Here is a 56,573-nt window from a genome sequence, read left to right on the forward strand (position 1 = left end):
GGCACCACCGACCACTTCATCGCCATGGCGTTCCTGATCGCTGGAAAGCTCACTCACCTGCCGGGCAGTCCTTTGCAAAAAGCAAGGGCCTGACCATGGCTATGGTGGGGAATGTGGCTTTCCACCCGAAACGGAAGAGAGCCAAAAAATAGCCGCTACCGCCCGTCCATCAAGCGCTAGCAGCTATCAAAAGAGAAGCAAATCACTCCCACCCGGAGAGACGTTGAGGCGTTGCCCTCTGCAGGCACTGCCTATTTGGACAGGTCCACGGCGTACTTCGACACTCCCTTGCCCGAACCGTCATCGGCCGCCAGCAGCGTCACATTCGCCAGCCCTGCGGCCTGCGCCACGGCCAGCGCATTGGCGCCCGAGCTGAACACCACCGGCCCCGCCACCGTGGCCTTGGCAAAACGCCAGCTCTTGGCTGCGCCATTGGCCGCACGGGTCACCGCCGGGTTCTTGCGGATGTAGTCGATCACCACGTCGCGGTTCGCATCCGGCGCGGCCCAGATGGTGCCCGAGCCATCCAGCTTGTCGATAAAGCTCTTGCCGCTGGTGGCGCGGTAGTTGTTGGTGGCGATCACAAACTCCTGCGCCATGTCGATGGGCTTGCCCAGGTAGCTCAGCTTTTTGATGCGGCCGCCCACGGGCTGCGTCACGTCGATCTCGTACAACACGTCGGCCGTGGTGAACATGTCGAAGTTGTAGCCCGGGAAGCTGCTGATGAGCTGCTGCTCAGTGGTCTTGGCGGGGTCGATCTGGTTGAAGCGCTTGGCGGCGGCCTCCAGCCAGTTCTTGATGTCGCCACCGTTCACCTTCACCGCATACACCGTGTTGGGGTACAGGTACAGGTCGGCCGCGTTGTTGATGGCCAGCGGGCCCACGGCCACATCGGTGTAGTCGGAACCGCCCTGAAAGCCGCTCTTGAACGGCGCGCTCACCGACAGCACGGGCAGCTGCGCGTACTGCGGCAGGCTGGCCTTGATGTAGGCCGCCACATAGGCCTGCTGCGCCTGGTTCACGATCTGGATCGCACCGGGGTCGCCCACATCGGCAAACAGCGTGCTCATGCGGAAGTCGGTCTGGCCGATGGGCGTCTTCACATACTGGATGGCCGCCTGGTGCTGTGGCTCGATCAGCGGTGCCACGGCAGGGTCTGCATCCACGTACACGTTCGCACCCGCCGCGTTCTTGCTCTGGATGTTGCGCAGCTCGCTCTTGCTGGCGGACTTGTTGACCACCCATTTCGCGCCGTCCCACTGCAGTGCGAGCTGCACCACACCCAGCGACTTGCCCCACGAGCTGGCCATCACGGCAGGCACACCGTTCACGGTGCCCGCCTTGTGGTCTACGCCGGGCAGGTTGAAGCCGGGCGTGGCCGCCGTGTCGGGGAACACGCCGTGCTGGTGGCCCATCACCATGGCGTCGATGCCCGCCACCTTCGACAGGTGCAGGCCGGGGTTCTCCATGGTGGGCGAATACGCCGCGTTGTCCATGCCGCCGTGCAGCAGGGCCACCACAATGTCGGCGCCCTTGGCGCGCAGCTCGGGCACATACTTCGTCGCCGCCTCCACCGCGCCTTCGGTGCTCACCTTGCCTTCCAGGTAGCGCTTGTCCCAGTTCATGATGCCCGGCGTGGTGAAGCCGATCACGCCGATCTTGATGGGCAGCTTCACCTCCTTGCCGTCCGCGCCCTTGGCGACCAGCGTGCGCTCCAGCACCGTGTAGGGCTGTACCAGGGGCTTCTTGGTCTTGGTGCTGATCACGTTGGCCAGCACCATCGGAAAGCCCGCGCCCGCGCACTTCTTGCTCGCATCCACGCCATCCACCTCCAGCCCACCGCCCAGCACCTGGTTCAAAAACGGCAGGCCGTAGTTGAACTCGTGGTTACCCAGCGTGCCCGCATCAAAGCCCAGCGCGCCCATGGCCTTGTACATGGACAGCTGCTGCGTGCAGGGGATGGGGCTGATGGTGGCCTCGTAATCGGCCAGCGCCGTGCCCTGGATGGTGTCGCCGTTGTCCACCAGCAGCGTGTTGGCAAACTCCTTGCGCGCTGCGCGCACCAGCGTGGCGGTGCGCTCAAAGCCATAGCTCTTGTCCTCGGCCAGCTTGAAGTAGTCGTAGCTGCGCACGTTGAAGTGCAGGTCGGTGGTCTCCAGCACGGCCAGCGTGGCCGTGGCGCCTGCGTTGGTGCTGGCGTTGTCGCTGCCGCCGCCGCAGGCGGCCAGCGACGCAGCCAGCGCCACCAGGCCCAGTGCGGCCACGCGGCGCGACACATGCGAAGGAGAAATCAGAAAACCCTGTGTGCGTTCAGACATGAACAGTCCCAGTTGAAAACAAGGGACCGAGTGTCTGGGCCGGGTTTGACAGCGGTGTGACGTGGCAAGCTGGCCGCAACACCCGCGCCGCATGTGGCGGTCAGCAGGTCTTGCGACGGCTCAATCGATGCGGTGCACGTCGCCGTTGTGGGGCGAAGCGCTTTCGTGGAACAGGTCTTCCAGAAACTGCGCGAGTTCATGCTCTTCCACAAAGTCGGGGATCACGAAGCCTGCTGGCGTGCGCTTGCCGTCGCCGCCCACGCGGTAGGCCTGCCACAGCGCGCCTTCACGCCGCACTTCGACGATGCGGCCGAACACATTGAAACGGGGGTGCAGGGTCATGGCGCCACCGAGGCGATCAGGTCCACTTCCACCGTCGCGTTCTTGGGCAGCTGCAGCACGCCCACCGAGGTGCGCGTGTGCGCCCCGGCGTCGCCCAGCACGGTGAACAGAATGTCCGACGCGCCATCGGCCACCTCGCTTTGCTGCGTAAAGCTGGGCGCCGACTGCACATACACCGTGATGCGCAGAATGGACTGCACCGCATCGAGCGAACCCAGCGCACGCTGCAGCAGCGCCAGTGCCCGCATCGCACACACCTTGGCGGCCTTTTGGGCATCAGCGAGCGAGGCCCCAACACCCGCCGCGCCGGTCACGACCACCGTGTCGCCCACCCGCGGGATCTGCCCGCTCAGGTAGACATGGTGGCCATCGCGCACCAGCGGCACATAGTTGCCACCGATCTTGATTTCGCCATCGAAGCTGTAGCCCAGGGCCTGGGCCTGCTGCAGAAAACGTGCGTCGCGGGACATGAAACTTTGCTCCTTCACTTCACCACCACCAGCGCCCACCGCGCCGGGTGCGCGCCAGCCAAATAAACAATGCGGCCGTCAGACACCCTTGTTGCGCATCCAGTCCGCCGTGCCCATGAAGCTCTCCTTCAGGCGCGCGCGCAGCTCGGTGGGCACGCCCGTCTCGCCCATGGCCTGGTCCATGCAGGCCACCCACTGGTCGCGCTCCTTGATGCCGATGGCAAACGGCATGTGGCGCATGCGCAGGCGCGGGTGGCCGAAGCGGCTTTGGTAGTGGTCGGGCCCGCCCAGCCAGCCGCACAGGAACCAGAACAGCTTTTGCCGCGCGCTGGCCAGGTCGCTGCCATGGGCGGCGCGCAGCTCGGCGTAGGCGGGCTCCAGGTCCATGAGGTCATAAAACCGCTCGACCAGCGCATGCACGCGGTCTTCGCCGCCGATCCATTCGAAGGGCGTGGTGGGTGGGGCGGGAGGGGACGAGGCCTCTGGGGTACTCGATGCTTCAGAATTCATAAAAAAACAGGCCTTTGCGCGCGTCCATCATACCTTTGTAGCTATATTTTTAATAGCAAACAACACAACCACCACCTACTCGGCCGCGCGGCGCAAGGTGTCCACCACGGGGCGCAGCAGCACCTCGCGCAGGCCCCACCAGCCTGCCGCCAGCGCCAGCACGGCGCCAGCCACGGCACCCGCCAGCGGCACCCAGGGGGCGGCCGTCCAGGTGAAGTCAAACACAAAGCGCGCCAGCGCCCAGCCCACGCCCACCGCCACGGCGCTGGCCAAAAAGCCCGCCAGCAGGCCCACGCCCACCAGCTCGGCACGCTGCACCTGGCGCAGCAGGCTGGCGCGGGCGCCCACGGCGCGCATGATGGCGTATTCGCGCGCACGCTCCTCGCGCGTGGCCGTGACGGCGGCAAACAGCACCACCAGGCCCGCTGCGAGCGTGAAGGCGAACAGGAATTCCACCGCGCGGATCACCTGCTCCAGCACACGCTGCACCTGGGCAATGGTGGCGCCCATGTCCACGTTGGTGATGTTGGGGAATTGGCGCACCAGCGCGTTGTCAAAGCCGTGGGCCTCGGGCGCGCGGTAGGCCGCGAGGAAGGTCACCGGCACGTCTTTCACCGTGGCCACCGGGTACATCACGAAGAAGTTGGCCCGCATGGAACCCCAGTCCACCTTGCGCAGGCTGGTGATGCGCGCCTCGTTCTGCACGCCGCCCATGTCAAACAGCAGGCGGTCGCCCATCTTCAGGCCCAGGGTTTCGGCAATGCCTTCTTCGACGCTGATGGCGCCCTCTTCGCCGGGCGTCCACTGGCCCGCCACCACCTGGTTGTGAGGCGGCGCCTCCACGGCGTTGGAGAGGTTGAACTCGCGGTCCACCAGGCGCTTGGCGCGGTCGTCGGTGTAGTCGGCCGGGCCCACGGGCTTGCCATTCACGGCCAGCAGGCGGCCCCGGATCATGGGGTACCAGTCGTACTTGGCCACGCCGCTGTCCTTGAGCGTCTGCTGAAACGCATCCGCCTGGTCGGGCATCACGTTGATGACAAAACGGTTGGGCGCATCGGGCGGTGTGGCCTGGCGCCAACTGCTGATGAGGTCGGTGCGCAGCAGCACCAGTAGCACCAGCGCCAGCAGGCCCACGGCCAGGCTGCTGACCTGCACCACGGCATAGGCCGGGCGCGCCGAGATCTGCCGCGTGGCCAGCACCAGCCAGCGGGGGGCGGTGCTTTCGTTCACGCTGCGCCGCAGCAGCTTGACCGCCACCCACGACAGCCCCGCAAACAGGGCCACGGCCCCGGCAAAACCGCCCACGGCAATCAGGCCCAGCTTGATGTCGCTGCTCACGGCCAGCAGCAGCGCTGCAAACCCGGCCACGCCAATGCCCAGCACCGCCAGCGATGCAGGCTTGAGCCCGCCCACATCGCGCCGGATGACGCGCAGCGGCGGCACCTGGGCCAGTTGCAGCACGGGCGGCAGGCCAAACGCAAACAGCAGCGTGAGCCCCATGCCCATGCCGAACGCCACGGGCCACAGGCTGGACGCGGGCAGGGCCGACTCCACCAGCCCCGCGAGCAACAGCACAAACGCGTAGTGCACCGCATAGCCCAGCAGCACACCCAGCGCGCTGGCAAACAGGCCCACCAGCGCGAATTCGGTGGTGTAGGCACCGGCAATGGTGCGCTGGCTCTGGCCCAGCACGCGCAGCATGGCCGAGGCATCGAGGTGGTCGGCCGCAAAACCGCGCGCGGCCAGCGCCACGGCCACGGCCGAGAGCAGCGCGGCCAGCAGGGCTACGAGGCTCAGAAATTTCTGGGCGCGGTCCAGCGTCTGGCGCATTTCGGGGCGGCCGCTTTCGAGCGATTCGACACGCACGCCATGCACCTCGGGCTTCTTGGCTTCGGCCACCGCCCATTCGTTGAAGGCTTTGACGGCAGGCGCGGGGCCTACCACGGCAAAACGGTAGGTCAGGCGGCTGGCAGGCTGCACCAGGCCGGTGACGGGCAAGTCGCGCTCGTTCAGCATCACGCGCGGCGCAAAACTCATGAAGCCCGCGCCCCGGTCGGGCTCGATGACGATGATGCGCGCGATGCGCAGTTGTGCATCACCCAGCAGCAGCTTGTCGCCCATGGCGAGGTTGAGCGATTCGAGCAGCGGGGCATCGACCCACACCTCCCCCGGTGCGGGGATGTCGCGCGTGGGCTGCTCCAGCGCGCCGGGGGCATCGGCCACCGTGAGGCGGCCGCGCAGCGGGTAGCCGGGCTGCACGCTCTTGAGCGCCACGAGCTTGCTGGCGCCGCCCTGGGCGTCGCTGGCGCGGCCCATGGTGGGAAAACCCAGCGTGGTCACCGACTGCAATCCAAGTGCCTTGGCGTGCTCTACAAAAGCGGCGGGGGTGGGGTTGTCGCTGGCCACCACGGCATCGCCACCCAGCAGCTGCAAGGCATCGCGCTGCAGGCCGCCTTGCAGGCGATCGGCAAAAAAGCCCACGGAGGTGAGCGCGGCCACCGCCAGCGTGACCGCCACGATCAGCAGGCGCAATTCGCCCGCGCGCAGGTCCCGGGCCAGGGTGCGCCAGCCAAGGCGCAGAAATGACAGGTTCATGGCATGGGACCTTAGCGCAAAGCGAACGGGCTGGCGGGCTGTGGGGTGTTTGGGCGGGGCTTGTTACGGGGCGCGGACTGCGGGGGCAGACGCCACATTGCTGCCGCTGGCCTCGGGCTCCACCTGGGCGGTCTGCAGCCGCTGCTCCAGCGCCTGCAGCACCGGGGTGATTTGCTTGCCCACGCGGATCTGCGGGTTGGAGAAGCCATCGGCCTTGCCCGCCGCCACCTCGCGCTGCTGGATCAGTGGCACGGCCTTGGCAAACGCCTCGGTGAACGAATGGGTCTGGCGCAGCTGCTCGTGGAACACCGCGCGGCCAAAAAAGGTCAGCTCCGACAACCTGCCGCAGCCATACGAGGTGTGCGTGGCGTCGGCGGCCGTCATGATGAGCGTGCTGTCGGTGGCCAGGGGTTCGATCCAGCCACCCGAGAAGCAGGCCGACACCGCAATCACCCGGTTGCGGATGCCCGCTGCGTCCAGCGCGGCGCGCAGCATCTCGGGCGTGGCGGGTGCCACCTGCAGCGGCCAGTGCGAGGCCGCCAGCGCGTGGTCGCGTGCACCGTGCGAGGTGAGGTACACCACCAGCAGGTCGTGCTCGCGGTCCATGCGGGCTGCCAGCGCAGTGATGGCCCGCTGCAGGTTCTCGGGCGTGGCCCAGGCGTGGGTGTCGGCCGTCTCGGCGTGGTTGAGCAGGTGCAGTACCCGGCCCCGGGCGTCAAAACGCTCCTGCAGCAAGCTGCTGACCATGGTGCTTTCGCGGCGGAATACGTTTTCGTCGGCATAGGGGGCGAACACCAGCCCATAGACATCGACCACCCCGGGGCGCTGGGGCGCGAGCGCATCCACCTGCTGTTGCCATAGTGTTTGCTGCTCTTCAAACATCGCCTGGGTCAGCGCCAGCGGCACAGGCTCGGGCGCCTGCGCCTCATCAGCAGCTGCAGCCGTCTCTGCAGACGCATCGGCCAGGGCCTGCACATCCGGCTCCCAGGGCTGGTCCTGGAACTGCCACATGCCCACCCCGATCACCATCGCCATGGCCACCGAAAACGCCGCCGTGCGCCAACGCGACTGGATGAAGCGTGCACTCACCACCACCAGCGTGGCCAGCACCCACAGCATGAGCACCCCATAGGCCACCCAGAAAACGATGGCCGCCACCGTGCCATCCCACAGGCCGGGCCGGTGCACGGCCGTGGCCATCAGGGCATACAGCACCAGCAAGGGCGCGAGTGGGGCCCAGGCCGTCAACACATACCAGGCGGCCAAGCCCCCCGTGGGCGCAGGCACACCCGCCGACGCCACCGCATCCGGGCTGGCAGCGGCACGCTGGGCCGGTGCCATGGCCCACCAGGCCAGCCACAGCAGCACCAGGCCACTCCACATCGGCGTGAGCCAGCCGCGCAGGTTGAACTGCGCAGGCCCCACCACTTCCAGCCGCGAGGCGGCCACCAGCAAGCCCGCACTGACCAGCGACAACACCAGCAACTGCCAGGGCGTGGGCGCTGCGGCGGCCGTGCGGGGCGGCAGGAACAGCGCGGTACGCAGGCCCTCGCGCATCCAGCCCCACAGCGACAAACCTTCGGCAGCAGCATTCGCAGCCTCCGGGGCCGGTGGCTGCTGCGCGGGGTCTTGCTGTAGACGATTCAGCGGGACTTCCACCTTGGAATGGGTGTCGGCAAGCTCGGGCCCCCACTGGCTGGGCAAGGTATCGGCCCAGGTGCTGCTGCTGGCGTTCAGGTCTTTCATGCGCGGATCATGCCATTGGGGAGTGACGGATCAGGCACCAAGCCAGGTTAAACCTCTCCACCCGCTCTCACCGCAGGCACCACCGCCAGCTCCGGCTGCAGCACCAGCCGGTGCGCACCGCTATAACAAACAAAACGGCGGTTGGTGGCCCGCCCGATGGCGCACAGGCCCAGCTGCTGCGCCACCGCGTGGCCCATCTGGGTCATGCCGCTGCGCGAGACCACGATGGGCACGCCCATCTGGGCGGATTTGATGACCATCTCGCTGGTGAGGCGGCCCGTGGTGTAGAAAACTTTGTCGGTGCCGGACATGGGCGCGGCAGAAGCGTTGTCCGACGCCACTCCATCGGCTGCGGCAGCTTCCGGGTTCATCCACATCCAGCCCGCAATGGTGTCGATGGCATTGTGGCGGCCCACGTCTTCCACAAAGGTCAGTAGCTCCTCGCCCTGGAACAACGCGCAGCCGTGCACGGAGCCTGCGGATTTGTAGGTGCTCTCCTTGAGCCGGATGGCGTTGACGATGCCGTAGAGCTGGGCCTGCGTCAGCTGTGCATCGGGCAGCGCAATGCGGTCCACCTCGTCCATCAGGCCGCCAAACACGCTGCCCTGGCCGCAGCCGGTGGTGACCACCTTGCTGGCGGTGCGTTCCTCAATACGGGCAATGCCGTGGCGCGTGCGCACAGCGGCGGCGTGCACCTCCCAGTCCACAGTGATCGATTCGATGTCGAACACCGATTCGACCAGCCGCTGGTTGCGCAGATAGCCCAGCACCAGCAGCTCGGGCTGCGCGCCCAGCGTCATCAGGGTGACCAGCTCGCGCTTGTCCACATAGATGGTGAGGGGTCGCTCGGCGGGGATCTGCACCTGTTCGGTTTCGCCCCGTTCGTTGACGACCTCCACATGGTGGGTGAGCGGCGCCTGGGCCTGCGTGAGGCGCGGCAGCATGGGAAGAGAAGGTGTTTGAAGAGACGGCGATGAGCGGGTCATAAAAGGAATATACGCACTCCCGGCATTTTCAGAGCCCTTTGAGCAGTCTCTCCAGGTTCTTCTATGGTCAACAACCCGTCTTCAGCCACGAAAAGCCGGGCTCCACCACCCAACACCAGCACCTGGAACCACCGCTGTAAGCCAGGCACAGGGCCGATACACGCCACCGAGGGGAGAAAAAGCGGGCTGCGGCGGCATTCAAATGCTAGTCTCTGGCGACTGGGTCCTCCTGCTCGCGGCTTGGAGCGGCCCATCCCCCGCAGGTAGCGCAATTCGGGAGAGTTTCAATGCCATCAATGCGGCGCCGAGTCGTCATTCTGTACAGCATCGGGCTGGCAGCCATCATGGTGCCCATACTGGCAGCCATTTTGCTGGCGGCGTACATGAGCGTGGACCGGCAGCGCGACCGGGCCAGCGCCATGGCGGCAGACATTTTGCATCGCTCTCACAAGGTGAGCGATCAACTGGCGCATGTCTTTGCTGAGCTGAGCACCCGCCAGACGCCGGAGCCTTGCGCGGAGCCAAACCTCAATCTCATGCGCAAACTGGTGATCCAGTCGAACCTTCTTCTCGACGTGGGCTACGTTGCGGATGAGCAGCTCGTCTGCTCCTCATTCGGGTCGATCGGCTATCGCCTGGGGCCCAAATCCTATGTGAGTGCTGCAGGCTACAACATCTGGACCCAGTTCGAACATCCGCTGCTTCCGGGGTCCAGGCTGGTCGTTACCGGTGACACAAAGACTGGTTTCGCCGCGCTGGTGCATGAAGGGACTGTTCTTGATGGAGCAGCACTGGACAAAAAACTGACTTACGGTGTGCTGGGAGTGGGCCGCAGGAAGGAAATTTTCCACAACGGATTGTTCGATCCTTCATGGTTGGACAAGGTCGGCAACAAGTACGAGACCAGCTTCTTCGATGGCGCGAGCGTGGTCGCATGGAAGCGTTCAGACCGCTATGACTATGCCGCCTACGTGGCGATTCCGCGCAGTGAGATCGAGCACGATGGGTGGCGCGTATTGCTTGTGCTTCTGCCCATCGGCATCGGCGCAGCGGGGGTTCTGGCCTTTGTCGTCGCGCAATTGGTCCGCATCAACGGTGCTCTGCCTGCGGCCCTGCGCGTTGCACTGAAGCGCGGCGAGTTCTTCCTCGTCTACCAGCCCATCGTGGACTTGCGCACCAAGGAGTGGGTCGGTGCCGAAGCCTTGCTGCGGTGGCGCAAAAGCACCGGGGAATTTGTCAGCCCGGATGTTTTCATTCCCGTTGCCGAGCGCAACCGTCTGATCGAGCGCATCACGCAAAGAGTCCTGGAGCTGGTCGCCTCCGATGCAGCGGATCTGCTGCGCAAGCGGCCGGATTTTCACGTGGCGGTGAACCTCTCGGCGCAGGACATCTGCAATCCAGACATTTGTGCCCGCTTGCGCGCAATCACCACCACCATGGGCATCAACAACCAGTGCATTCATATTGAGGCCACAGAGCGGGTCTTCCTTCACGCGGAACAAGCACGAAAGTCCGTGGAAGCATTGCGCGCCCAAGGGCACCTGGTAGCGATCGATGATTTTGGTACGGGCTATTCCAGCCTTTCCTATCTCACCGAATTCAAGATGGACAGCCTGAAGATCGACAAGTGCTTTGTCGGCACCATCGGCCAGCACGCGGTGACGAGCCACGTCATCGGGCACATCATCGAGATGGCCAAGTCGCTGGAGTTGAAGATGATTGCAGAAGGCATCGAGACCGAGGAGCAGGCCGAGTATCTGCGCGCGCACGGCGTGCAATTCGGACAGGGCTGGCTCTTCTCCAAGCCCATGCCGATGCACGAGTTGGTTGAGCAGTTGGCCTCGCGCCGCTCACCCGAACGACCTGTTGGCTCCTAGATGCGAGAGACCGCGCTCGGCACACTGCCCAGTCTGGCCCGCCCGCGTCACTGGCCGCAGGGAGTAGCTGAAAAACAAAAGCCGCGCCACCAGCGGGGACGCGGCTTGTAGCCCAACGGGCTGATCAAGGGCCAGTGTGCTCAGGACTTGGATGCGGGCGTGGCCGCTGCTGCTGGCACCTGGGTGCTGGGTGGGCTGCTGGCCGTGCCGGGTGGCGAATGGGCGCCAGCGGCTTCGGCAGGTTTGGCGGCGGGGGGCGTGTAGGCAAAGGGGCCCGGGTCGGCACAGGCAGCGCCTGCGGCGGCAGGCTTGGCCGATGGCGTGGTCTTGCGGTAATGCGCGGCCACCTTGTCTTGCGAGAGGCAGAGCTTGTAGTTGTCCACCTTGCCTGCCCAGGCGGTCTTGGCAGCGGCTTCTGCAGCCTTGGCAGCGGCCTCGGGCGACGGGGCGGGCAGCTTGGCGGATGCCAGGGTGCACACACCTGCCGCGCACAATGCCAGCGCCAAGGATCGGATGATTCGTGTCGTCATGGTGCGGGTCCTCATACCTGTGCGGGCTGCTGGCCCGCAGATGCTGTGGCGGCATCGGCCGCTGGCTGGCTGGCGCTGCGCTGGCGCGGGATCTTGCCGGCCTGCACATCGTCGTACCAGAGTTCGTGGTGTTCCTTGGCCCAGCCTTCGCTCACATAGCCGGTGCGCATGGCCTTGTAAGCGCCCTTCATGCCCACCGTGCCGATGTAGATGTGGCCGCAGATCAGCGCCATCATCCAGATGGCCAGGGTGGCGTGGATCATGTGGGCGATCTGCATGTCACCACGCACGTCGCCAAAGCCAGGAATGAGCTTGTCGAGCACCAGGCCCGTGGCCACCACCAAGATGCCGGGGATGGTGATGCCCCACCAAAAGAGGCCTTTCTCGCCCGCGTTGAAGCGGTGCGAAGGCACCTCGTGGTCGCCCTTGCCCAGCATGCCACCGCCTTTGGCCAGCCAGACAACGTCGGCGCGGTTGGCAATGTTGTCCTTGATGAAGGTGAGGATGATCACCAGCAGCGACACGGCAAACAGCGGGCCCACAAAGTTGTGCACATTCTTGAGCGCATAGGTCAACCAGCCAAACAGCGCGGTCCCCAGGATGGGCAACAGGAAGAACTTGCCAAACGCCATCACGATGCCGGAGATGGCCAGCGCGATGAAAGCAAACGCATTGGCCCAGTGGGCCGCGCGCTCGAACGGGGTGAAACGCTCGATGCGGCGGGGGCCGGTGCCGTCGGGGTGCTCATGCCCCAGCGGACCCTTCACAAAGTAGAAGATGCCCAGGGCCAGCAGCACGATGGCAAACAGCGCCGCGCCGTAGGGAATGATCCAGTGGTTGCGCACCTGGCGCCATGCCTCGCCCGCGTTGGTGTAGCGCGAACCGGGGTACTGCACAAACGGCTGGATCAGGTTGCCCGCCTCGGGCGCCTGGGTTGTGGGCAGGCTGCTGTAGCCGGCCACGCCCTGCCCCACCTGGCGCCACATGGGCGCGTTGTTGCCGGGCTGCACCTTGGCGCGCTCGCCATTGGTCTGCTCAGCGTACTTGGGGTCGGCACTGGCGTCGGGTTTGACTTCGAAGATGTTCTGGCTCTGGATGCCACCGGGCGCAGGCGCTGCAGCAGGGGCCGCAGCCGCTGCCGCTGGCGCCTGCTGCGCAAACGCAGCACCACCCGACAACCCGGCCAGACCCGCCACCAGGGCCAAGGACCACACGATGTGTTTCATGGTGGGCCTCACTTGGTTTGGGTGCGGGTGTACTCGTTCTGGCCGTACTGCTGGCGGGCCTTCAGCTGGGCTTCCCAGCTGGCTTTGTCGCCCGCCTTCCAGCCCGGCTCGGTGAAGTTGCTGCCGGTGCCTGCGTAGGGCACGGCATCGCTGCGGATGCCTGCTCCGGTCTGCGGCTTTTCGCCGCAGGCAGTCAAAGTGCCCAGGGCCAGAGCGGCGATGGCGATGAGTTGAAGGCGATGGGTCATGACTTGCCTCCTGCAGGCTGGCCTGCCTGTTGCGAACCGTAGGCCGTGCCCCAGCCCCACACTTCGGCGCCCTTGCCACGCTGCACCACACGGTTGCGGAAGATGTCGGCAACCACGTCGCCATCACCGGCCAGCAGCGCCTTGGTGGAGCACATTTCTGCACAGGCGGGCAGCTTGCCTTCGGCCAGGCGGTTGCGGCCGTATTTTTCAAACTCGGCCTGGCTGCCGTGGGTCTCGGGGCCACCGGCGCAGAAGGTGCATTTGTCCATCTTGCCGCGCACGCCAAAGGTGCCTTGCGACGGGAACTGCGGTGCGCCAAACGGGCAGGCGTAGCTGCAGTAGCCGCAGCCGATGCACACGTCCTTGTCGTGCAACACCACACCTTCTTCGGTGCGATAGAAGCAGTTGACGGGGCACACGGCCATGCAAGGTGCGTCGCTGCAATGCATGCAGGCCACCGAGATGGATTTTTCGCCGGGCACACCGTCGTTGAGCGTGACCACGCGGCGGCGGTTCACGCCCCAGGGCACCTCGTGCTCGTTCTTGCAGGCGGTCACGCAGCCGTTGCACTCAATGCAGCGCTCTGCGTCACAGATGAATTTCATTCGTGCCATGTGTGTCTCCTTGCGTGGCGCGATCAGGCGCGTTCCACGTTGCAGATCGTGGTCTTGGTTTCTTGCATCATGGTCACGCTGTCGTAGCCATACGTCGTTGCGGTGTTGACGGCCTCGCCGCGCACCACAGGCGCCGCGCCCTTGGGGTAATACGCCAGCATGTCCGCGCCCTGCCAGCGGCCCGAGAAGTGGAACGGCATCCACACCGTGTCGGGGGCCACGCGCTCAGTGACCAGCGCCTGCACATTGAGCCGCGCGCCCGTGGGCGAGCTGAGCCACACACGCTCGCCGTTGCGGATGCCCCGGTCGGCAGCGGTCTTGGGGTTGATCTCGACAAACGACTCCTGCTGCAGTTCGGCCAGCCAGGGGTTGGAGCGGGTTTCCTCGCCGCCGCCTTCGTACTCGACCAGGCGGCCCGAGCTCATGATCAGCGGGAATTTCTCATGCACCTTGTCGGCCACGTTCTTCTCCTGCACGCTCTTGTACAGCGTGGGCAGGCGCCAGAAAGCCTTCTTGTCATCGTGGGTCGGGTACTTGGCCATGAGGTCGGGCCGGGTGCCATACAGCGGCTCACGGTGCTGCGGAATCGCATCGGGGAAGTTCCACACCACGGCGCGCGCCTTGGCGTTGCCAAACGGGTGGCAGCCATGCTTGAGGGCCACGCGGATGATCGCGCCCGTGGGGTCGGTCTTCCAATTCTTGCCTTCGGCCTTGGCCTTCTCGGCGTCGCTCAGGTCGTCCCACCAGCCCAGCTTTTTCAGCAGCACATGGTCGAACTCGGGGTAGCCCGTGGTGATTTCGCAGCCCACGGAGTGCGAGCCATCCTCGGCCAGCAGGTTGACGCCGTCTTTTTCCACACCGAAGTTGGCGCGGAAGTTGCCGCCACCCTCCATCACATGCTTGGAGGTGTCGTACAGGTTGGGTGAACCGGGGTGCTTGAGTTCGGGCGTGCCGTAGCAAGGCCAGGGCAGGCCGAAATAGTCGCCACCAAAGTCGTAGCCGGTTTCCTTGTCTTTGCCGCCCTTGGCCTTCAAGGTCTTCACGTCGAACAAATGCATGTTCTTCATGTGGGCCTTCAGGCGCTCGGGGCTTTGGCCGGTGTAGCCAATGGTCCAGACCGACTTGTTGATTTCGCGCAGGATGTCTTCGACCATGGGCTCGTCCATGCCCTTGACCTTCTGCATCTTGTAGTTCTTGGACAGCTCGGCCGCAAAGCCCAGCTTCTCGGCGAACTGGTGCATGATCATGTGGTCCGAGCGGCTCTCCCACAGCGGCTCGATCACCTTCTCGCGCCATTGCAGCGACCGGTTGGATGCCGTGCACGAGCCACTGGTCTCGAACTGCGTGGCAGCGGGCAGCAGGTACACCGCGCGGTTGGGGTTCAAGTCCTCGGCCTTGCCGGGCATGGCAGCCATCGCGGCCGTGGCCGACGGATACGGGTCCACCACCACCAGCAGGTCCAACTTGTCCATGGCGCGCTTCATTTCGAGGCCACGGGTTTGCGAGTTGGGCGCATGGCCCCAGAAGAACACGCCGCGCAGGTTGGAGTCCTGGTCGATCAGCTCGTTCTTCTCCAGCACACCGTCGATCCAGCGCGACACGGTGATGCCACTCTTGGTCATCATCGCGGGCGATGCGTACTGCTTCTTGATCCATTCAAAGTCCACACCCCACACGGCCGCGAAGTGCTTCCACGAGCCTTCGGCCAGGCCGTAGTAGCCGGGCAGCGAGTCGGGGTTGGGGCCCACATCGGTCGCGCCCTGCACGTTGTCGTGGCCCCGGAAGATGTTGGTGCCGCCGCCGCTCTTGCCCACATTGCCCAGTGCCAGTTGCAGGATGCACGAGGCGCGCACCATGGCGTTGCCGATGGTGTGCTGCGTCTGGCCCATGCACCACACGATGGTGCCGGGGTTGTTGTCGTGCAGCATCTTGGCGACCTTGAACATCTGGTCTTCCTTGACGCCGCAGGCCTCTTCCACCTTGTCAGGCGTCCACTTGGCCAGCACGTCCTCACGCACCTTGTCCATGCCATAGACACGGTCGTGGATGTACTTCTTGTCTTCCCAGCCGTTCTTGAAGATGTGGTACAGCAGGCCGAACAGGAACGGGATGTCGGTGCCCGAGCGGATGCGCACGTATTCATCGGCCTTGGCGGCGGTGCGGGTGAAGCGCGGGTCCACCACGATCATCTTGCAGCCGGTTTCCTTGGCATGCAGCATGTGCAGCATGCTCACCGGGTGGGCCTCTGCCGCATTCGAGCCGATGTACAGAGCGACCTTGCTGTTCTGCATGTCGTTGTACGAATTGGTCATGGCGCCGTAGCCCCATGTGTTGGCCACACCCGCCACGGTGGTCGAGTGGCAGATGCGCGCCTGGTGGTCGCAGTTGTTGGTGCCCCAGAAGCTCACGAACTTGCGCAGCAGGTAGGCCTGTTCGTTGTTGTGCTTGGACGAGCCCACAAAGTACACGCTGTCGGGGCCGCTGGCCTTGCGCAGCTCCTGCATCTTGGCGGTGATTTCGTTCAGGGCCGTGTCCCAGCTGATGCGCTCGTACTTGCCGTTGACCAGCTTCATGGGATAGCGCAGGCGGTATTCGCCGTGGCCGTGCTCGCGCAGTGCCGCACCCTTGGCGCAGTGGGCGCCCAGGTTGATGGGCGAGTCAAACACGGGCTCTTGCCGCACCCACACGCCGTTTTCGACCACCGCATCCACCGCGCAGCCCACCGAGCAGTGGGTGCAGATAGTGCGGCGCACCTCGATCTTGCTGTCACCGATGGCGACCTTGGCACCTTCGGCAGCGCTGGATTTCTTGACCAGCGCAAGCTGGGATGCGGCGATGCCGACACCGACCCCCAGGCCGGAGCGGCGCAGGAACGAGCGCCGGTCCATGGTGGGCAGGGCCTGGGACAGACCCCGGCGCAGGCTGTGAACAAAGGGCGATGCAGAGGCGCTGGTGCTCTGCGCGGCGTGGGAGGACTTCTTGGTTAGCAACATGGCACGCCCCGCTTCAGAGTTGGGTGGTCTTGTAGTACTGCTTCACGTGCGCAGACAGGTGGTAGCCACCGCCTTTTTCTGGCGCCACCCGAGCGGGTTCAGACACGACGGCATCTGAGGGAACTACATGGGGGAGTGCCACGACGGCTGCGGCTGCAGCCCCGACGGTGGCAGCGCCGGAGAAGAAGCTCCGGCGTGAGGAATTGGGCTGGCTGTTCTGCATGCTTGTCTCCAGAATGGCTGGCAGCTATGAAACGGAATTCATACAGTCTATGTCAGTGTGTAAAAGCCTGCAATCGAGCTTTACACCTCCCACTAAGACACTCATCTTTTGTAGCAACCTGAGCAGGCTTTTCGAGCCTCCCAGAGGTTAGTCGAGCATGTCGAAGCCCTGGGCCTCCACCGACACGAAGGCCCGTGTGAACTGGGCCAGCGCTGCATAGAAGCGCGCCTGCGGCTGGGCCGCCAGGGCATCACACAACTGCACAACCCAGGGCTGCAAATGCGTTGCAAAAAAGTCGCGCTGGGCCGTCAGGTTGCAGACAGCTGCGTCATCGCCCGCGATCAGGTAGCGCATCACTTCGCAGAGGTACGCGATGTGGTCTTCGGTTTCGGACATGGAATCGTCGCGTGCCAGTCCCAGCCGATCCAGGTCGGTGCGCAAACGAGCCAGTGGCTTTTCATTCAGAAAACCGCTCAGGTAATGCGAGCCATACAAAAACACCTCGGGCTTGCCCACACCGCCAAACAGGCGGTCAAACTCTTGCGCAATGGCCGCGTCGTCCTGCGCGCGTGCCGCGCCCACCAGCTGCTGCCAGGGCTCCTGCAGAAAGCCGCCATCGGCGGGCGCCTCGGTCACCGCCACGCGCAAGGCCGCCATCAGCTCGGCACTGGGCGCTGCGTAATACAGCTGCGACAGCAGGCCATACAGCTCGGCCCGCGCGGTTTCCTCGTCCAGTGCGGAGCTGCTGCCCGGGGATGTCAAAGAAGCAGAGGATGCGCTCACAGGTCGGTCACTTTCGTCTCGTTTTGTGCGGAATACAGGTCGATCACGCGGCAATCGCTGCACATCTTCAGGCGCTCCAGCGCGTCGCCCTGGAACATCGCGTGGCCCGACAGTTTGCCCAGCATGGCCTCGATGGCCTTGACGGTGCCAAAGGGCTTGCTGCAGCGCACACAGGCCCAGGGTTTGGCCTCGTTGAGCACGCGCAGTTGCGCACGCTCCGGCGCCAGCAGCAGGCGCGGCTGCAGGGTGATGGCGTCTTCCGGGCAGGTGGTGGCACACAGGCCGCACTGCACGCAGTTCTTTTCGATAAAGCGCAACTGCGGCAGCTGCGGGTTGTCCTGCAGCGCACTGGCGGGGCAGGCGCTCACGCAGCTCAGGCACAGGGTGCAGCGGTCTTTGTTGACCTCGATCGTGCCCAGGGGCGAACCCACGGCGGGCAAGCCGATGGCTGCGGGCCGTTCGGCCACGGGCGTCGGGGCCTGCTCGATGAGGTGGTCGAGCGCCATCTCCAGCGTGCTGCGCTTCTCTTGTGCCACCGCAAAACGCGCGGCCACGGCGGGTGTCTTCTGGCGCGTCTGGCCCAGCCCTTGCAATGCGGCGTCCAGCTCGGTGGGATGTGTGGCGCGCAGCAGCTGCACATGCGTGCCGGTGTAGCCCAGCCCGCGCAGGATGGCTTGCGCCACATCCATTTGCGCCTGCAGACCGTCCAGGTACTGCGGCGCCTCCTCCTGGGTGGTCAGCACAACGATCTGCGAGGCGCCGTAGGCGATGGCGCTGAGCCACAGGTCCACCCCGGTGCTGGCCGTGTGCCACAGCCCCACCGGGATCACATGGGCGGGCACGCCGTGCGCCAGTTTCAGCTGGGCGGCACGGCCCAGTTCTTCCACCAGCGCCTGGCCACGCTCCTGGCTGTGCAGCAGCAATACCGCATCCTTGCCACCGGCGGCGGTGTAGGTGGACAGCAGCGTCTTGAGCTTGGTGCCCTGCTCCATCGCACTGGGGTAGGCATAGGTCAGCGCGCCCGTGGGGCACACGGTGGTGCAGGCGCCGCAGCCCACACACAGGTTGGGGTTCACCTTGATTTGCTGGCGGCCCTTGTCGCTGCTGATGGCCTCGGCCGAGCAGATGTCCACGCAGGCGTTGCAGCCCACGGTGGCGTTGCGGCTGTGGGCGCAGAGCTTTTGTTTGTAGGCAAAAAACTTGGGCTTCTCGAACTCGCCCACCAGTTCGCGCAGCTTGAGCAGCGTGCCCAGATCCCGCCCGTCCCAGCGCAGATATCCCTGCGGCAACGCGTGCTGCAAAAAGGTGGGCGTGGCGGTGGGCGAACGCAGGTCCAGCACCAGGTCAAAGCGCTCGGTCTGCGCCGTCGCGTCGCGGGTGAAGTCGATGGCCCCCGCCACCTGACACACCTTGACGCAGGCGCGGTGCGACTGGCAGGTGGCCAGGTCGATCTGGTAGTCCAGGCCAATGGCGTTCTCGGGACAGGCCGCCACACAGGCGTTGCAGCGCGTGCACAGGTCCAGGTCAATGGGATTGTCGGCCGACCACTGCAGCTCGAACGCGCCCAGCCAGCCTGTGAGGCCCGTGATGCAGCCGCCCAGCACCGGGTGGCGCCGCGCCTGTGCGCCACCGGCATTGCCAGGGCCTTGGGTGAACAGGGTCACGTCCAGCACATCCGACACCAGGGCGGCGGCCTGCTCGGCCTGGTCCAGCGGGCCGATGATGAGCAAACGGCCCGTGCTTTTGTAAGTGACGGTGGGCACCGGCTCGGGCTCCGGCAGATGGGCAGCGGCCAACAATGCAGCGATCTTGGGGCTGGCCTTGGCGGCATCGCGGCTCCAGCCGCCAGTCTCGCGGATGTTCACAAACCGGATGGGCGAGACCGCACCCTCGGTCTGCTGACCCAGGTCGGCAAACAGGCGCTGCTCTTGCGTGCAGGCCACCACCACCTCCTGCCCGGACTGGATGGCTTTCTGAAACGCCCCTGCGTCACGGCGGCACAGGGTGGAGTGGAGGGTCAGGTCTTCATGCAGTGCCTCGCCCAACGCCTTCGCGTTGAGGGGCATCGTCTGGTTGCAGTCGCAAATGAGCGTCGTGGTCATCGTGGGTGTGGCTGGCTGGCGGGGCCACCCCCTCCTCTTCAGAACGGGCGACCCGCACAGGCTCGCTGGTGGGAACGCTAGGAACAGCGTTGCATACCCCGGACTGTGCCACGTCTGTGCGGCCGTCGGCCTCCGCATCATCCCGAGGCTGAGCGGCCTCCGGGGCTATTGCACCGGCACCGGCATCCGCATCCGCGCCACCGGCCCCTGCTTCGCCCCCGGCTTTCTTTTCATCGTCAAAAAAACCCATCGCATGCGCGCTGGCCATCTGGCGCAGCATGCCTGCGGGCAAGGGGTCGGGCTGGGTGTAGTCGTCGATGTAGATGTCGAGCCCATCCATCACATTGAAGTGCGGGTCGGCAAACAGTTTCTTCATCGCCAGGTTGCGCACCTCGGGAGAGACGGCGCGGGATACAAAGGGCTTGAAGTCGGACGCGGGGGTGAGCGCCTCGGCGTCCGCCAGCGTGGGTGCTGGAGGCTCGGCAGCGGGTGCTGGGGGGGTGGGGGCGGCGGGTGCTGGGGCCGGTGTCGCTGCCTGGGGTGCCAGTGCAGGCGCGGGCGGTGGAGGCTCCTCCACCGGCTTGCCCTCGCGCACGTCCTGCTTGCGGCGCGACCAGCGTCCCAGGAAGCCGTCAGCCATGGCCACGCCCTCCTCCGCCACCGCCCCGTTGCTTCTCGGTAGACACCGACGCCGGGTTGCCAAAGCGGTCCGTCAGCGACTGGAAACTGTCCGGCCGCTTGCGGCGTTTGGGCTCGGGCTGGTAGTGCTCGGCCACAAAGGCGCGCAGCGCCTCCAGCACCTCGGGGGCCGCAGGCACCTGCTCCACGGTTTCCTGCGCGTCGAGCCAGCGGCCTGCGTCGTGGTAGCTCAGGCTCACGGCCACGGGACGGGCCAGGGGGATCTCGCCCGTGCCCGTATCTTCATCGCGGCGCCACATCACAAACCAGCAAGGCGCGGGCGAGGTGAGGTTGAGGTGGTAGCCCTCGGCATCGTCACGAAACAGCTCCACGCGAAAGCCGGGAAACAGCCAGCGCTGCTCGCGCTCGTCCTGGATCAGCGGACGGGGTTCGGTGCCGAAGGTGGGTTCGTGGATCACCACCTCGGCCAGCGACCAGCGCCAGGGCTGCCAGCGGTTGTCGATGTGCTCGCACCGCATGATCACGGCAACGTCGGTGTAGGGGCGCTCTGTCATGGGCGCTGACTGTACCCCGGTGCGCGGCCAGGGTCAGCGCAGCCTGCAAAACCCTTTGATCGCCCTCAGATTGCAGCGCCTTCCAGCACCTCCACCGCCACCGCGCAGTACTTGAACTCGGGGATCTTGCCAAACGGGTCCAGCGCCGCGTTGGTCAGCAGGTTGGCTGCCGCCTCCACGTACGCAAAGGGCATGAACACCGTGCCGCGCGGCGTGCCGTCGTCGCGCCGCACGCGCACCTGCAGCATGCCGCGCCGCGAGCGGATGCCCACCAGCGCGCCCGGCTCCACCCCCAGCCGCGCCAGTTCGTCGCCATGCAGCGACGCGGTGGCCATGGGCTCGATGGCGTCCAGCACGGTGCTGCGCCGCGTCATGCTGCCGGTATGCCAGTGCTCCAGCTGGCGGCCGGTGATGAGCACCAGGGGGTAGTCCGCATCGGGCTTTTCTGCCGCCGGGATCACGCTGGCAGGCACGAGCTTGAGGCGCCCTGTGGGCGTAGGGAACTGCTGCGTGAACACGATGGGCTGGCCCGGGTCGTCGGCCGTGAGACAGGGGTAGGTCACGCTGGAGTCGCGCTCCAGCCGGTCCCAGGTGATGCCCTCGATGCTCGCGTGCATGGCCTGGCGCATCTCGTCGTACACGGCGGCCACGCCGGATTCTTCACCCTCGTAGTTCCAATCCAGCCCCATCCGTCGAGCAAGTTGCTGAATGATCCACAGGTCCAATCGCGCATCCCCCGGCGGGTTCAGCGCGCGGCGGCCCATCTGCACCATGCGGTCGGTGTTGCTGGCCGTGCCGGTTTTCTCGGGCCAAGCGCTGGCGGGCAGCACCACGTCGGCCAGCCAGGCGGTTTCGGTCAAAAAGATGTCCTGCACCACCAGATGCGAGAGGCTGGCCAGCGCGTGGCGCGCGTGGTTCAGGTCGGGGTCGCTCATGGCGGGGTTCTCGCCCATGATGTACATGCCGCGCACCTTGTGCGGGTCGCTGTCGTCGGCCAGCGCCTTGTGCATGATCTCCACCACCGTGTAACCGGGCGCTTCATCGAGTTGGGTGCCCCAGAAGTCCTCAAACCACGCATGTGCCCCGGCGTTGTCCACGCGCTGGTAGTTGGGGAACATCATGGGGATCAGCCCCGCGTCACTCGCGCCCTGCACATTGTTCTGGCCGCGCAGCGGGTGCAGGCCCGAGCCGGGTTTGCCGATCTGCCCCGTGACAGCGCACAGCGCGATCAGGCAGCGCGCGTTGTCGGTGCCGTGCACATGCTGGCTCACGCCCATGCCCCACAGGATCATCGACGCCTTGGATGTGGCAAATGCCCGCGCCACCTCGCGCAGCGCCTCGGCCGGGATGCCGCACACGGGCGCCATGGCCTCGGGGCTGCAGCCCAGCACATTGGCCTTGAGTGCCTCGAAATCGGTGGTGCGGTCGCGGATGAAGGCTTCATCCACCAGGCCTTCGTCGATCACCGTGTGGATCAGCGCATTGAGCATGGCCACGTCGGTGTCGGCCTTGAACTGCAGCGTGCGCCAGGCATGGCGGCCAATGTCGGTCACGCGCGGGTCGGCCAGCACGATCTTGGCGCCGCGCTTCGCAGCGTTCTTCATCCAGGTCGCCGCCACCGGGTGGTTGGCCGTGGGGTTGGAACCGATCACGAAGATCAGCCCCGCATGCTCCACGTCGTTCACCGGGTTGCTGACCGCGCCCGAGCCCACGCCTTCGAGCAGCGCGGCCACGCTGGACGCATGGCACAGCCGCGTGCAGTGGTCCACGTTGTTGCTGCCAAAGCCAGTGCGCACCAGCTTCTGGAACAGGTAGGCCTCTTCGTTGCTGCCCTTGGCCGAGCCAAAGCCCGCCAGCGCCTTGCGGCCGTGCGTGTCGCGCAGCCCCTTGAGCTGGCCCGCCGCCAGGTCCAGCGCCTCGTCCCAGGTTGCTTCGCGGAAGGTGCTGCGCCAGTCGGCACCGTAGGGCCGCACTTCCTTGGGCACGCCCGGCTTGCGGATCAGCGGCACCGTGAGGCGGTCGGGGTGGTGGGCGTAGTCAAAACCAAAACGCCCCTTCACACACAGGCGGCCCTGGTTGGCGGGGCCGTCGCGGCCTTCGACGCTGATGATCTTTTCATCGCGCACGTTGTAGGTGATGAGGCAGCCCACGCCGCAAAACGGGCAGACGGAATCGACCTGGCGGTCCACCTTTTGCGAACCGATGTGCGTCTTGGGGCTGAGCGCGCCCGTGGGGCAGGCCTGCACACATTCGCCGCAGGCCACGCAGGTGCTCTCGGCCATGGGGTCGTCGAGGTCAAAGACGATCTTGCTCTCAGCGCCGCGCAGCGCGTAGCCGATCACGTCGTTGACCTGTTCCTCGCGGCAGGCGCGCACGCAGCGGTTGCACTGGATGCAGGCGTCGAGGTTGACGGCCATCGCCGGGTGGCTGAGGTCCGGCGCAGGCTGCTCGCGGCGCAGTGCCTGAAGCGCTGGGCGCACGGTCACGCCAAGGCGGTCGGCCCAGGCGCTCAGCTCGCCGTGTTGGCCGATGGTGCCGGAATTTTTTGAATCAAATAGGCCCTTACCGCCTGATGGGTCTATGTTTTCAGCTATCAATTCAGGAGTATTAGCACCTCCATCGTTCCACCGGTAGCCCTGGTCCGGCATGTCCGACAACAGCATCTCCACCACCATTTGCTGGCTTTTGCGCGCGCGGGGGCTGGTGGCCAACACCTTCATGCCCTCGGTGGGGGCGCGGCAGCAGCTGGGCGCCAGCGTGCGCTCGCCCGCGATCTCGACCACGCAGGCACGGCAGTTGCCATCGGGGCGCAGGCCGTCGGTGTAGCAAAGGTGCGGAATCTCCACGCCGTGGCGCTGCGCGGCTTTCAGGATGGTTTCGCCGGGGTGGGCGGTGACGGGCTGGCCGTCCAGTTCGAAAGCCACGCCGGGGGTGTCGTGCGCCGCGCTCATGGCTTGCCTCCTGCGGGCAGTTGCTCGGCCAACGGGCTGTTGCGCGGCTTGGGCTGGTCGCCGGGCCAGGACCCCTCACCCACCTCGTGCGGGAAATATTTGTGGATGCAACGGATGGGGTTGGGCGCCGCCTGCCCCAGCCCGCAGATGGAGGCGTCGCCCATCACCTGCGCCAGGTCGTCGAGCAAGTCGCCGTCCCACTGCGGAGCCTCCATCAGCGTGGCTGCCTTGGCCGTGCCCACGCGGCAAGGCGTGCACTGACCACAGCTTTCGTGTTCAAAAAAGCGCATCACGTTCAGCGCCGCATCGCGCGCGCGGTCGTGCTGGCTGAGCACGATCACGGCGGCCGAGCCGATGAAGCAGCCGTAGGGCTGCAGGGTGTCAAAGTCCAGTGGAATCTGGTTGAGGCTGGCAGGCAGGATGCCGCCCGAGGCGCCGCCGGGCAGGTACGCATAGAGCTGGTGGCCGTCCAGCAAACCGCCGCAGTATTCGTCGATGAGTTCCTGCACCGTGATGCCCGCAGGCGCCAGCTTGACGCCGGGGTGCTTCACCCGCCCGCTCACGCTGAAACTGCGCAGCCCCTTGCGGCCGTGGCGGCCAAAACTGGCAAACCACTGCGGGCCACGCTCCACGATGTCACGCACCCAGTACAGGGTTTCAAAGTTGTGCTCCAGCGTGGGCCGCCCAAACAGGCCCACCTGCGCGATGTAGGGCGGGCGCATGCGCGGCTCGCCGCGTTTGCCTTCGATGCTCTCGATCATGGCCGACTCTTCGCCGCAGATGTAGGCGCCTGCGCCACGCCGCAGTTCGATGTGGGGCAGGGGGCATGGCGGCTCGGCGCGCAGGTCGTCCAAAGCCTGCTGCAGCAGCACGCGGCAGCCGTGGTACTCGTCGCGCAGGTAGATATAGATGGCCTCGGTGCCCACCACCTGGGCGGCGATCAGCACGCCTTCCAGAAAGCGGTGCGGGTCGCGCTCCAGATAAGTGCGGTCCTTGAACGTCCCCGGCTCCCCCTCATCGATGTTGACAGCCATCAGGCGCGGCGCGGGCTGGTCCCGAACAATCCGCCATTTGCGCCCGGCCGGGAAACCCGCGCCGCCCAGGCCGCGCAAGCCGGAGTCCTCCATGGCAGCAAGCACCGCCTCAGCGTCCATCTCGCCGTTGACCAGCGCGGCGGCCGTCTGGTAGCCGCCGTGGGCGCGGTAGGTGGCCAGGTCGGTGTGGGCGGGGCTGACCTCGCGAAGGGACGTGGGGATGCTTTTCTCCGCCAGTGCCGCCACATCAAAATTGATAGCTTTCAGCGCTTGCGGGTGGCGCGCAAGAGCCCTTTTTGGCTTGGATTCCACCACCTCCAGCACGGTATCGACCGTGGCGCGTGGCACGGGGCACTGGTGCACCACGGCCACAGGCGCCTGCTCGCAGCGGCCCACGCAGGGCACGGCCAACACCTGCACGTCGCCCTGACCGGCTGCGCGCAGGCGTTCGGGCAGCGCGGCCAGCAGCTCGCGGGCACCCGCCAGGCTGCAGCTCAGGCTGTCGCACACCCGCAGCACCAGGCGCGGCGCCTGGGCGTCGTCGCCACGCACGATCTCGAAGTGGTGGTAGAAGCTCGCCACCTCGTACACCTCGGCCATGGGCAGGTTCATCTGCTTGGCGAGAGCCACCAGGTGCCGGTCGTGCAGCACGCCAAAGTGGTCGTTCAGGCGGTGCAGGTATTCAATGAGCAGGTCGCGCCGAAAGCCGGTGGCCGGGCGCGGGCCCAGCAGCTGCGCCACGTCGGCCATCGCGGCATCTTCGGGCTGGCGGCCCTTGAGGCGGCTTTTGCGGCGGATGCGCTCGCGCATGTCGTTGACCGACACGGCGGCAACAACGGTTGCGGGGGGGGCTTCGGGGGCAAGGTGCATGGAGCGAAATCGTGGGATGTCTTGTTGTGCTTATGAAGCCGTCTGCATAAGGCGGCTGGGCGGTCGCAGTGTCGGCGAGGCACCCCGGTGCGTCAAATTGCGGATGCACATGGGTCGATCACAAAAACAAATGAGCTGCGCACCGTGGCATTGCGCTACACAGCGTGGGGACAACTCATCCGCCACCTGCACTGCCTGCTCTGCCCGTTGGCAGGTTCTCCAGCAACCGGCTCGCCAGCAGCGCCGCCAAGTCTTGCGCCGAAGGCATGGGCACAGGCGCGGTGGACAGGGCGCCATCGATCGCCAGGCTGGCCAGCCCGTGGGCCAGGCTCCACCCCGCCAGGGCCAGCTCGTCCGCCCCTTCGGCCGCATGAGCATGGGCGGCTTTGCGCAGCACCTCAAAAGACCCGTCCGCCGCAGTCTGCAACGCCGGGTGGTCGGCCTTGTGTTGCAGCAACGGGCTGAACATCAGCCGGAACGCGGCGGGGCGCGCGAGCGCAAAGGCCACGTAGGCGGTGCAGTGCCCCACCAGCCTGGCGGCGGTGCCCGCACCGGGATGTGCGGCCTCCATGTGGGCCGCCAGGTCCTGAAAACCGCGCGTGGCCACAGCAGCCAGCAACGCATCCAGATTGGAGAAGTGGTGGTACGGCGCCGCATGCGAGACACCCGCCGCCTTGGCCACCGCGCGGAGGCTGAGCGTGGCCCCGGACGCCAGCAAGCCCTCGGCGGCAGACACCAGTGCGGTGCGCAAGTCGCCATGGTGGTAGGTGGCGCGCGGAGTTTCAGCTAGGGTCATGGCAGCAATCTTGACACAGTCAAGATACACACCAACAATACCCAATCCTAACGCTGTAAAGATAGACCATGACCCGACGCCTGCTCCAAGCCACTACCGCCGTGATGACGCTGATCCCAGTTGCCACCGGCGTGCTGACGATGATGGGCATCTACGACCCGATCTACCACGCCAGCGGCCTGCCGCGCGATGCGCTGCTCGACGGCAACCTGCGATTTTTTGGCGGCGTGTGGCTGGCGCTGGGCCTGGCAATGGGGTCGCTGGTGCCGCGCATCGAGAGCGAGGGCCGGTTGTTTGCGGTGTTGTGGGGCGCGGTGTTTCTGGGCGGCGTGGGCCGGGCGCTGTCGATGGCCTTTCTGGGCCTGCCGCCCGCGCCATTTATTGGGTTCACGGTGCTGGAGCTGGTGGGTGCGCCGGCCTTCATCGCGTGGCAGCGGCGCGTGGCTGCCAGCACTGGGGCGGCCCGGCCCATCTAGAGCGACTCACAAAACTCCGCGCAGCGGCCCTGGTTTGGTGTTCCGTCGCAGGCATTACAAGCGGTACGACAAGACGGAACAATGAAGCCAGGGGAGTTTTGTGAACCGCTCTTAACGTGGGCAGGGGGCTGAGGAACAGGCGCTCTTACAGCGGCTCCGCCGCCAGCAACCCGCTGTGCGCGGCTGCGTGCTGCAGCCAATCGGGATCCTGCGCCAGTGCCAGCGCCGCATCCAGCGCACGCGTAGGCTGCACCTGCCGGTGGGACATGAATCCGATGGGCGTGGTCAGCACCGGCCCAGTGAGCGGCAGCGCCTCCAGCCCGTCATGGCCGCGCACAGCATCGACCAGCGCGCCAGGCAAAACACTGCACACATTGCCCGCCACCACACTGAGAGCCAGGGTCAGCACCGAATCCGTTTCCATCGCAGGCAGCACCGTGGCACCCGCGCTGCGAAACGCACCATCCACCAGGCTGCGGTTGTGCATCTCGGGGGTGAGCAGGCACAGCGGCAGCGCCGCCGCATCGGCCCATGCCATGGGCGGGCCGATCTGCAGTCCGCGCGCTGCGCCTTTGGGCGGCCGGGGCGCGCGGCGCAGCAGAAAGTAATGCTCCACATACTGCGGCCAGGCCCTGAGCGGCCCGCCGCGTGCGGGCATGCGTTCGGTGTAGCCCAGCGCGAGGTCGAGCGCAATGCTCTCCAGCCCCGCCTCCAGTGCCTGCGAACTCATGGACAGCACCACCGGCACGATGCCCGGGTGCCGCGCCTGCAGCTGCGCCGCAAACCGCGCGAGGATGGGCATGGCCGTGGGCACGGCGCCCAGGCGCAGCATGCCGCGCGGGTGGGCCGCGTCGCTGCTCAGGTCCTGCTGCAGCACCTGGTGCTCGTGCAGCATGCGCTGGGCGGTGGCCAGCACACGCTCGCCCTCGGGCGTGAAGCCTTCAAAGCTGCGGCCCCGGCGCACCACCACCACGCCAAACTCTTTTTCCAGCGCGCGCAGCGCGTTGGAGAGGGCCGGTTGCGTGATGTGGCAGGCCTGCGCCGCCCGGCCAAAGTGCCGGTGCTCGTGCAGCGCCACCAGGTAGCGCAGGGAGGCGAGGAGGTTCATGCGGTCATGCTTCTGGCTCGGGCAATTCGCTGCTGCCCATCAGTTCGCGCTCGATCTGAGCGATGCTGGGCAGGTTGGTCTTCAGCTCTGCGGGCAAAGACTCCAGAAGCTTGTATTCGGCAACCCCGAGCGGCTGCGCCGTATCGCGTAGCGCGTACTCGGCCACCACCTTGTTCCTGGATTTGCACAGCAGCAGGCCGATGGTTGGACCATCATCCGGGTGCTTGACCTGGGCATCCACCGCCGTCAGGTAAAAGCCCAGTTGGCCCAAATGCTCAGGCTTGAATTTGCCGGCCTTGAGTTCGATCACCACATAACAGCGCAGCTTGAGGTGATAGAACAGTAGGTCGATGAAAAAGTCGTCGCCGCCCACGTCCAGCAGCACCTGCCTGCCCACGAAGGCAAAGCCAGCACCGAGTTCCAGCAGAAATTCGGTGACGTGCTTGACCAAGGCACCTTCGATCTCGCGCTCGTGCGCCTCATCGGACAAACCCAAGAAGTCGAATCGGTACGGGTCCTTCAAGGACTCTCGCGCCAGGTCCGACTGCGGTTGAGGCAGGCGGGCCTCAAAGTTGGTGATGGCTTGGCCGCTGCGCTCCAGCCGACGGGTTTCGATGTGGATGTTCAGCACGTTTCGCGACCAGCCATGCGCAATAGCGTTTTGCGCATAAGCCAGCCGCAGCTCGGGGTCTTTAAGCTGAGTCAGAAGCACCAGGTTATGACCCCACGGCAATTGTCCAACAGCCTGTTGGACAATTTCAGCATCCGGCCAGGCCTGCGCAAACGCGCGCATGTACATGAGGTTGGCGCGGGAGAACCCCTTCATCTCCGGAAACGCCACCCGCAAGTCCTGCGCCAGCCGCTCGATCACCTTCGCGCCCCAGCCTTGCGCCGCCTGGCGCTGCAAAATGTCCCGGCCGATCTGCCAATACAGCAGCACAAGTTCGCGGTTCACCGCCAGCGTGGCGCGCTGCTGGGCACCGTGAATGCGCCCCTTCAGGTCAGCCAGCCAGTCGGCATAGCCTGCGGGTGGGTCAATCAGGCCGACGGGCTTTTCGCTCATGGTTTTTAAGCCTTTTTGGCCGCTAGCGCCTTACCATCAAGCGCTATCAGCTACTGATTCAATAGCAAATCCAATCAAGTGTTCTTGCTGACCGAGATCGTCGGGAACTTGCTGGAGAAGTCCTTGGCCTGCTGCGCGATCTTCACCGCCACATCGCGCGCCACCTTCTTGTAGATGGCGGCGACTTCGCCGTCCGGGTCGGCCACCACGGTGGGCTTGCCGCTGTCGGCCTGCAGGCGGATGCTCATGTTCAGCGGCAGCGCGCCCAGGTAATCCATGCCGTAGTCGGCGGCCATCTTCTTGCCGCCGTCGGCGCCAAAGATGTGCTCCACATGGCCGCAGTGGCTGCACACGTGGGCGGCCATGTTCTCGACGATGCCGAGGATGGGCACACCCACCTTCTCGAACATCTTGATGCCCTTCTTGGCGTCCAGCAGGGCGATGTCCTGCGGCGTGGTCACGATCACCGCGCCGGTCATGGGCACACGCTGGCTCAGCGTGAGCTGGATGTCGCCGGTGCCAGGGGGCATGTCGATGATGAGGTAATCGAGGTCCTTCCAGTTGGTCTGGCGCAGCAGCTGCTCCAGCGCCTGGGTGGCCATGGGGCCGCGCCAGATCATGGCTTCGTCCTGGTCCACCAGAAAGCCAATGGACATGACCTGCACGCCGTAGTTTTCGAGCGGCTCCATGGTCTTGCCGTCGTCGCTCTCGGGGCGGCGGTTGATGCCCAGCATCATGGGCTGGCTGGGGCCGTAGATGTCGGCGTCGAGCACGCCCACGCTGGCACCCTCGGCAGCCAGCGCCAGGGCCAGGTTGGCGGCCGTGGTGCTCTTGCCCACACCGCCCTTGCCCGAGGCCACGGCGATGATGTTCTTGACCTGGGGCAAGAGCTGCACGCCGCGCTGCACGGCGTGGGCGATGACCTTGGTCGTGATGTTGACCGAGACGTTTTCGACACCGGCCACGCCCTTGGCGGCAGCCACAAGGCTGCGGCGCAGCTCGGGCACCAGGCTCTTGGCGGGGTAGCCCAGCTCCACGTCAAAAGCCACGTCGCCACCGGTGATCTGCAGGTTGCGCAGGGCACGGGTGCTGACGAAATCCTTGCCCGTGTGGGTGTCCAGCACGCTGGAGAGAGCGGCCAAAAGGCCCTGTTCGGTGACTGACATTCAATTAACTCCTGTGGGGCCGGTAGTCTATTCCCAAGCCCCCGCCCCCTGGCGCTGAAGGACAATGCGCACCGCATTGCATCGTTGCTCTCTCCAAAAAAGGCCTCCCGTGAAATTCAAGATGTCCGAAAACTCCCTGTTTGCCGTGCTGCTGCGCTCGCCGTGGTGGATCAGCTTTGTGGTGGTGGGCCTCATCACGCTGGCGGCCGGGGCGTTTTTGCCCAAGGAATACTTTGTGGTGGGCGCGCTGGCGGGTTTCCCCATTTTTGTGGTGGGCTGCATGGCCGCCTGGAAACAGTTGCGCGCCCCCAACCCCGCCAAGGTGGCCGAAATGCTCGACGCCGTGGCCAGCATGCCCTGGCGCAGCTTTGCCGACACCCTGGCCACAGCCTGGGAGCGCGCAGGCTACACCGTGGAGCGCCTGAACGCAGGCGGCAACAACGCTGCCGACATGCGCCTGACCCTGGGTGGCAAGACCACGCTGGTCAGCGCCAAACGCTGGAAAGCTGCCACCCACGGCGTGGAGCCCCTGCGCGAGCTGCAAGCCGCCATGGCGGCGGCCGACGCCTCGGCGGGTGTGTATGTGGCGGCGCTGGGGCAGGTGAGCGACAACGCCCGCATCTATGCCCGCGACCACGGCATCGTGGTGCTGCAGGGCGATGCGGTGGCGCAGCTGCTGCTCAAGGGCTGAGCACCACGAAACCCACGTGTGGCCGGGTGTGGCCCCGGTGTGGCTCCATGCGGGTTTTCCCACATGAAAGGCCGTGGGCGCCCCTCCACACTCAGGGCATCTGTTTGCACCACCCGCCATGCCCGCACCCACGCCCTCTTCCTCTGACATCCCCGGCGCAGCGTCCTCCATTCCCGCCACGGGCCTGCTGCTGACGGGCGGCGGCGCCCGCGCTGCCTACCAGGTGGGGGTGCTCGAAGCCATTGCCGATCTGCGCCTGGCCTGTGGTGAGGCGGACAGCCCCAACCCGTTCCCCATCATTACTGGCACCTCGGCCGGGGCCATCAACGCGGCCGCGCTGGCCTGCGGGGCCGACCACTTTGACCGGGCCGTGCGCCGCATTGCGCGCGTGTGGCGGCAGTTCCACGCCAGCCAGGTGTACGGCGCGGACTCGCTCAGCGTGATGCGCAGCGGCGCGCGCTGGCTCACGCTGGTGTCGATGGGCTGGGCGCTGGCGCGCTGGCGGCGCATGCGACCGCGCTCGCTGCTGGACAACACGCCGCTCGAAAAGCTGCTCGTCAAGATGGTGCCGCTGGTGCGCCTGCCCCGGCTGATCCGCAAGGGCCACCTCACGGCGCTGGCCGTCACGGCGTCGAGCTACAGCTCGGGCGAACATGTCACCTTTTTTGAAGCGGCCACCCCCGTCAAGCCCTGGGTGCGCTCGCAGCGCAAGGCCGCCAGCGACCGCATCACACACGAGCATCTGCTCGCGTCCTCGGCCATTCCGTTCATCTTCCCGGCCAAGGCCATCGAGCTGGATGACCATGTCGAATATTTTGGCGACGGCTCCATGCGCCAGTCTGCCCCCATCGCCCCGGCCATCCACCTGGGGGCCGAGCGCATCCTGGTGATCGGCGCAGGCCGCATGCACGAGCCCAAGGGGGACGCCGCCGCCAACCCCACGGCCACCTACCCCACGCTGGCGCAGATCGCGGGGCATGCGCTGTCCAACATCTTTCTGGATGCGCTGGCGGTGGACGTGGAGCGCGTGCAGCGCATCAACCAGACCCTGTCGCTCATCCCTGAAGAAAAGCGCCTGCACAGCGCGCTGCGCCCCATCGAGCTGCTGGTGATTGCCCCCTCGCAGCGCCTGGACGCCGTGGCCGCGCGCCATGTGGGCGACCTGCCGGGGCCCGTGCGCACCATGCTGGGCGCCCTGGGCGTCACATCCAACATGGCCGACGTGCGCGGCGCCGCGCTGGCCAGCTACCTGCTGTTCGAATCCGGCTATACGCAGGAGCTGATGGCCTTGGGCCGGGCCGACACCCTGGCCATGCGGGCCGAGGTGTGCCAATTTTTTGGCTGGACGGATACCGGTGCCGAGGTGCAGACCCGGCACCACGGGGAGCCACCGGAGGCGCCCCGGGATTGAGCCCTAGGGCTTGTTGGGCAACCAGCCCAGGCCGTGTGCGTGCAGGCTCTGCACATACAGCCGGTCGGCCGTCTCGGTGATGGCCGTGGTCTCGGGGTAGGCACCGCTCGGGTCCTGCAAATCGGCCACCACCTTGCCATCGTCGGTGAACGCGATCACATGGCCGTAGGGCTGGGGAATGGGCCACAGCGCACGCGGCAGGCGCAGGGTCAGGCTGCGCAGCCAGGGCTTGCCCGCCATGTTGTCGATGGCCGCCCCGCGCGGCTTGGCAAAACCCAGCCACACCTTGCCGCCCTGCCCGCGCATCAGGTTGTCGGGGTAGCCGGGCAGGTTGTCGAGCAGCACGCGGGCCTGCGGGCTGGGCTGAGCGATGTCCAGGTCATTCGCATCCACCGCAATCTTCCACACCCGGTATTTGCCGGTTTCGTTGACGAACAGGTGCTTTTCGTCCTGGCTCAGCGCCACGCCGTTGGCAAAGCTGATGCCCCGGGCCACCACGCGGGTGCTGCGGGTGGCGGGGTCGTATTCGATCACCCGGCCCGTGCTGGCCTGCTCCAGGATGTCGAGCACGCTGGCCTCAAACGTACCGCCCCAGTCCTTGGGCGCAAAGCGGGTGGAGGCGTCGCTCAGGTACATCTTGCCGCTCTGGGCCACCACCACGGCATCGGCGTAGCGGATGGGATCGCCACCCACCTTGTCGGCCAGCACGGTGACCTTGCCATCCGACGCGATGGACAGCAGGCCTTTGACCGCATCGGCCGCGATCAGGTTGCCCGCCGCATCAAAGTCAAAGCCCAGCACCCGCCCGCCCGTGTTGGCAAACACCTCCTGACCCGAGCCGTCGGGGTTCATGCGCAGGATGTTGCCGCTGAGCACGGTGGTGTAGAGCTTGCCGTCCTTGCCGAACGCAATGTGTTCCGGGCCCACCTCGCCCTTCAGGTCGATGATGTTCAGCTGGGCCAGGCGCTGGTTGGGGGCATGCACGCCCTGGTAGCCGGGCGCGGCAGGCGCCGTCCATGCCACTGGCTGAATGGGCACGGGCCATGCCGCCAGGTAGGCGGCCACCGCCACCACGGCGCCGCCCACGCCCCACCCTGCCCGCTTTACCCATGTTCCGGCCATGTGTTGTCTCCTGTTGGTTGTTGGAATGCGGGGCATTGTGGCGCCATCGGGGGCCAACACGCACGCCCTGATTGGCACCTGCGCGACCTGGGCAGGTCAGCGCGGCACCCGCCATGGCCAGGGATACCGCCAACCGCCTAAAATCGCGGGTTCCGCCTGAGAAAGCCGCTTTTCATGACGTCATCCGCCCGCAAACTCTTCGTTACCACCGCCCTGCCGTATGCCAACGGCAACTTCCACATCGGCCACATCATGGAATACATCCAGGCCGACATCTGGGTGCGGTTCCAGCGCATGCAGGGCAACGCGGTGAACTTTGTAGGGGCAGACGACACCCACGGCGCGCCCATCATGATTGCCGCCGAAAAGGCGGGCAAGACGCCCCAGCAGTTCGTGGCCGACATTGCTGCGGGCCGCAAGCAGTACCTGGACGGGTTTCACATCAGCTTTGACAACTGGCACAGCACCGACGCGCCCGAAAACCACGACCTGGCCCGCCAGATCTACCGCGACCTGCGCGACCGCGCCGACGGCAGCCTGATCGAGGTGCGCACCATCGAGCAGTTCTTCGACCCCGAGAAGAACATGTTCCTGCCCGACCGCTACATCAAGGGCGAATGCCCCAAGTGCCACGCCAAGGACCAGTACGGCGACAACTGCGAGGTGTGTGGCTCGGTCTATGCGCCCACCGACCTCATCAACCCGTTCTCGGCCCTGTCGGGCGCCAAGCCCGAGCTGAAGCACTCCGAGCATTTCTTCTTCAAGCTGTCGGACCCGCGCTGCGTGGAGTTTCTGGAAAACTGGACGCAGGACGGCAAACTGCAGCCCGAGGTGGCCAACAAGATCAAGGAATGGTTCACCGTCCGCACCAACCCCGACGGCACGCAAAGCGAAGGCCTGGGCGACTGGGACATCAGCCGCGACGCGCCCTACTTCGGGATCGAGATCCCCGATGCGCCAGGCAAGTACTTCTATGTGTGGCTCGATGCCCCCGTGGGCTACCTCGCGTCGCTCAAGAACCTGCTCGAAAAGCGCGGCGAAAGCTACGACGCCTACATGGCCGACCCGGCGATGGAGCAGTACCACTTCATCGGCAAGGACATCGTCACCTTCCACACCCTGTTCTGGCCCGCCATGCTGCACTTCAGCGGCCGCAAGACGCCCAACAACGTCTTCGTGCACGGCTTTCTCACGGTGAACAACGGCGAGAAGATGAGCAAGAGCCGGGGCACGGGCCTGGACCCGCTCAAGTACCTGAGCCTGAACATGAACGCCGAGTGGCTGCGCTACTACCTGGCCGCCAAGCTGAGCGCGCGCAATGAAGACATCGACTTCAACGCCGAAGACTTCATGCTGCGGGTGAACAGCGATTTGATCGGCAAGTACGTCAACATCGCCAGCCGTGCAGCGGGCTTTTTGACCAAGCGCTTTGACGGCAAGCTGACCGACCAATTTGGCACCACGGGCACAACCCTGCTGGCCGAGGTACGCGGCGCCAGCGACGCGATTGCGCAGATGTACGAAACCCGCGAGTACAGCAAGGCCACGCGCGAGATCATGCTGCTGGCCGACAAGGTCAACGCCTATGTGGACCAGAACAAGCCCTGGGACCTGGCCAAGGACGCTGCCAACAACGAGGCCCTGCACCAGGTGTGCTCGGTGCTGGTCAACGCCTTTGCCACCCTCACCCGCTACCTGGCCCCGGTGCTGCCGGGCCTGGCCCAGGCGGTGCAAGGCTTTGTGGGTGTGAACATGCAGCAGTGGACCGTGGCGGGCGACGTGCAGGCCATCCAGCCCTACCAGCACCTGATGCAACGCGTGACGCCTGAGCAGCTTGAGGCACTTTTTGAGCCCCCTGCGCCCGCTGCACAAGCCTTGGTAGCTACAGAAACAGTAGCAGCACCCGGCGGCGAAGAACTCGCCCCCACCATCACCATCGACGACTTCACCAAGATCGACTTGCGCATTGCGCTGATCGTGAACTGTGAGCCGGTCGAAGGCTCCACCAAGCTGCTGCGCCTGACGCTGGACGTGGGCGAAGGCCGCACGCGCAACGTGTTCAGCGGCATTGCCAGCGCTTACAAGCCCGAAGACCTGGTTGGCAAGCACACCGTGATGGTGGCCAACCTGGCGCCGCGCAAGATGAAGTTTGGCGTGAGCGAAGGCATGGTGCTGGCTGCGAGCCATGGCGACGAGAAGGCCAACCCTGGCATCTATGTACTGAACCCCTGGCCGGGCGCCACGCCGGGCATGCGGGTGCGCTGAGGCACAGCCGCCTTATGTAGGCTTGCCTGAACACATCAGGTACGTTCCGCCAGTAGAAGATGAGGCAAACTGCAAATGCAACTCGCATACCGAAGCGCTGTGTTGGTGACCCAACCTGTGGTGCCTCGCAACAAATGATTCATGTTAGATTCGCGCGCTTCGGCTGACTGAACCGCGAATATGCATAAGTGCCCCCATTGCAAAGAACGAACTATCAGCACTTGGAAAAAACTCAACCCAGGCTGGAATCCTCGCTGCTCAAATTGCGGGAAAAAGTGGAGGCTGTCCTATTTTGCTGCCCTGCTGGTATGGGCGAGTACCTTCTGCGCTGTACCGGTAATGCTCTTCCTGGTGTTTTCGGGTTACGCGCGTCCGTCAATCGGCGCTTTAGTGATGAGTTTTCTGCTGATTGGTGCCGTGGATATGTGTGCGCTTTACGTCATACCAGTTGTGAAAAAATAGATGCGCAGCAGGCGAGAACGAATTCGCAAGTGTCGAAGCTTTTAAGCGCGTAGCGACGGACCTTAACCGTGTTGCGGAAAGTCCCCGACACATGGTCTACGCAGACAAAGCAGCTAGTCCGCACACACCCTCTCAGGCATGTTTTAGCCCACCCATCGGTCAATGCCCCACGTACCGCCCTGGCCGGTGGCTGATCCACAAAAACCCGCTCATCACCAGCACGGCCAGCACCGAATACGCCACGCGCTCGGGTGACACCACAAAAAGCGCCAGCAGCACCACGGTGCCGTCAATCACCATCTGCACCTTGCCCGCCCGCATGCCGTAGCGGGCCTGCAGGTACAGCGACACCACGGTGGCGCCGCCCAGGCTGGAGCGGTGGCGCGCCAGGAACAGGCAGCCCGTGCCCAGCAGCAGGCCGCCCAGCAAGGATGCGAACAGCGGGTTGAGGTAGTCCACATGCATCACATGCGGGAACAGCTCGGTGAGCAGTGACAAGAGCGCCACACACACAAAGGTCTTGAGGGTGAACTCGCGGCCCATGCGCGTCCAGGCGAACCAGTAGAACGGCAGGTTGACCACAAAGAACAGCTTGCCGAACGAAATGCCGGTGACGTAGTGCAGCAAAAACGCCACGCCCGCCGTGCCGCCCACCAGCAGCCCCGCCTGGTTGAACAGCATGAGCGCCATGGCCACAAACAGCGTGCCGGCAAACAGGGCCTGGGCGTCTTCAAAAGCGCCGTGGCGCAGGGTGGCCGCCTGGGCGGCGGCGTCCACGGCAGCGGCAGGAGTGGGTGTGTCGGGCATGGGCAATTCAACCATCGTCGGCGGGCACAGAGGGTCTGCGCACTGAGAAAAAGTGCATGGCAGCGGGTAGGCCAGGGGCAGCAAGCAACATGCCAAGCCCCACCAAGGCGGCACCGGCGTGGAGGCCCGTGCGCATGTCGTATCTCAAGAACTACAAGCCTTTTTGGACCCTTGCGCCTGATGGTATTGCCTTTGCAGCTATAAAATATATAGCACCAACTCATTTCAGAGGGCCCGCGAGGCGGCGGCGCGGCATGCAACGTGCTTGGCGCCCGGGGGTTGGCTCCCTACACTGAAACCCGCCACCCCGCCCCGAAAGCACCCGCCACCATGCCGCTGAGCTTCGCCTTCCACCCCCGCCTTATCGACGCACTGCGCGGCTACGACAAAAGCCGCTGGCTGGCCGATGTGGGGGCGGGGGTCACGGTGGGCATCGTGGCGCTGCCGCTGGCCATGGCATTTGCGATTGCCAGCGGGCTCAAGCCCGAGGCGGGGCTGTGGACGGCGATCATCGCGGGCTTTCTGATCTCGGCGCTGGGCGGCACCAATGTGCAGATTGGCGGACCGGCGGGCGCATTCATCGTGATCGTCTACGGCATCGTCGAACGCTACGGCGTGGCCAACCTGCTGATCTCCACCGCCTGCGCGGGCGTGCTGCTGGTGCTGCTGGGCCTGTTCCGGCTGGGCACGCTGGTGCGGTTTGTGCCGGTGAGCATCGTGATCGGGTTCACCAACGGCATTGCCGTGCTGATCGCGCTGTCGCAGGTGAAGGACTGGCTGGGGCTGTCCATCGAGCGCATGCCGGGCAATTTTTTCTCGCAGGTGGGCACGTTGGCGCAGCACCTGGGCAGCTTCAACCCCTATGCCTTCGGGCTGGGCGCGGCCTGCGTGGCGGGCCTGTTCCTCTGGCCCAAGCTCACGATGAAGGAGTCGCCCGTGATGCGGGTGCTGGAGCAGCACACGGTGCGCAGCTTTGCGCGTGTGCCCGCGCCCGTGGTGGCGCTGGTCACACTGAGCCTGCTGGCCTGGGCGCTCCAGCTGCCGGTGGAGACCATCGGCTCACGCTTTGGCGGCATTCCGCAGGCGCTGCCGGTGTTTGCGCTGCCCGATTTTTCGTGGGAGACGGTGCGCCTGCTGGTCACGCCCACGCTCACCATTGCGCTGCTGGGCGCCATCGAGTCGCTGCTGTGCGCGCGTGTGGCCGACCAATTGGCCACTGACCCGCACCACAAGAAACACGACCCCAACCAGGAGCTGGTGGCCCAGGGCCTGGCCAACATCGTGGTGCCGTTTTTTGGCGGCATGCCCGCCACGGGCACCATCGCGCGCACGGTGACCAACATCCGCTCGGGCGCCACCTCACCGGTGGCGGGCATGATGCATGCGCTCACGCTGGCCGTGATCGTGCTGGTGGCTGCGCCGCTGGCGCTGCACATTCCGCTGGCGGTGCTGGCGGGCATCCTGCTGTTTGTGGCCTGGAACATGGGCGAGTGGCACGAGTTTGTGCGGCTCAAACACTTCAGCAACCACTACCGGCTGCTGATGCTGGGCACGTTTTTCCTGACCGTGGTGTTCGACCTCACGGTGGCGGTGGAGGTGGGCCTGTTCATGGCCTGCGCGCTGTTTGTGCGGCGCATGAGCGCACTCTTCCGCGTGGAGCGGCAGCCCGACCCGGAAGCCGCCACAGCCCCGCGGCACCCGGCTGCCACCTGGCGCCTGCACGGCGCGCTGTTCTTTGGTGCCGCCGCCAAGCTGGACACCATCATCCAGGCCGTGGAGGCAGGCCCGCCCGGCCTCGACGTGGTGCTGGACGCGAGCGAACTGGTGGCGCTGGACACCACGGGGCTGGATGCGCTGGCCCAGGTGCTCAAGGCCGTGGCGGCGCGTGGCGGGCGTTTGCGGATTGAGCACCTGCACGAGCAGCCGCGCTCGCTGATTGAGCGCTCGGGCTTTGCAGCGCGGCTGGCGGCGCAGCACGATCTGCCCGTTTGAGTCGCCTTGATGGGGAAGATGGCAGGCTGAAACGCCCTACTTGCCGCCCTTGAACTCCGGCGCATCCAGGTCCGCACCGGTCTGCGTGCGCAGCACCACATGGTCGGGCCCGTGGACCACCGTGAACACCTTGGCCTGGTTGGGCGCCTCCAGGTAGCGCCAGTCCACCCAGGTCTCTTTCTTCAGCTCGTAGGGCGTGGTCTTGGCAGGCTTGCCCAGCAGGCGGCGCACCTCGTCCATGCGCATGCCGGGCGACACGCGCGCAAAGGTCTCGGGCGTGAGCACCTGGCGCAATGCCGTCATGCGGCCGTCGGCGCCAATGGTGATCATGTAGTTGACCTGGCCTGCGGGTTGGCGGTTGTATTCGAAGGTGCGTGCGCCGCCGGGCTCGTCCCACACGTTTTCGGGGGCGCCAAAGCGGTCGCGCACGTCGGCTTCGGTCGATACGCCCTCCTTCAGCTCGCTGATGCGCTGGGGGTCGCAGGCGGTGAGAGCGAGCAGCGAAAAGGTGGCGGCTGCCAGGGCAGCGGCGCGATATATCAAGCGCATAAATTCGTCCCGGTAAAATCTTGGACCTTTGGTGCGTCACTGTGCCTGATGCGTTCCAAGAAAGAGATTCACAGTCCATGTCCATTTTCCGCCGCCCCGACTACCAGTCCGACGCCACCCAGTTCATCAACCAGCTCAAGACCAGCCGCCCCGAGCTGGACCAGCAGCAGCAAGCCGGCCGTGCCCTGCTGTGGGACAAGCAGGTGGACCGCAAGGTCTGGGGCGAATACCGCGAAGGCCAGGTGGCCCAGAAGCCCTACGTCTACCAGACGAATGCGGATTAAGCACCAAATTGGCCTTCTGCGCGCGTCCATCAAGCGCTGATAGCTCATATTTTTATAGCAAACCATGACCACCGCGAGCGCAGCCGACACGGCCGATTCGCCGGACATGCCCGCCCTGGATGCGGCAGGCATGCCCGACGTGGTGGACCAGGTGGCGCTGGCGCGCCTGTATGGCGAGCCGCTGTTTGCGCTGCCCAACGACCTGTACATCCCGCCCGACGCGCTCGAAGTCTTCCTCGAAGCCTTTGAAGGCCCGCTGGACCTGCTGCTGTACCTGATCCGCAAGCAGAACTTCAACATCCTCGACATCCCCATGGTGGGGGTGACCAAGCAGTACCTGGCGTATGTGGACGAGATCCGCAGCCGCAACCTGGAACTGGCGGCCGAATATCTGCTGATGGCAGCGATGCTCATCGAGATCAAGTCGCGCATGCTGCTGCCGCCCAAGAAGCAGGCCGAAGGCGAAGAACCCGAAGACCCGCGCGCCGAGCTGGTGCGCCGCCTGCTTGAATACGAGCAGATGAAGATGGCCGCCGCCCGCCTGGGGCAGCTGCCGCAGTACGGTCGCGACTTCCTCAAAGCCCAGGTCTACATCGAACAAAGCCTGCAGCCGCGCTTCCCCGACGTGCATGTGGTGGAGTTGCAGGAGGCCTGGCGCGACATCCTGAAGCGCGCCAAGCTGGTACAGCACCACCGGATCACGCGCGAAGAGCTGAGCGTGCGCGAATACATGAGCATGGTGCTCAAGACGCTGCAGGGCCGCCGCTTTGTGGAGTTTGAAGAACTCTTTGAGCCCGAAAAAGGCAGCACCGTGCTGGTGGTGACCTTCATCGCCCTGCTGGAACTGGCCAAAGAGACACTGATCGAGATCACGCAGGCCGAGGCGTTTGCACCCATCTACGTGCGCTTGGCGTACACGCCGGCCTAGGGCCGCCCCCTGTTCACCGCCCTGGCCGGTGGCCGTGGCGCTACCCCCTTTCCTCACCCGCAAGCCATGGCATCCCACGACTTCGACGTTCTCATCGTAGGCAGCGGCCTCGCAGGCCTCTCGGCCGCGCTGCACCTGGCGCCCACCCACCGCGTGGCCGTGATCACCAAGCGCACGCTGCAGGATGGCTCCAGCGGCTGGGCCCAGGGCGGCATTGCCGCCGTGCTGGCCGACGACGACAGCTTTGCTGCGCACATCGAAGACACGCTGGTAGCAGGCGCGGGCTTGTGCGACCTGGCCACCACCCGCTTTGTGGTGGAGAACGCGCCCGCATCGATTGCCTGGCTGCGCGAGCTGGGTGTGCCCTTCACGCTCGAAGGCGACCAGCTGCACCTGACCCGCGAAGGCGGCCACAGCGCGCGCCGCATCGCCCATGTGACCGATGCCACCGGCGCAGCGGTGCAGCGCACGCTGATTGACGTGGTGCGCAGCACCCCCGGCATCACGCTGTTCGAGCAGCACACGCTGGTGGACCTGATCACCACGCGCAAGCTGGGCTTGCCCGGCCACCGGTGCCTGGGCCTGTACGCGCTGGACAGTGACACGGACGAGGTCGTCACCTTCCGCGCACCACAAACCATCCTGGCCACGGGCGGCGCAGGCAAGGTGTACCTGTACACCACCAACCCCGACACCGCCACCGGCGACGGCATTGCCGCCGCCTGGCGCGCGGGCTGCCGCGTGGCGAACATGGAGTTCATCCAGTTCCACCCCACCGGCCTGTACCACCCGCACGAAAAGTCCTTCCTCATCAGCGAGGCCGTGCGTGGCGAGGGTGGGCAACTCAAGCTGCCTCCCTCTGCCGGTGGCACACGCTTCATGCTCGACCACGACCCGCGCGCCGAGCTGGCCCCGCGCGATGTGGTGGCCCGCGCTATCGACTTCGAGATGAAGAAGCACGGGCTGGACTGTGTGCACCTCGACATCTCGCACCAGAGCCCCGCTTTTTTGCAGGAGCACTTCCCCAACATCCTCGCGCACTGCGCGTCGCTGGGCATCGACATCACCAAGGAGCCCATCCCCGTGGTGCCCACGGCCCACTTCACCTGCGGCGGCGTGCTGACCGACCTGGCAGGCCGCACTGACCTGCCCGGCCTGTTTGCCGTGGGCGAGGTGGCCTGCACCGGCCTGCATGGCGCCAACCGCCTGGCCAGCAATTCGCTGCTCGAATGCATGGTGTTTGCGCGCGCCGCCGCGCAGGCCATTGCGGCCGCGCCCACAGCCACGCTGCCTGCCGTGCCCGCCTGGGACGACAGCCGCGTGCAGGATGCCGACGAGTCCGTGGTCATCTCGCACAACTGGGACGAGCTGCGCCGCTTCATGTGGGACTACGTGGGCATCGTGCGCACCAACAAGCGCCTGGAACGTGCCGCCCACCGCATTGCGATGCTGCAGGGCGAGATCCACGAGTTCTACGCCCACTTCCACATCACACGCGACCTGCTGGAGCTGCGCAACCTGGTGCAGGTGGCCGACCTGATCGTGAAAAGCGCTCAGCTGCGCCGCGAAAGCCGGGGCCTGCATTTCAGCCGCGACTACCCCGAGGTGGCAGCGCCTGCCGCCCCCACCATCCTTGTTCCGCCGGTGCCCCGATGACCTACAGCGTCAAAGAAATTTTCTACACCCTGCAAGGCGAAGGCGGCCAGGCGGGCACACCCGCCGTGTTCTGCCGCTTTGCAGGCTGCAACCTCTGGACGGGCCGCGAGCAGGACCGCGCCCAGGCCGTCTGCCAGTTCTGCGACACCGACTTTGTGGGCACGGACGGCACGCTGGGCGGCAAGTTCGAGACCGCTGCGTTGCTGGCGGAAACCATCGCCGCGCAATGGCCCGCAGGTGCAGGCCACCGCCTGGTGGTGCTGACGGGTGGCGAGCCCCTGCTGCAGGTGGATGCCGCACTCATCGACGCCTTGCACGCGCAACAGTTCCGCATCGCCGTGGAAAGCAACGGCACCGTGACGGCGCCCGAGGGCATCGACTGGCTGTGCATCAGCCCCAAGGCGGGTGCACCGTGGGTGCAGCGCAGTGGGCAGGAGCTGAAACTGGTCTGGCCCCAGCCCGGCTTTGACCTGTTGGCGCTGGAGCAGGACACGCAGTTCACCCACCGCTTTCTGCAGCCCATGGACGGCCTGCTGCAGCGCCAGAACACTGCCGCCTGCATTGACGCCTGCCTGGCCCACCCCGCATGGCGCCTGAGCCTGCAAACCCACAAGCTCACCGGCATCCGGTGAGCCGTTTTCCTTCTGGTTCCCGTATGTTGTTCACCATCTCCCAGCGCTTCTTCTTTGACGCCGCCCACACCCTGCGCCGCGAGATCGAGGCCGAAGGCAGTCGCCGCGTGCACGGCCACACCTACCACGCCGAAGTCTTTTTGAGCGGCCCACGCGACCCTGCCACCGGCATGGTGCTGGACCTGGGCCTGCTGCGCCAGGGCCTGGCCGTGGTGCGCGAGCAACTGGACCACCACATGCTCGACGACGTGCCCGGCTTGGGCACGCCCACGCTCGAAAACCTGTGCCTGTTCATCGCCCAGGCCCTGCCCGCCGACCTGCGCACCAGCGTGAGCCGCGTGCGTGTGTGGCGCGAAGCGCTGGGTGACAGCTGCGTGCTGGACTTCACCACGCCCTGAAGCGCCCGCCCAGGGCAAGCCCCCCCATTTCACAGACTTCACCCCAGGAAGCCCGATGTTCCGCACCCTGCTCAAATCCAAGATCCACCGCGTGGCCGTGACCCAGTGCGAGCTGCACTACGAAGGCTCCTGCGCCATCGACGAAGACCTGCTCGATGCCGCCAACATTGCCGAGAACGAGCAGATCCACATCTGGAACATCAACAACGGCGAGCGTTTTGTCACCTATGCCATCAAGGGCCAGCGCGGCAGCGGCATGATCTCGGTGAACGGATCGGCCGCACGCCGCGCGTCCGCAGGCGATCTCATCATCATTGCGGCCTTTGCGCAGGTGCATGAAGACCAGGTGGGCACGCACCAGCCTCAGTTGGTCTTCGTTGACGAGCACAACCGCCAGACGGAGCTGCGCCACGCGGTGCCCACGCAGGTGCTGTGATTTCACTTTGTCTTCAAACCTCCCCCCACCCGTTCACGCTGAGCCTGTCGAAGCGCCGCGCAAGGCTTCGACAAGCTCAGCCCGAACGGTTTTGGATGGAATGACCAAACGCAAATCCGCATGAGCGCATCCGCACACCTTGCACCCGACGCCCTGGCAGCCCGCAGCCTGGCCAGCGTCTGGCACCCTTGCACGCAGATGAAGCGGCACGAGGCCCAGCCGCCCGTGGCCATTGCCCGCGCGCAAGGCCCCTGGCTGATCGACACCGACGGTAAGCGGTACCTGGACGGCATCAGCTCCTGGTGGGTCAACCTGTTTGGGCACAGCCACCCGCACATCCAGGCCGCGCTGGTGGACCAGCTGGGCAAGCTCGACCATGTGATGCTGGCGGGCTTTACCCATGCGCCCGTGGTGGAACTGTCCGAGCGCCTCGCCGCGCTCACCGGCCTGGGCCATGCGTTCTACGGCAGCGACGGCGCGGCCGCCACCGAGATTGCGCTGAAGATGAGCGCGCACTACTGGCGCAACACCGGCCGCCCCGCCAAGAGCCACTTCGTAGGCCTGGCCGGTGGCTACCACGGCGAAACCGTGGGCGCGCTGGCCGTGACCGACATCGCGATCTTCCGCGAGGCCTATGCGCCCCTGGTGCGCCTGGCCGACACCGTGCCCAGCCCCGATGCACGCAGCGCAGCCCCGGGCGAAGCCGCACAGGATGTGGCCCGGCGCGCCGCCGCCGCGCTGGAAGCCTGGCTGCAGGAGCACCACACCACCACCGCCGCCTTCATCGTCGAGCCCCTGGTGCAATGCGCAGCGGGCATGGCCATGCACGACCCCGAGTACCTGCGCCTGGCACGCGCCCTGTGCAACCGTTATGAGGTGCACCTGGTGGTCGATGAAATCGCCGTGGGCTTTGGCCGCACGGGCACGATGTTCGCGCACCAGCAGGCGGGCATCCGGCCGGACTTCATTTGCCTGTCCAAGGGCCTCACGGGCGGCACGCTGCCGCTGTCGGCCGTGCTGACCACGGACGCGGTGTATGCCGCGTTCTACGACGACGACGTGGCGCGGGGTTTTCTGCATTCGCACTCGTACACCGGCAACCCCCTGGCCTGCCGCGCGGCGCTGGCTACGCTGGAGCTGTTCGACCAGTTGGATGCGCTGAACGCCAACAGGGCGCTGGCCCAGCACATCGACACGGCCTGCGCGCCCCTCACGCAGCACCCGCGTGTGCGGCATGCGCGCCGCCTCGGAATGATCTGGGCCTGGGATGTGGACACCACGCTGCCCGACTTTTCCCGCCGCTACCACCAGCACGCCATGGCGCGGGGCCTGGTGCTGCGGCCGATTGGGAAGACGCTGTACGCCATGCCGCCCTATGTGCTCGACAACGAGGCCGTGCAGTGCCTTGCTGGCGGCGCGCTCGATGCGCTGAACGCCACCCTGCAGGAGGAGATTTGATGATGGGATGTTTTGTGACCGGCACCGACACCGGTGTCGGCAAGACGCTGGTGTCCGCCGGGCTGCTGCATGCGCTGGCACGCCACCACCGCCGTGTGGTGGGCATGAAGCCTGTGGCGGCGGGCCTGGTGCCCTGGGGCGAGGACTGGGCCAGCGAGGACGCGATTGCGCTGCGCTCGGCCTCCACCCTGGCCGTGCCGCCCGCGCTGGACAACCCCGTGCTGCTGCCCGACCCACTGTCGCCCCACATCGCGGCCGCGCGGGCGGGTGTAGAGATCGACATCGCCGCCATCGTCACCAGCTACCAGGCGCTGGCGGCCCAGGCCGACGCCGTGGTGGTGGAGGGCGCGGGCGGCTTCCTGGTGCCGCTCACCGACACACTGACCGGAGCCGACCTCGCCCAGGCCCTGGCCCTGCCCGTGGTGCTGGTGGTGGGCCTGCGCCTTGGGTGCCTGAACCACGCCTTGCTCACGGCCGAGGCGATCCGTGCGCGCGGCCTCACGCTGGCGGGCTGGGTGGCCAACCGCATCGACCCGGAGATGGGCGCCGCCGACGAAAACATCGCCTACCTGCGCGCGCGCCTCAACGCGCCGCTGTTGGCCGAGGTGCCCTACCAGGACCTGCCCGAGCCCGGCAGCCTGGTTTTTGATTTGCCGAAGGACTGGCAATGACAACATCCACCGCACCCCAGACCTCCTGGTTGGACGAAATCCCCGCGCGCCTGGCCGACATCGAACGCGCCCACCTGCTGCGCCGCCGCCGCGTGGTCGAGCCCGCCGGTGGCGCCCGCCTGCGGGTGGACGGCCAGCCCATGCTCGCGTTCTGCAGCAACGACTACCTGGGCCTGGCCCACCACCCCGCGCTGGCCGAGGCGGCGCGCGAAGCCACCCACCACTTTGGCGTGGGCTCGGGCGGCTCGCCCCTGGTCAGTGGCCACAGCGCCGCCAACGATGCGCTGGAGCACGAGCTGGCCGCGTTTGTGCAGCTGCCCCGCGCGCTGTACTTCTATGCGGGCTATGCCACCAACACCGGCATCATCCCCGCGCTGGTGGGCGACGGCGATGTGCTGTTCTCGGATGCGCTCAACCACGCCTGCCTGATCGATGGCGCCCGACTGTCGCGCGCCACCATCCACCGCTATCCGCATGCCGACCTGGCCGCGCTGGAAGCGCAGCTGGCCGCCAGCCCCGCGCGGCGCAAGCTGGTGATCAGCGACGCGGTGTTCAGCATGGATGGCGACCTGATCGACATCCCCGCCCTGCTGGCGCTGTGCGAACGCTACGACGCGCTGCTGCTGCTGGACGACGCCCATGGCTTTGGCGTGCTGGGGCCGCAAGGGCGCGGCAGCCTGGCAAAGGCAGGACTGACGGGGGCCAACGCCTCGCGCCGTGTGCTCTACATGGCCACGCTGGGCAAGGCGGCCGGGGTGGCCGGTGCGTTTGTGGCGGGTGATGCTGCGCTCATCGAATGGCTGCTGCAAAAGACCCGCACCTACATCTTTGCCACGGCCGCCCCACCGCTGCTGGCCAGCGCGCTGCGCCAGAGCCTGCGGCTCATGGAGGCTGCGGATGACCGGCGCGCACATCTGGACGGACTCATCGCGCAGCTGCGCCGTGGCCTGGCCACGCTGCCCCCGGAGCTGGGCTGGCACCTGCTGCCCTCGCACACGGCGGTGCAGGCGCTCGTCATTGGCAGCAACGAAGCGGCCCTGGCTGCGATGGAAAGCCTGCGCCAGCGGGGCCTGTGGGTGCCCGCCATCCGCCCACCCACGGTGCCCGTGGGCACAGCCCGGCTGCGCATTGCGCTGTCTGCCGCGCACACGGCGGCGGATGTGGAGGAATTGCTGGCCGCGCTGGTGGCCCATGCCGCCGACTGCGTGGCGGCTCTTCAACAAGAAACTGCGGGCACCAGCGTGGCGCCTGCGGCAGTTCTCGCTTGAATCGCGTCTGAAGGCCCAGCTGCCCCCTGAAAACCAAGGGGATCGGCTGGCCGCAACCAAGTGCTTTCCCTCAGGATGCAGCCCTGCGCGTTGTGGTGCCCGCCTTGTGTGCCGGTTTGGCCGTTTCAAACAAGCCATGGGGCTCTCAGCCGCAGCCGTCCCCGGCGTACACCACAATCCCCTGCATGAAACTCTTGCTGGTGGACGACCACCCCCTGTTCTGTGTGGGCTTTGCGCATGCGCTCGCCCAGGCCCTGCCGACGGCGCAGGTGCTGACCGCACCCACGCTGGACGCGGGGCTGCAGGTGGCGCAGGCCGAACAGGACCTGGACCTGGTGCTGCTGGACCAGCGCCTGGGCGCCCACACGGGCCTGGAGGGCCTGCGGCTTTTTGCCGCGCAGTTCCCACTGATCGCTCGCGTACTGATTTCGGGCGACGAAGACCCTGCCCTGGCGGCAGCGGCCCGTGGCGCCGGGGCGAGCGGCTTTCTTGGCAAATCACAGCCCGTGCCGGCACTGGCGGCTGCGCTGCAGCACATTGCCGAGGGGGGCGTGGTGTTTGATATCCCGGCCCCTGCGCCAGCCAGCGCCGCCCCCACGCCCACCGCGCGGCAGCGCGAGGTGTTGCAGCTGGTGGCCCAGGGGCAGCCCAACAAGCGCATCGCGCAGGAACTGGGCATTGCCGAACGCACCGTCAAGCTCCATGTCACTGCGTTGCTGGACACCTTGCAGGCGCGCAACCGCACCCATTTGCTGGTGGTGGCCCGCGCGCAAGGGCTGCTGCAGCGATGACACAGCCCGCACCCGCTGCAGCGGCCGTGGACGCCGAGGCCCTGGACGCGCTGTACCGGGGTGCGCCCATGGCCGCCCTGGTCGGGGTGGTGGAGGCTTTTTTCCTCAGCGTGCTGTTCTGGCGCGATGTGCCCGCAGCCTCCATCGCCGGGTGGCTGCTCGCGTTCGCAGCCGTGCGCGGCCTGCGCATCGGCCTGGGCCTGGCGTACCGCCGTGCGGGGGCGCTGCAGCCAGGCGGCCATGCCTTCTGGGCCCGCTGGGTAGTGGCCAGCGCAATGGCCCAGGCGCTGGCCTGGGGGGCAGGCAGCTGGGTGCTGCTGGCCCCCCACAACGTGGTGGCCGAGATGGCCTTGCACATTGGCCTGGCCGCTGTGGTGCTGGGCAGTGTCGCCCACCTGGCCCACCACTTGCCCGCGCTGGCTGCCTATGCCGCCGGGGTGTTCGGCCCGCTGGCCCTGCGCGATGTGCTGGTGGGCCAGCCCCTGCACTATGCGCTGGCGCTGGCCTCGGTGCTGATGGCCTGGTATGTGTGGCGCAGTGGCCGGGCGCAAGCGCATGCCCTTGCGCAGGCCAGCGCACAGCGCCAGGAGAAGCTGGCCCTGATCGACGCCTTGCAGCGCGAAAACGAAGCCACCCGGCAGGCACGCGCCGATGCCGAGGCCGCCCATGCCTCCAAGGCCCGCTTTCTGGCCACCATCGGCCACGACCTGCGCCAACCCCTCAATGCGCTGGGGCTGCTCTCTCACACGCTGCGCCAGGCCCCCACGGCCGCTGCGCCCGAGAGGGTGCAGGCGCTGTCCGGCGCCATCGCCGAATGTGTGGGCAGCATGGGCGCGCTGGTGGAAGGCCTGCTCGAACTCTCGCGGCTGGATGCACGCACCCTCACGCCCCGGCCCACGGCCTTTGCGCTGCAGGGCCTGTTCGATGAAATGACCGGCAACTTTGCCGCCATGGCGCAAGAGCGGGGGCTGGACTTGCAGGTGGCCACCACCCCCGCCACCGTGTGGGGCGACCGCGCCCTGCTGGCGCGCGTGTTGTCCAACCTGGTGTCCAACGCCATCCGCTACACGCCCACAGGGTTTGTGCGCGTTGACGCTGTGCAGGAGGGAAGCGCCATCACCGTGGGCGTGCACGACTCGGGTGTGGGCATGGAGGCAGCCGAGTTGCCGCGCATTTTTGACGAGTACTACCAGATCGACAACCCACAGCGCAACCGCACTCAGGGGCTGGGCCTGGGGCTGGCCACCGCCAAGCGGCTGAGCGACCTGCTGGGGCTGGATCTCTCGGTGCACTCCATCCCCGGTCAGGGCAGCAGCTTCAGCCTGCGCCTTCCGGTGGCGGAGCCCACCCCGGCAGCCCCGTTGCAGGCACCGCCTGCCGAAGCCACCCCCACGCCCCTCGCGGGGCGGCGGATTCTGGTGCTGGAAGACGATGCCGATTCGCGCCAGGCGCTCTGCGGGCTGCTGGCGTCCTGGGGCTGCGCCGTGGTCGAGGCCAGCGATCTGGCCGCCGCCCTGGCGCTGCTGCCCGGCGCAGGCACCGCTGCAGCCCCTATCGATGCCCTGGTGGTGGATTTGCGCCTGCCCGGTGCAGACGACGGCATGGCGGCCATTGCACGCCTGCGCGAAGCCCTGGGCAGCCCCGTGCCAGCCCTGCTGGTCACGGCCGATGCCCACCAGGCCGAGGTGCAGCAGCGGGCCACAGCGGCGGGCCTGCCGCTGCTGTCCAAACCCATTGCGCCGATGAAGCTCCGAGCCTTTCTGCAAAGCCACCTGCCGGGCTGACCAGCCCACGGCGGGCGGCGTGCGCCACCCAGGTCCCCCCGTGCACAGCACTGTGGCGGGTGCACACACCTGCCCTTTGGTGCTATTGGCGCTGGTGCCGGGGCTTTCTAAGCTGGGGGCTTCTCTACCGACACCCGCCCCATTCACCCATGTCCACCCTTACCCTGGCAGCCACCACCCTGGTCACGCTGGCGCTGCTGCTGACAGCCCTGTCCCTTCACGTGTCGCGCCTGCGCCTGCGCTACCGGCAGACCTGGGGCGACGGAGGCCACAAGGATCTGGCGACAGCCATCCGCACGCATGGCAACACGCTGGAACAGTCGATGCTGTTTGGCCTGCTCCTGCTGGCCCATGCGCAGCTCCCCAGTGCAACGCTCGCGGCGCTGGCGGTGGCCTGCGCCGCGTTCGTGCTGGCGCGGCTGCTCTATTGCGTGGGCGCCTTTACCCGGCGGCTGGCGTGGCGGCAGGCCGCACACGCCATCACGCTGCTCGCCCAGCTCACGGCCACGGCGCTGCTGGCACACACCACATGGACCGCCTGACACCCGCGCTGCAGCACTGGCAGGCCCAGGGCGGCATGGTCGCGCTGGGCGGCCACCGCCTGTTCGTGGCGCAAGCGGGCCAACACGGCAGCGTGTTGCTGTTCATCCATGGCTATCCCACCAGTTCGTACGACTGGCATCCGCTGTGGGCACCGCTGGCCATGCGCTACCGCCTCATCGCGCCAGACTTGCTGGGCATGGGCTTTTCCGACAAGCCTGCAGACCACGCCTACGGCATCGAAAACCATGCAGACCTGCTGGAGGCGCTGCTGGACCGGCTGGGTGTGCAACAGGTGCACATCGTCGCCCACGACCTGGGGGTGAGCGTGGCCCAGGAGATGCTGGCGCGGCGGCAGGCCCACCCATTGGCGCCGCGCATCCTGTCGCTCACCCTGCTCAACGGCGGCGTCTGCCCCGAGGCGTACCAGCCGCGCATGCTGCAGCACCTGCTGTCGTCACCTTTGGGCCGCTGGATCGCGCCACGCATTCCGAAGCAAGCGTTCGAGCGCACCATCACGCGCCTTTTTGGCCCCCACACCCTTCCCTCCCCCGCGCTGCTGCAGGACTTATGGGCGCTGGTCAACCACCACAACGGCCGCGCCATCAGCCACAAGACCGGGCGCTTCTACATCGACCGCATGGCCCTGCGCGACCGCCTGGTGGGGCCGCTGCTGCAGCGCGTGGTGCCGGTGCGGCTGATCAACGGCGCGGCCGACCCGAACTCGGGTGCCCACATGGCGGCACGCTACTGCGCGCTGGTGCCCGATGCCGACGTGGTGTCGTTGCCCGGCATCGGCCACTGGCCGCAGATCGAGGCGCCTGGCCAGGTGCTGGAGGCGCTGGAAGCGTTTTTGCAAAAACACGACCAAGCCGGGTGACCCCAAATGCGTGGGGCGTGGGCCTTTAAACTGGCGCACTGCCCCAGACCGGAACCACCATGCCCCACCTGACCATCGAATACTCCGCCAACCTGCCCCACTACCCCGAGGCCGAAACCCTGACCGCCCTCAACGCCACGCTGTGCGCCCACCCCCAGGTGCAGGACGAGGCAGACCTGAAGACGCGCTTCATCGTGGCCGACAGCTTCGAGATTGGCACCGCCCCGGCCAACCGCGCCTTTGTGCATGCGCAGCTGCGCCTGCTGGCAGGCCGCACGCCCGAGGCCAAGACCGAGCTGGCGGGCCGCATTGCCGCCGTGCTGCGCGAACGCACGCCCCGGCCGCAGGGCGTGATGGTGCAGCTGAGCGTGGAAATCGTGGACATGGACCGGCCGAGCTATGTGAAGGAACGGCTCTGAAAATTGGATAGCTGCCAGCGCTTGATCCACGGGCGCTGGGGGCCGATTTCCTTCAAATTTTCTATCCCTCCAGCGTGGCCGCCAGCCAGCCGCGCAGGCTGTTGATGAAGGCCCAGCCCTGCACCCGGGGCACGTCGGCCACGCGCAGCACCGCCTCCACCACCCGGCCCTCGCGCAGCGCCACGGCGCGGCCCACGCCGGGCAGCAGGCCGCAGGACAGGGGCGGCGTCACCCACCGCCCGTCGATGAGCGCGGCAATGTTGCCGAAGGTGCTCTCGGTGATCTCACCCGCCTCGTTCCACAGCAGCGTGTCGAACACGCCGGGCGTGGTGGGCGCAAACGCCGCGTAGTGCGCGCGGCGCGTGGTCTTGTAGCGCACAAACTCGCTGTGGGCCTGTGCCAAGGGGCGCGTCGCCAGTTGCAGGCGCACGGGCTCGGCCGTGGGCAGCAGGGCCAAGGCTTCGGCCCGGGGTGTGCCCGTGGCGCCCAGCAGCAGGCGCACGCGCCAGGCGCCGTCGGCATGGTCTGCCGCCAGCGCCTGCAGGCATTGCGACACGGCTGCTGCATCCCAGGGCACGCCGAAATGGGCGGCGGCTGATTGCAGGCGCGCCAGGTGCTCATCCCGGTGCCGGAAAACGCCCGCCTGCAACGCCAGGGTTTCGAGCAGGTCAAAGGGCTGGCTCGCGCGCTCGACAAACGCGCGCTTGTGCTGCCACTCGCTCCACTCGGCATCGGCCAACGCGCCCGAGGTGATGCCGCTGCCGATGCCACAGGTGGCGTGAACGGTGCCGCCTTCGGGGCGCAACACCACGGTGCGGATCGGCACGTTGAAGGTCGCGGCCACCGCATGCTGGCCTTGCGCATCGGGCGGCCCGGCCGGGCGCACCACGCCCACGGCGCCGCAGTACACGCCGCGCGGCGCGCCTTCCAGCGCATGGATCATCTGCATGGCGCGCACCTTCGGCGCGCCGGTGACCGAGCCGCAGGGGAACAGCGCGGCAAACACATCGGTCAGCGTGGTGCCGGGCCGCGTGCGTGCGGTCACGTCTGAAGTCATCTGCCACACGGTGGGCAGAGCCTGCGTGGCAAACAGCACGGGCACGCGCACGCTGTGGGGCTGCGCAATGCGCGAAACGTCGTTGCGCAGCAGGTCCACGATCATCACGTTTTCGGCACGCTCCTTGGGCGCCGTGCGCAGGTGTACGGCCTGCTGCGCGTCCTCTTCGGGCGTGGCCCCGCGCGGGGCAGTGCCTTTCATGGGGCGGGCCAGGATGTGGCCGCCGCCTGGCGCATCGCGCCAGTCAAAAAACAGCTCGGGCGAGACCGACAGCACCTGCTCGCCCCCGGTGTCGATGTGCGCCGCATACCCACCCGGCTGGGCGCGCAGCAGCGCGGCAAACAGGGCCGGGGCCGCGCCCTGCAGCGTGCCGTGCAGGGGGGCGGTGTGGTTGACCTGGTACAACTCGCCCGCCGCAATCGCCTGCTGGATCTGCGCCAGCGCGGCATCGAAGGGGGCGCGGTCGGGGCTGTCGGTCCACGTCACCTGCGCGGGCGGTTCTGCACCTTGGCCGTCATCGCACGCGGGCCAGGGCAGCGGCGCGTCGTACACCGCAAACCAGGCCAGCGGGCCGTCGGCTGCGTGGGTCAGCAGCGCCGCATCGAAGGCTGCAGCCGCCTCGTAACGCACACAACCCACACACCAGCGGCCTTGCTGCGCGGCCGCGTGCACTGCGTCGAGCACGCCGCGCACCTCGTGCAGCGCATGGGCGGCCAGCACTTCGCGCGGCGTGCCGAAAACGTGGCGCAGGCGCGGGGCGCCAGGGTCCAGCGGCTGGGTGAAGTCAATGCGGGAAATCACAAACAAAAAGGCCCCTGGCGCCTGACCAGTGGGCATAGCTAGCTATCAATAACAGAGCAAACGACTCTACAAAACTCTCAGGCAGCGCCCAGGTGGGGCACCAGCGCCGCCGTGGGCTGCCCGTTCTTGAGCGCGGCCGTGAAGGCCAGCATGCGGTCAATTGGCTGGCGCGCACGCGGGATCAGCGCTGGGTCCACATGCACGGTATTCGCGCCGGTCTCCAGCACGCGGGCCACATCGGCCAGGCCGTTCATCGCCATCCAGGGGCAGTGTGCGCAGCTTTTGCAGGTGGCGCTGTTGCCAGCGGTGGGCGCTTCGTAAAAGGTCTTGCCGGGGTTGAGCGTGCGCAGCTTGTGCATCATGCCGTTGTCGGTGGCCACGATGAACTCGGTGGCATCCATCTCGCGCGCAGCCTTGAGAATGGCGCTGGTGGAGCCCACGGCATCGGCCAGGGCGACCACGTCGGCGGGGCTTTCGGGATGCACCAGAATCTTGGCGCCGGGGTGCTCCTTCTTCAGTGCTTCGAGCTCGAACGCCTTGAACTCGTCGTGCACGATGCAGGCGCCGTTCCAGAACACCATGTCGGCGCCGGTTTCTCGCTGGATGTAGGCGCCCAGGTGGCGGTCGGGCGCCCACAGAATCTTCTGGCCTGCGGCCTTCAGCGCGCTCACGATGTCGAGCGCGCAGCTCGATGTCACCAGCCAGTCCGCGCGCGCCTTTACAGCCGCGCTGGTGTTGGCGTAGACGACCACGGTGCGGTCGGGGTGCTGGTCGCAGAAGGCGCTGAATTCGTCGATGGGGCAGCCCAGGTCCAGCGAGCAGGTGGCGTCCAGGTCGGGCATGAGCACGGTCTTTTCCGGGCTCAGGATCTTGGCCGTTTCGCCCATGAAGCGCACGCCGCTCACCACCAGCGTCTGCGCTGCGTGGTCGCGGCCAAAGCGGGCCATCTCCAGCGAGTCGCTGACCAGGCCGCCGGTTTCCTCGGCCAGGTCCTGCAGGTCGGGGTGCACGTAGTAGTGCGAGACCATGACCGCGTTTTTTTCCTTCAGCAGGCGGCGGATATTGTCTTTCAGCGCCGCACGCTCGGCCTGCGAGGGCTCCGGCGGCACGCGCGCCCAGGCGTGTTTGGTGGAGCAAACGGCACCCGAGGTCGCCTCGTCGGGCTGCTCGTATTCCACATCGATGCGGTTCAGTACAGCGGTGGTCATGCCAGCTCCTGCAGGCGCATGGAAAAGTCCGTGGCCTTCACGTCCTTGGTCAGCGTGCCGATGGAGATGCGGTCCACGCCGGTCTCGGCCAGTTCGCGCAGGCCATCGAGCGTGACGCCGCCCGAGATTTCCAGAATCGCGCGGCCCGCGTTGATGCGCACGGCCTCGCGCAGCATGGGCAGAGGCATGTTGTCCAGCAGCACCATCTTCGCGCCTGCATTCAGCGCCTCGGTCAGCTGCTCCAGGGTTTCGACTTCGATTTCGATGAATTGGGCCTGTGACGCCACCTGCGCGGCAGCGCGCAACACGGCGGTCACGCCGCCAGCGGCGGCAATGTGGTTTTCTTTGATGAGCACCGCGTCGTGCAGGCCAATGCGGTGGTTGGTGCCGCCGCCCACACGCACGGCGTATTTCTGCGCCAGGCGCAGGCCGGGGAGGGTCTTGCGCGTGTCCACAATCTGCGCACGCGTGCCGGCCACAACGTCCACATAGGTGCGCGTTTTGCTGGCCACGGCCGAGAGCAGTTGCAGAAAGTTGAGGGCGGTGCGCTCGGCGCTGAGCAGCGCGCGGGCCTGGCCTTCCAGCTCCAGCACCACCTGGTCGGGGGCGCAGCGCTGGCCTTCGGCCACATGCCAGGTGATCTGCACCGTGGGGTCGAGTGCGCGCAGCGCGGCTTCGGCCCAGGGGGCGCCGCAGATCACGGCGGCTTCCCGCGCCAGGATGCGCGCGCGGGCGCGGCGGGCGGGGTCGATCAGGCCGGCGGTGAGGTCGCCGGTGCCCACGTCTTCGGCCAGGGCGCGGGCCACATCGGCCTGGGCCAGGGCGGCTACATCGGTGTCTCTCATCATGGTGTTCGCGGGGTGTAACGCTGCTGTCATGGGCCGCGAGCATACCGGGAACACAAAGGCCACTGCGCCGACACGGGCCGCTGGCCGGGGGGCCGGAAACCAATAAGTACACCCAGTATTGGTCGCATAGACTCGCGGCAATTTTTTGCCCCCACCGCGATCCATGACCGCCACCAGCCCTGTTTCCGCCACGCCCTACGGCACCCTGCCGCCCGCATCGCCCCTGCCCCAGCGCAAGCCCGTGAGCCTGCCGCGCCTAGCGCAGATGCGCGCGGCGGGCGAGAAGATCACCATGCTCACCGCCTACGACGCCACCTTTGCGGCCGTGGCCGATGCGGCTGGGGTGGAATGCATTCTGGTGGGCGATTCGCTGGGCATGGTGTGCCAGGGCCTGCCCAGCACGGTGGGCGTGCTGCTCGACACCATGGCCTACCACACGGCCAGTGTGGCGCGCGGCCTGCACCGCGTGCAGGGCACGGCCTGGCTGGTGGCCGACCTGCCCTATGGCACCTACGCAGAGAGCCGCGAGCAGGCGCTGCGCAGCGCCTGTGTGCTGATGCAGGCGGGCGCGCACATGGTCAAGCTAGAAGGCGGCGGCTGGACGGCGCCCACGGTGGAGTTTCTGGTGCAGCGCGGCGTGCCGGTGTGTGCCCACCTGGGCCTGACGCCGCAAACGGTGCACGCGCTGGGTGGCTACCGCGTGCAGGGCAAAACCGACGACGCGGCCCGCACGCTCCGCAAGGAGGCGCACGAGCTGCAAGACGCAGGCGCCGCCATGCTGGTGCTGGAGATGGTGCCCGCCGTGCTGGCCGCAGACCTCACGGCCGAGCTGCCGCACTGCCACACCATCGGCATCGGCGCGGGCAACGGCACGGCCGGACAGGTGCTGGTGTTGCACGACATGCTGGGCATGAACCTCGGGAAGATGCCAAAGTTTGTGCACAACTTCATGCAGGACGCGGGCAGCGTGCGCGGCGCCATGGAGGCCTATGTGC

The 56,573-nt window shown here is 66.6% G+C and carries 50 protein-coding genes (1 of these 50 running past the window's edge); 21 read left to right on the forward strand and 29 right to left on the reverse strand.

All coding sequences use genetic code 11. From position 1 onward, the window contains the following. Positions 1–251: 251 nt before the first annotated feature. From A1D30_RS00005 to A1D30_RS00035, 7 genes are all read right to left on the reverse strand, one after another. A complete protein-coding gene (locus tag A1D30_RS00005) occupies positions 252–2,318 on the reverse strand; it encodes a bifunctional 2',3'-cyclic-nucleotide 2'-phosphodiesterase/3'-nucleotidase (RefSeq protein WP_063458782.1) in 2,067 nt (688 codons plus the stop codon). 120 nt (positions 2,319–2,438) lie between these two features. Next, positions 2,439–2,660 carry a hypothetical protein gene (locus tag A1D30_RS00010; protein WP_063458783.1) on the reverse strand — a complete coding sequence of 74 codons (222 nt, stop codon included), beginning with the start codon at positions 2,658–2,660 and terminating at the stop codon, positions 2,439–2,441. Further along, entirely contained in the window at positions 2,657–3,130 is a 474-nt protein-coding gene (locus tag A1D30_RS00015; protein ID WP_063459141.1) for a RidA family protein, read from the reverse strand. Before A1D30_RS00015 ends, A1D30_RS00010 begins: the two co-directional genes overlap by 4 nt. Positions 3,131–3,208: 78 nt before the next feature. Next, entirely contained in the window at positions 3,209–3,640 is a 432-nt protein-coding gene (locus A1D30_RS00020; protein ID WP_063458784.1) for a group II truncated hemoglobin, read from the reverse strand. A 75-nt stretch (positions 3,641–3,715) separates the two neighbouring features. Beyond that, positions 3,716–6,235 carry an FtsX-like permease family protein gene (locus tag A1D30_RS00025; RefSeq protein ID WP_063458785.1) on the reverse strand — a complete coding sequence of 840 codons (2,520 nt, stop codon included), beginning with the start codon at positions 6,233–6,235 and terminating at the stop codon, positions 3,716–3,718. Between the two features lie 63 nt (positions 6,236–6,298). Then, positions 6,299–7,981, reverse strand: a complete 1,683-nt coding sequence (locus tag A1D30_RS00030) for a C13 family peptidase (protein WP_063458786.1) — start codon at positions 7,979–7,981, stop codon at positions 6,299–6,301. Between the two features lie 47 nt (positions 7,982–8,028). Beyond that, a complete protein-coding gene (locus tag A1D30_RS00035; RefSeq protein ID WP_199865903.1) occupies positions 8,029–8,925 on the reverse strand; it encodes a formate dehydrogenase accessory sulfurtransferase FdhD in 897 nt (298 codons plus the stop codon). A gap of 329 nt (positions 8,926–9,254) precedes the next feature. On the opposite strand from A1D30_RS00035, the gene A1D30_RS00040 reads away from it, so the two are divergent. After that, the gene (locus tag A1D30_RS00040) at positions 9,255–10,844 is read left to right on the forward strand and encodes an EAL domain-containing protein (RefSeq protein WP_082836236.1); all 1,590 of its coding nucleotides are present in this window, start codon (positions 9,255–9,257) and stop codon (positions 10,842–10,844) included. Between the two features lie 140 nt (positions 10,845–10,984). On the opposite strand, the gene A1D30_RS00045 is transcribed toward A1D30_RS00040, so the two are convergent. The 13 genes from A1D30_RS00045 to A1D30_RS00100 form a co-directional block, all read right to left on the reverse strand. Then, a complete protein-coding gene (locus A1D30_RS00045; protein ID WP_063459142.1) occupies positions 10,985–11,374 on the reverse strand; it encodes a hypothetical protein in 390 nt (129 codons plus the stop codon). An 11-nt stretch (positions 11,375–11,385) separates the two neighbouring features. Beyond that, positions 11,386–12,600, reverse strand: a complete 1,215-nt coding sequence (locus tag A1D30_RS00050; RefSeq protein ID WP_063458789.1) for a formate dehydrogenase subunit gamma — start codon at positions 12,598–12,600, stop codon at positions 11,386–11,388. Between the two features lie 8 nt (positions 12,601–12,608). After that, positions 12,609–12,848: a hypothetical protein gene (locus tag A1D30_RS00055; RefSeq protein ID WP_063458790.1), complete on the reverse strand. Its 240-nt coding sequence runs from the start codon at positions 12,846–12,848 to the stop codon at positions 12,609–12,611. Further along, on the reverse strand, positions 12,845–13,462 hold the full coding sequence (gene fdh3B / locus A1D30_RS00060; protein ID WP_063458791.1) for a formate dehydrogenase FDH3 subunit beta: 618 nt from the start codon (positions 13,460–13,462) through the stop codon (positions 12,845–12,847). The genes A1D30_RS00055 and fdh3B overlap by 4 nt, the downstream gene beginning before the upstream one ends. Before the next feature lie 23 nt (positions 13,463–13,485). Beyond that, a complete protein-coding gene (locus tag A1D30_RS00065) occupies positions 13,486–16,455 on the reverse strand; it encodes a formate dehydrogenase subunit alpha (RefSeq protein WP_063458792.1) in 2,970 nt (989 codons plus the stop codon). 13 nt (positions 16,456–16,468) lie between these two features. Continuing rightward, positions 16,469–16,678, reverse strand: a complete 210-nt coding sequence (locus A1D30_RS24480) for a formate dehydrogenase (RefSeq protein ID WP_082836237.1) — start codon at positions 16,676–16,678, stop codon at positions 16,469–16,471. 147 nt (positions 16,679–16,825) lie between these two features. Continuing rightward, on the reverse strand, positions 16,826–17,461 hold the full coding sequence (locus A1D30_RS00070; RefSeq protein WP_063458793.1) for a molecular chaperone TorD family protein: 636 nt from the start codon (positions 17,459–17,461) through the stop codon (positions 16,826–16,828). Continuing rightward, entirely contained in the window at positions 17,458–19,527 is a 2,070-nt protein-coding gene (locus tag A1D30_RS00075) for a 4Fe-4S binding protein (protein WP_063458794.1), read from the reverse strand. Before A1D30_RS00075 ends, A1D30_RS00070 begins: the two co-directional genes overlap by 4 nt. Continuing rightward, complete coding sequence (locus A1D30_RS00080) at positions 19,487–20,203, reverse strand: DUF3306 domain-containing protein (RefSeq protein WP_063459143.1); 717 nt, start codon at positions 20,201–20,203, stop codon at positions 19,487–19,489. Before A1D30_RS00080 ends, A1D30_RS00075 begins: the two co-directional genes overlap by 41 nt. Then, positions 20,196–20,756, reverse strand: coding sequence for a DUF3305 domain-containing protein (locus A1D30_RS00085; protein ID WP_063458795.1), 561 nt, complete (start codon positions 20,754–20,756; stop codon positions 20,196–20,198). The genes A1D30_RS00080 and A1D30_RS00085 overlap by 8 nt, the downstream gene beginning before the upstream one ends. Before the next feature lie 65 nt (positions 20,757–20,821). Continuing rightward, positions 20,822–23,707, reverse strand: a complete 2,886-nt coding sequence (gene fdhF, locus A1D30_RS00090) for a formate dehydrogenase subunit alpha (RefSeq protein ID WP_063458796.1) — start codon at positions 23,705–23,707, stop codon at positions 20,822–20,824. Next, positions 23,704–25,611, reverse strand: coding sequence for an NAD(P)H-dependent oxidoreductase subunit E (locus tag A1D30_RS00095; protein ID WP_063458797.1), 1,908 nt, complete (start codon positions 25,609–25,611; stop codon positions 23,704–23,706). Before A1D30_RS00095 ends, fdhF begins: the two co-directional genes overlap by 4 nt. 175 nt (positions 25,612–25,786) lie before the next feature. Beyond that, a complete protein-coding gene (locus A1D30_RS00100) occupies positions 25,787–26,407 on the reverse strand; it encodes a TetR/AcrR family transcriptional regulator (RefSeq protein WP_063458798.1) in 621 nt (206 codons plus the stop codon). Between the two features lie 68 nt (positions 26,408–26,475). On the opposite strand from A1D30_RS00100, the gene A1D30_RS00105 reads away from it, so the two are divergent. Continuing rightward, positions 26,476–26,883 (forward strand): DUF4345 domain-containing protein, encoded by a 408-nt coding sequence (locus A1D30_RS00105; protein ID WP_063458799.1) that lies wholly within the window; start codon positions 26,476–26,478, stop codon positions 26,881–26,883. 145 nt (positions 26,884–27,028) lie between these two features. On the opposite strand, the gene A1D30_RS00110 is transcribed toward A1D30_RS00105, so the two are convergent. The 3 genes from A1D30_RS00110 to apbC all read right to left on the reverse strand — a co-directional run bounded on the left by A1D30_RS00110 (position 27,029) and on the right by apbC (position 30,220). Then, positions 27,029–27,991, reverse strand: coding sequence for a LysR substrate-binding domain-containing protein (locus tag A1D30_RS00110; RefSeq protein ID WP_063458800.1), 963 nt, complete (start codon positions 27,989–27,991; stop codon positions 27,029–27,031). Positions 27,992–27,995: 4 nt separating this feature from the next. After that, on the reverse strand, positions 27,996–29,054 hold the full coding sequence (locus A1D30_RS00115) for a PDDEXK nuclease domain-containing protein (RefSeq protein WP_063458801.1): 1,059 nt from the start codon (positions 29,052–29,054) through the stop codon (positions 27,996–27,998). A 74-nt stretch (positions 29,055–29,128) separates the two neighbouring features. Further along, on the reverse strand, positions 29,129–30,220 hold the full coding sequence (gene apbC / locus A1D30_RS00120; protein ID WP_063458802.1) for an iron-sulfur cluster carrier protein ApbC: 1,092 nt from the start codon (positions 30,218–30,220) through the stop codon (positions 29,129–29,131). A 121-nt stretch (positions 30,221–30,341) separates the two neighbouring features. Here apbC and A1D30_RS00125 point away from each other — a divergent pair, with 121 nt between their 5' ends. Both A1D30_RS00125 and A1D30_RS00130 read left to right on the forward strand, forming a co-directional pair. Next, on the forward strand, positions 30,342–30,911 hold the full coding sequence (locus A1D30_RS00125) for a restriction endonuclease (RefSeq protein WP_063459144.1): 570 nt from the start codon (positions 30,342–30,344) through the stop codon (positions 30,909–30,911). A 118-nt stretch (positions 30,912–31,029) separates the two neighbouring features. Then, on the forward strand, positions 31,030–32,322 hold the full coding sequence (locus A1D30_RS00130) for a patatin-like phospholipase family protein (RefSeq protein WP_063458803.1): 1,293 nt from the start codon (positions 31,030–31,032) through the stop codon (positions 32,320–32,322). A gap of 3 nt (positions 32,323–32,325) precedes the next feature. Here A1D30_RS00130 and A1D30_RS00135 read toward each other — a convergent pair whose 3' ends face one another. Beyond that, positions 32,326–33,444: an SMP-30/gluconolactonase/LRE family protein gene (locus A1D30_RS00135; RefSeq protein ID WP_063458804.1), complete on the reverse strand. Its 1,119-nt coding sequence runs from the start codon at positions 33,442–33,444 to the stop codon at positions 32,326–32,328. 174 nt (positions 33,445–33,618) lie between these two features. Here A1D30_RS00135 and metG point away from each other — a divergent pair, with 174 nt between their 5' ends. After that, on the forward strand, positions 33,619–35,709 hold the full coding sequence (metG, locus tag A1D30_RS00140; protein ID WP_063458805.1) for a methionine--tRNA ligase: 2,091 nt from the start codon (positions 33,619–33,621) through the stop codon (positions 35,707–35,709). A 621-nt stretch (positions 35,710–36,330) separates the two neighbouring features. Here the strand turns inward: metG and A1D30_RS00145 are convergent. Continuing rightward, positions 36,331–36,978 (reverse strand): YitT family protein, encoded by a 648-nt coding sequence (locus A1D30_RS00145; RefSeq protein WP_063459145.1) that lies wholly within the window; start codon positions 36,976–36,978, stop codon positions 36,331–36,333. Positions 36,979–37,308: 330 nt separating this feature from the next. Here A1D30_RS00145 and A1D30_RS00150 point away from each other — a divergent pair, with 330 nt between their 5' ends. Then, positions 37,309–38,970 carry a SulP family inorganic anion transporter gene (locus A1D30_RS00150; protein ID WP_063459146.1) on the forward strand — a complete coding sequence of 554 codons (1,662 nt, stop codon included), beginning with the start codon at positions 37,309–37,311 and terminating at the stop codon, positions 38,968–38,970. A 36-nt stretch (positions 38,971–39,006) separates the two neighbouring features. Here the strand turns inward: A1D30_RS00150 and A1D30_RS00155 are convergent, their stop codons facing one another. Continuing rightward, on the reverse strand, positions 39,007–39,519 hold the full coding sequence (locus tag A1D30_RS00155) for a hypothetical protein (RefSeq protein WP_063458806.1): 513 nt from the start codon (positions 39,517–39,519) through the stop codon (positions 39,007–39,009). Positions 39,520–39,596: 77 nt separating this feature from the next. Between A1D30_RS00155 and A1D30_RS00160 the strand changes: the two genes are divergently transcribed. The 14 genes from A1D30_RS00160 to A1D30_RS00225 all read left to right on the forward strand — a co-directional run bounded on the left by A1D30_RS00160 (position 39,597) and on the right by A1D30_RS00225 (position 51,664). Then, entirely contained in the window at positions 39,597–39,803 is a 207-nt protein-coding gene (locus tag A1D30_RS00160; RefSeq protein WP_063458807.1) for a DUF3460 family protein, read from the forward strand. A 64-nt stretch (positions 39,804–39,867) separates the two neighbouring features. After that, positions 39,868–40,731 carry a ScpA family protein gene (locus A1D30_RS00165; RefSeq protein WP_063458808.1) on the forward strand — a complete coding sequence of 288 codons (864 nt, stop codon included), beginning with the start codon at positions 39,868–39,870 and terminating at the stop codon, positions 40,729–40,731. 66 nt (positions 40,732–40,797) lie between these two features. Beyond that, the gene (gene nadB / locus A1D30_RS00170; protein WP_063458809.1) at positions 40,798–42,387 is read left to right on the forward strand and encodes an L-aspartate oxidase; all 1,590 of its coding nucleotides are present in this window, start codon (positions 40,798–40,800) and stop codon (positions 42,385–42,387) included. After that, positions 42,384–43,019 carry a 7-carboxy-7-deazaguanine synthase gene (gene queE / locus A1D30_RS00175; protein ID WP_063458810.1) on the forward strand — a complete coding sequence of 212 codons (636 nt, stop codon included), beginning with the start codon at positions 42,384–42,386 and terminating at the stop codon, positions 43,017–43,019. The genes nadB and queE overlap by 4 nt, the downstream gene beginning before the upstream one ends. Before the next feature lie 23 nt (positions 43,020–43,042). After that, complete coding sequence (locus tag A1D30_RS00180) at positions 43,043–43,417, forward strand: 6-carboxytetrahydropterin synthase (RefSeq protein WP_063458811.1); 375 nt, start codon at positions 43,043–43,045, stop codon at positions 43,415–43,417. A gap of 55 nt (positions 43,418–43,472) precedes the next feature. Continuing rightward, positions 43,473–43,853: an aspartate 1-decarboxylase gene (gene panD / locus A1D30_RS00185; RefSeq protein ID WP_063458812.1), complete on the forward strand. Its 381-nt coding sequence runs from the start codon at positions 43,473–43,475 to the stop codon at positions 43,851–43,853. A gap of 120 nt (positions 43,854–43,973) precedes the next feature. Beyond that, a complete protein-coding gene (bioA, locus tag A1D30_RS00190; RefSeq protein WP_063458813.1) occupies positions 43,974–45,311 on the forward strand; it encodes an adenosylmethionine--8-amino-7-oxononanoate transaminase in 1,338 nt (445 codons plus the stop codon). Next, positions 45,311–45,982, forward strand: a complete 672-nt coding sequence (gene bioD, locus A1D30_RS00195; protein WP_063458814.1) for a dethiobiotin synthase — start codon at positions 45,311–45,313, stop codon at positions 45,980–45,982. The genes bioA and bioD overlap by 1 nt, the downstream gene beginning before the upstream one ends. After that, complete coding sequence (gene bioF / locus A1D30_RS00200; RefSeq protein ID WP_063458815.1) at positions 45,979–47,250, forward strand: 8-amino-7-oxononanoate synthase; 1,272 nt, start codon at positions 45,979–45,981, stop codon at positions 47,248–47,250. The genes bioD and bioF overlap by 4 nt, the downstream gene beginning before the upstream one ends. Before the next feature lie 185 nt (positions 47,251–47,435). Further along, complete coding sequence (locus A1D30_RS00205; RefSeq protein WP_063458816.1) at positions 47,436–48,041, forward strand: response regulator transcription factor; 606 nt, start codon at positions 47,436–47,438, stop codon at positions 48,039–48,041. Further along, entirely contained in the window at positions 48,038–49,825 is a 1,788-nt protein-coding gene (locus A1D30_RS00210; RefSeq protein WP_063458817.1) for a hybrid sensor histidine kinase/response regulator, read from the forward strand. Before A1D30_RS00205 ends, A1D30_RS00210 begins: the two co-directional genes overlap by 4 nt. Positions 49,826–49,974: 149 nt before the next feature. After that, positions 49,975–50,367, forward strand: a complete 393-nt coding sequence (locus tag A1D30_RS00215; RefSeq protein ID WP_242421743.1) for an MAPEG family protein — start codon at positions 49,975–49,977, stop codon at positions 50,365–50,367. Then, positions 50,355–51,245 carry an alpha/beta hydrolase gene (locus tag A1D30_RS00220; protein WP_063458818.1) on the forward strand — a complete coding sequence of 297 codons (891 nt, stop codon included), beginning with the start codon at positions 50,355–50,357 and terminating at the stop codon, positions 51,243–51,245. The genes A1D30_RS00215 and A1D30_RS00220 overlap by 13 nt, the downstream gene beginning before the upstream one ends. A gap of 59 nt (positions 51,246–51,304) precedes the next feature. Next, positions 51,305–51,664 carry a 5-carboxymethyl-2-hydroxymuconate Delta-isomerase gene (locus A1D30_RS00225; RefSeq protein ID WP_063458819.1) on the forward strand — a complete coding sequence of 120 codons (360 nt, stop codon included), beginning with the start codon at positions 51,305–51,307 and terminating at the stop codon, positions 51,662–51,664. A gap of 61 nt (positions 51,665–51,725) precedes the next feature. On the opposite strand, the gene A1D30_RS00230 is transcribed toward A1D30_RS00225, so the two are convergent. The 3 genes from A1D30_RS00230 to nadC form a co-directional block, all read right to left on the reverse strand. After that, entirely contained in the window at positions 51,726–53,528 is a 1,803-nt protein-coding gene (locus tag A1D30_RS00230; protein WP_109790870.1) for a chorismate-binding protein, read from the reverse strand. 71 nt (positions 53,529–53,599) lie between these two features. Next, positions 53,600–54,730: a quinolinate synthase NadA gene (nadA, locus tag A1D30_RS00235; RefSeq protein WP_063458821.1), complete on the reverse strand. Its 1,131-nt coding sequence runs from the start codon at positions 54,728–54,730 to the stop codon at positions 53,600–53,602. Further along, positions 54,727–55,575 (reverse strand): carboxylating nicotinate-nucleotide diphosphorylase, encoded by an 849-nt coding sequence (gene nadC / locus A1D30_RS00240; RefSeq protein WP_199865910.1) that lies wholly within the window; start codon positions 55,573–55,575, stop codon positions 54,727–54,729. Before nadC ends, nadA begins: the two co-directional genes overlap by 4 nt. A gap of 166 nt (positions 55,576–55,741) precedes the next feature. Between nadC and panB the strand changes: the two genes are divergently transcribed. Next, positions 55,742–56,573, forward strand: the 5' portion of a protein-coding gene (panB, locus tag A1D30_RS00245; protein ID WP_063458823.1) for a 3-methyl-2-oxobutanoate hydroxymethyltransferase. 50 nt of this gene lie beyond the right edge of the window; 832 of the gene's 882 nt are visible here — the first part of the coding sequence; it begins with the start codon at positions 55,742–55,744; its stop codon lies beyond the right edge, outside the window.

It is taken from the genome of Acidovorax sp. GW101-3H11 (assembly GCF_001633105.1).
Lineage (GTDB): Bacteria > Pseudomonadota > Gammaproteobacteria > Burkholderiales > Burkholderiaceae_C > Acidovorax.

Coding starts and splice junctions, on each gene's coding strand:
- bioF (WP_063458815.1), top strand. CDS start 45,979: ATGACAACATCCACCGCACCCCAGACCTCCTGGTTGGACGAAATCCCC.
- bioD (WP_063458814.1), top strand. CDS start 45,311: ATGATGGGATGTTTTGTGACCGGCACCGACACCGGTGTCGGCAAGACG.
- metG (WP_063458805.1), top strand. CDS start 33,619: ATGACGTCATCCGCCCGCAAACTCTTCGTTACCACCGCCCTGCCGTAT.
- A1D30_RS00145 (WP_063459145.1), bottom strand. CDS start 36,978: ATGCCCGACACACCCACTCCTGCCGCTGCCGTGGACGCCGCCGCCCAG.
- A1D30_RS00075 (WP_063458794.1), bottom strand. CDS start 19,527: ATGCCCCTCAACGCGAAGGCGTTGGGCGAGGCACTGCATGAAGACCTG.
- A1D30_RS00225 (WP_063458819.1), top strand. CDS start 51,305: ATGCCCCACCTGACCATCGAATACTCCGCCAACCTGCCCCACTACCCC.
- A1D30_RS00055 (WP_063458790.1), bottom strand. CDS start 12,848: ATGACCCATCGCCTTCAACTCATCGCCATCGCCGCTCTGGCCCTGGGC.
- fdh3B (WP_063458791.1), bottom strand. CDS start 13,462: ATGGCACGAATGAAATTCATCTGTGACGCAGAGCGCTGCATTGAGTGC.
- apbC (WP_063458802.1), bottom strand. CDS start 30,220: ATGTCAGTCACCGAACAGGGCCTTTTGGCCGCTCTCTCCAGCGTGCTG.
- A1D30_RS00165 (WP_063458808.1), top strand. CDS start 39,868: ATGACCACCGCGAGCGCAGCCGACACGGCCGATTCGCCGGACATGCCC.
- A1D30_RS00155 (WP_063458806.1), bottom strand. CDS start 39,519: ATGCGCTTGATATATCGCGCCGCTGCCCTGGCAGCCGCCACCTTTTCG.
- A1D30_RS00010 (WP_063458783.1), bottom strand. CDS start 2,660: ATGACCCTGCACCCCCGTTTCAATGTGTTCGGCCGCATCGTCGAAGTG.
- nadC (WP_199865910.1), bottom strand. CDS start 55,575: ATGAGAGACACCGATGTAGCCGCCCTGGCCCAGGCCGATGTGGCCCGC.
- nadA (WP_063458821.1), bottom strand. CDS start 54,730: ATGACCACCGCTGTACTGAACCGCATCGATGTGGAATACGAGCAGCCC.
- A1D30_RS00065 (WP_063458792.1), bottom strand. CDS start 16,455: ATGTTGCTAACCAAGAAGTCCTCCCACGCCGCGCAGAGCACCAGCGCC.
- A1D30_RS00205 (WP_063458816.1), top strand. CDS start 47,436: ATGAAACTCTTGCTGGTGGACGACCACCCCCTGTTCTGTGTGGGCTTT.
- fdhF (WP_063458796.1), bottom strand. CDS start 23,707: ATGAGCGCGGCGCACGACACCCCCGGCGTGGCTTTCGAACTGGACGGC.
- A1D30_RS00215 (WP_242421743.1), top strand. CDS start 49,975: ATGTCCACCCTTACCCTGGCAGCCACCACCCTGGTCACGCTGGCGCTG.
- A1D30_RS00100 (WP_063458798.1), bottom strand. CDS start 26,407: ATGACCCTAGCTGAAACTCCGCGCGCCACCTACCACCATGGCGACTTG.
- A1D30_RS00180 (WP_063458811.1), top strand. CDS start 43,043: ATGTTGTTCACCATCTCCCAGCGCTTCTTCTTTGACGCCGCCCACACC.
- A1D30_RS00045 (WP_063459142.1), bottom strand. CDS start 11,374: ATGACGACACGAATCATCCGATCCTTGGCGCTGGCATTGTGCGCGGCA.
- A1D30_RS00105 (WP_063458799.1), top strand. CDS start 26,476: ATGACCCGACGCCTGCTCCAAGCCACTACCGCCGTGATGACGCTGATC.
- A1D30_RS00115 (WP_063458801.1), bottom strand. CDS start 29,054: ATGAGCGAAAAGCCCGTCGGCCTGATTGACCCACCCGCAGGCTATGCC.
- A1D30_RS00125 (WP_063459144.1), top strand. CDS start 30,342: ATGTCCGAAAACTCCCTGTTTGCCGTGCTGCTGCGCTCGCCGTGGTGG.
- A1D30_RS00150 (WP_063459146.1), top strand. CDS start 37,309: ATGCCGCTGAGCTTCGCCTTCCACCCCCGCCTTATCGACGCACTGCGC.
- A1D30_RS00035 (WP_199865903.1), bottom strand. CDS start 8,925: ATGCTGCCGCGCCTCACGCAGGCCCAGGCGCCGCTCACCCACCATGTG.
- A1D30_RS00210 (WP_063458817.1), top strand. CDS start 48,038: ATGACACAGCCCGCACCCGCTGCAGCGGCCGTGGACGCCGAGGCCCTG.
- A1D30_RS00050 (WP_063458789.1), bottom strand. CDS start 12,600: ATGAAACACATCGTGTGGTCCTTGGCCCTGGTGGCGGGTCTGGCCGGG.
- bioA (WP_063458813.1), top strand. CDS start 43,974: ATGAGCGCATCCGCACACCTTGCACCCGACGCCCTGGCAGCCCGCAGC.
- A1D30_RS00015 (WP_063459141.1), bottom strand. CDS start 3,130: ATGTCCCGCGACGCACGTTTTCTGCAGCAGGCCCAGGCCCTGGGCTAC.
- A1D30_RS00220 (WP_063458818.1), top strand. CDS start 50,355: ATGGACCGCCTGACACCCGCGCTGCAGCACTGGCAGGCCCAGGGCGGC.
- A1D30_RS00160 (WP_063458807.1), top strand. CDS start 39,597: ATGTCCATTTTCCGCCGCCCCGACTACCAGTCCGACGCCACCCAGTTC.
- A1D30_RS24480 (WP_082836237.1), bottom strand. CDS start 16,678: ATGCAGAACAGCCAGCCCAATTCCTCACGCCGGAGCTTCTTCTCCGGC.
- nadB (WP_063458809.1), top strand. CDS start 40,798: ATGGCATCCCACGACTTCGACGTTCTCATCGTAGGCAGCGGCCTCGCA.
- A1D30_RS00085 (WP_063458795.1), bottom strand. CDS start 20,756: ATGACAGAGCGCCCCTACACCGACGTTGCCGTGATCATGCGGTGCGAG.
- A1D30_RS00135 (WP_063458804.1), bottom strand. CDS start 33,444: ATGGCCGGAACATGGGTAAAGCGGGCAGGGTGGGGCGTGGGCGGCGCC.
- A1D30_RS00080 (WP_063459143.1), bottom strand. CDS start 20,203: ATGGCTGACGGCTTCCTGGGACGCTGGTCGCGCCGCAAGCAGGACGTG.
- A1D30_RS00025 (WP_063458785.1), bottom strand. CDS start 6,235: ATGAACCTGTCATTTCTGCGCCTTGGCTGGCGCACCCTGGCCCGGGAC.
- A1D30_RS00020 (WP_063458784.1), bottom strand. CDS start 3,640: ATGAATTCTGAAGCATCGAGTACCCCAGAGGCCTCGTCCCCTCCCGCC.
- A1D30_RS00130 (WP_063458803.1), top strand. CDS start 31,030: ATGCCCGCACCCACGCCCTCTTCCTCTGACATCCCCGGCGCAGCGTCC.
- queE (WP_063458810.1), top strand. CDS start 42,384: ATGACCTACAGCGTCAAAGAAATTTTCTACACCCTGCAAGGCGAAGGC.
- A1D30_RS00040 (WP_082836236.1), top strand. CDS start 9,255: ATGCCATCAATGCGGCGCCGAGTCGTCATTCTGTACAGCATCGGGCTG.
- panD (WP_063458812.1), top strand. CDS start 43,473: ATGTTCCGCACCCTGCTCAAATCCAAGATCCACCGCGTGGCCGTGACC.
- A1D30_RS00095 (WP_063458797.1), bottom strand. CDS start 25,611: ATGCACCTTGCCCCCGAAGCCCCCCCCGCAACCGTTGTTGCCGCCGTG.
- A1D30_RS00005 (WP_063458782.1), bottom strand. CDS start 2,318: ATGTCTGAACGCACACAGGGTTTTCTGATTTCTCCTTCGCATGTGTCG.
- A1D30_RS00110 (WP_063458800.1), bottom strand. CDS start 27,991: ATGAACCTCCTCGCCTCCCTGCGCTACCTGGTGGCGCTGCACGAGCAC.
- A1D30_RS00030 (WP_063458786.1), bottom strand. CDS start 7,981: ATGAAAGACCTGAACGCCAGCAGCAGCACCTGGGCCGATACCTTGCCC.